This window comes from Amycolatopsis sp. NPDC102522 (assembly GCF_055584485.1).
In genome coordinates, this window is record NZ_JBVJLY010000026.1 from 1 (window position 1) to 57,671 (window position 57,671).

A 57,671-nucleotide genomic window follows, 5' to 3' on the forward strand; every position below is an offset into this window, starting at 1 on the left:
CACCACCCCCCGGGGGGGGGGGGGGGGGGGGTGGTTGTGCCGACCGCCCCCCCACCCCCCCCCCCCCCCCCCCCCCCCCCCCCCCGACCAGCGCAAACCCCGCCCCCCGCCACCTGACGGACACATCACCTTGACTCCCGCCGAACAGCACCGGAGAGTGAGCGGGAACCCACGCGACGGCAGAGGGAGGAACCCGGTGAGAGTCCGGGGCGGTCCCGCCACTGTCACCCTCGGAACACCGAAGAGGGGAAGCCAGGAACTCCGGCCGTCGCGACCGCACGACCCGGGGCGCGGACACCCCGAGTGAGGACTGCCGTGATCCTGCTTCTGTCCACTTCGGACACCGACCTGCTCAGCGCACGGGCCAGCGAAGTCGACTACCGGCTCGCCAACCCCGCCCGGCTCGACCTCGCCGAACTGCCCGCTCTGCTCGACGGCGTCCAGATCGTCGTCGTCCGGATCCTCGGGTCCGAGCGCAGCTGGCAGGAGGGGCTCGACACGGTCCGCGCGAGCGGCGCGCACGTGGTGGTCCTCGGCGGTGAGCAGACACCGGACGCGCAGCTCATGAAGCTGTCCACCGTCCCGGCGGGCACCGCGGCGGAGGCCCACGCGTACCTTGCGCAGGGCGGCCCGGTGAACCTCACCCAGCTACACCGATTCCTGAGCGACACGCTCCTGCTCACCGGTGACGGTTTCGAGCCGCCCGCCGTGCAGCCGCTGTGGGGGGTCCTCCAGCGAGAAAGCACGCGAACCGAGGGCCCGGTCATCGCGATCCTCTACTACCGCGCGCATCACCTGTCCGGTAACACCGAGTTCGTCCACAGCCTTTCCGACGCGATCGAGGACGCCGGGGGCCGCGCGCTCCCGATCCACTGCGCCTCCCTCCGCACCCGCGAGCCGGAGATGATGGCCGAGCTGTCCAAGGCCGACGCGCTCCTGGTGACCGTGCTGGCCGCCGGGGGCACCCGGCCCTCCGAGGTCGGCGCCGGCGGGGACGACGAGGCGTGGGACGTCTCCGAGATGGCCGCGCTCGACATCCCGATCCTCCAGGCCCTCTGCCTCACCAGCGACCGCGAGACCTGGTCCGCCAACGACGACGGGCTCTCCCCCCTCGACGCGGGCAACCAGATGGCCGTCCCCGAGTTCGACGGCCGCCTCATCACCGTCCCGTTCTCGTTCAAGGAGATCGACGACGACGGCCTCCCCAAGTACGTGCCGGACGCCGAGCGCGCTTCGCGGGTCGCCAAGATCGCGCTCGCCCACGCCCGGTTGCGGCACACACCGCCGCCGGAGCGCAAAATCGCGCTGATGCTGTCGGCGTACCCGACGAAGCACTCCCGCGTCGGCAACGCCGTCGGCCTCGACACGCCCGCGTCCGCGATCGAACTGCTGCGCCGCATGCGCGACCGGGGTTACGACCTCGGCGAGGACCCGTTCCCCGGCGTCGAGCCCACCGGCACCGACCAGCCGGACGGCGACGCCCTGATCCACGCGCTCATCGCCGCGGGCGGCCAGGATCCGGAGTGGCTCACCGAGGAGCAGCTCTCCGGCAACCCGATCCGCGTCCCCGCCGACAAGTATCGCGAGTGGTTCGCCGAGCTGCCCGCGGAACTGCGCGAGGGCATGGAGGAACACTGGGGCCCCGCGCCCGGCGAACTTTACGTGGACAAGTCTCTCAACAAAGCGGGCGACATCGTCCTGGCGTCCCTGCAGTCCGGCAACGTCATCCTGATGATCCAGCCGCCGCGCGGGTTCGGCGAGAACCCGGTCGCGATCTACCACAACCCGGATCTCCCGCCGAGCCATCACTACCTCGCCGCGTACCGCTGGCTGGAGGAGGAGTTCGGCGCGCACGCCGTCGTCCACCTCGGCAAACACGGTTCGCTGGAATGGCTTCCCGGCAAGACCGCGGGCCTCTCGGACTCCTGCGCGCCGGACGCCGTCCTCGGCAACCTGCCGCTGATCTACCCGTTCCTGATCAATGACCCCGGCGAGGGCGCGCAGGCGAAACGGCGCGCGCACGCCACGATCGTCGATCACCTGATCCCGCCGATGGCCCGCGCCGAGAGCTATGGCGACATGGCCCGTCTGGAGCAGCTTCTCGACGAGCACGCCAACATCGCCGCGATGGACCCGGCGAAGCTGCCCGCGGTCCGCGCGCAGATCTGGACGCTGATCCAGGCCGCGAAACTGGACCACGACCTCGGTGTCGAGGAACGTCCGCACGACGCGGAGTTCGACGACTTCCTGCTGCACATCGACGGCTGGCTGTGCGAGGTCAAGGACGCCCAGATCCGTGACGGGCTGCACATCCTCGGTGCCGCGCCGGAAGGCGAGGCGCGGATCAACCTCGTACTCGCGATGCTGCGCGCCCAGCAGATGTGGGGCGGCAAACAGGGCGCCGTCCCCGGTCTGCGTTCCGCGTTGGGCCTCAAGGAAAACAGCGACGCACCACTGTCCGAAGTAGACGCCATCGAGCAGAAGGCCCGGTCGCTCGTCGTGGCGATGGAGGCCCGCGGCTGGTCCCCCGCCGCCGTCGCCGAGGTCGTCGCCGAAGTGCCGGAACACCAGGAGGTCGCGCGTGTGCTGACCTTCGCCGCCACCGAGATCGTGCCGCGCCTGGCGGGCACCGGCGCCGAGATCGACGCCGTGCTCCACGCGCTCGACGGCGGCTACATCCCGGCGGGTCCCAGCGGTTCTCCCCTGCGCGGCCTGATCAACGTGCTGCCGACCGGCCGCAACTTCTACACCGTCGACCCCAAGGCCATCCCGAGCCGCCTCGCGTGGGAGACCGGGCAGGCACTCGCCGACTCGCTTCTCCGCCGCTACAAGGAGGACACCGGCGACTGGCCGCGTTCGGTCGGCCTCTCGGTCTGGGGCACGTCGGCCATGCGCACCTCGGGTGACGACGCCGCGGAAGTCCTGGCCCTGCTGGGAGTCCAGCCGGTCTGGGACGAGGCGTCACGGCGGGTCACCGGGATCGAGGCCATCTCGCTCACCGAACTCGGGCGCCCACGCGTCGACGTCACCGTGCGGATCAGCGGCTTCTTCCGCGACGCCTTCCCGCATGTGATCACGCTGCTGGACGACGCCGTGCGCCTCGTCGCGAACCTGGACGAACCGGACGAGCAGAACTTCGTGCGCGCCCACACCCGCGCGGATCTGGCCGCCCACGGAGACGAACGCCGTGCCACCACGAGGATCTTCGGTTCCAAGCCCGGCGCGTACGGCGCGGGCCTGCTGCCGCTGATGGATTCCGGGAACTGGCGCGACGACAAGGATCTCGCCGAGGTCTACGCGGTCTGGGGCGGGTTCGCCTACGGCCGCGACCTCGACGGCAGGCCGGCGCGCGAGGACATGGAGAACTCGTACAAGCGGATCGTGGTCGCGGCCAAGAACACCGACACCCGCGAGCACGACATCGCCGACTCCGACGACTACTTCCAGTACCACGGCGGGATGATCGCGACGGTCCGCGCGCTGACAGGCACCGCCCCGGCGTCCTACGTCGGCGACAGCACCACCCCGGACGCGGTCCGCACCCGCACCCTCGGCGAGGAGACCGCCCGTGTCTTCCGGGCCCGTGTGGTCAATCCGCGCTGGCTGGCGGCGATGCGCAAGCACGGCTACAAGGGTGCTTTCGAGCTGGCGGCGACCGTCGACTACCTCTTCGGTTTCGACGCCACCGCCGGGGTGGTCGGCGACTGGATGTACGAGAAGCTCACCGAGTCCTACGTGCTCGACGAGGTCAACCAGGAGTTCCTGCGCCAGGCCAACCCGTGGGCGTTGCGCGGCATCATCGAGCGGCTGAACGAGGCGGCCGATCGGGGCCTCTGGGCGGAGCCGGACGCCGACCTTTTGGCTCAGCTGCGCGAGGTCTACTTATCGCTGGAGGGGGACCTCGAATCCTGACGTCACCCCTTGGAGCCGCCTCATGGCACTCCCGGCGGTACCACTGTCGTATGCGCAGAACTTAGCGTGACAAGGGCGGTGGGATGACAACGATCGGGAGGACAGCGATGATCAAGCGTCTGTTGAAGGTCGTGCTTCGCCACGGTTGCTGCTCGGCGTGCACCGGTCAGGGCTGCGGCTGCTGCGACGCCTGTAAGTAGGCTCTGCTGGCTAAAAGCTAGGGGCGGACACCCGCGATATGGGTGTTCGCGCGGCGGACGTCGGCGGCGAGGGCCCCTACCTCGATCACCCGGCGTCCGGCCGCCTCCAGCGTCTCGGCGCCGACGCAGTCGACGAACACCGACGGCTCGCGCCAGGCGAACACGACGCGCGGGATGCCGGCGTCGAGGATGAGCTGGGTGCAGCTTCGCGGATGTGACGTCCGCGAGCTGCACGGCTCCAACGACGTGTACATCGTCGCTTCCGCCAGTCTCGAGTCTCCGGGTTCGAGCTTGGCGAGAGCGGCTTCTTCGGCGTGGTTGGCCGGATCGCCGTCGCCCGAGTAGCCGGTGGAGATCACTTCGCCGTCGGCGCCGGTGATGACTGCGCCGACGCGGAAGGTCCGCGGCGGGCAGTTCTCGGCCAGCGCGATGGCTTCACGCAGCCGCAGAATGTCCACTTCGGACGGTTCCGGCGTCGCGTGGTACTCCAGCACGGCGATGTCGCCCAGCCGGGTGCTTTCGACAAGCGTGAGCCCGCGTGGAAAAGCGCCCGGACCCGTGAACCTCGGAGCGCGCGGGTCGCCGACGAAGAACGGCGCGATGGCAAGGTGCAGTTCATCAACGAGCCCTTCGGTGAGGAACTGCGTGTGGATCGCACCCCCGCCCTCGACCATCAGCCGCCGCACGCCCCGCGCGTGGAGATCGGCCAGCATTTCACGCAGACCGACCAGCTCGACGACGGTCGCCTTCACGCCCGTGACGACGCCGGGCGGGGCGTAGACCAGCTTCTCCGCGTCCCCCACGGTGAAGAACTGCGCCGCCGGATCGAGCGCCCCGCTCCGGGTGAGCGTGACCTTGACCGGCTGTTCCGGGCGGCCCGCCGCGACGCGCTCGGCCACCAGCTCCGGCGAGCGGACCAGCAGGCGGGGGTTGTCCGCGCGGACCGTGTTCGCACCGACGAGGATCGCGTCCGACGCCGCGCGCAGCCCGTCCACCCTGGCCCAGTCTTCCGCGTTGGACAGCACCAGCCGGGTGTCGGTCGCGTCGTCGAGGTAGCCGTCCAGCGAGACGGCGGCGGACAGCAGGACGTGGGGGCGTTCGGTCACGTCGCCAGTATGCCCCCGCTAAATCGGTCGCACCGGAATCGCCGCCCGGCTACCGTGGCCCCGTGATCTTCTGAGACGAACCTGCGCCCTCATTCCACCTCTTTCGCAGGGAGTCTCATGTCTTCTTCCTTGACGTTTTCCGACGTCACCTTCACCTGGCCCGACGGCGCCGGGGTGTTCGAGCGGCTATCGCTCACCATCGGGGCCGGTCGCACGGGCCTGGTCGGCACCAACGGATCCGGGAAGTCCACGTTGCTCAGGCTGCTCGCCGGCGGCCTGCGCCCGGAGTCCGGCTCGATCACCGCACCGGGCGAACTCGGTTACCTGCCCCAGAACCTCGTCCTCGACACCGGCCGCCGGGTCGACGACGTGCTGGGCGTCACCGCGATCCGCGCGGCGATCAGAGCCGTCGAGAGCGGCGCTGCCGCTGAAGAGCATTTCACCACCATCGGCGACAACTGGGACGTCGAGGAACGCACTCGCGCGATCCTCGACCGGCTCGGCCTGGGCGCTGTCCGCCTGGACCAGCGGGCGGGTGAGCTGTCCGGCGGCGAACTCACGCTGCTCGGGCTGGCCGCCCTGCTGCTGCGGCGTCCCGCCGCGCTGCTGCTCGACGAGCCGACGAACAACCTCGACCTGCGGGCACGCGAACTCGTGCACCGCGAGGTGGCGGACTGGGGCGGGATCCTCGTGGTGGTCTCGCACGATCGCGAGCTGCTTCAGCTCGTCGACCGGATCGCCGAGGTCCGCGACCGCGAGGTCACCCTGTACGGAGGCGACCTCGCGGACTACGAACACGCCGTCGAGGTCGCCCAGGAAGCCGCGCGGCGGCATCTGCGCGCGGCGGAGTCAGACGTCAAGCGGCAGAAGCGGGAGCTGATCGAGGCCGGGATCAAACTCGCCCGGCGGGCCCGCTACGGCCAGAAGATGTGGGACACCAAACGCGAGCCCAAGGTGCGGATGCGCAAACGTCAGGAGGACGCGCAGATCGCCGCGGGCAAGCACCGGAACCTGCACACCGACAGGCTGGAGGGTGCCGTCGAAGCGCTGAAAGCCGCCGAAGAACTGGTGCGCAAAGACGCCGAAATCCGCGTCGAACTGCCGGAAACCACGGTCCCTCGGGGAACGGACGTGCTCCGGATCGACGCCGTGCCCCGGTTCGGCCCGCCGGTGAACCTGCACGTCATGGGCCCCGAGCGGATCGCACTCGTCGGCCCGAACGGGTCAGGGAAGACCACCCTGCTCCGCACGATCACCGGCGAACTCCCGCCGAAGTCGGGCGAAGTGGGGCTGTTCGTCCCCGCCAGGCTGCTCCCCCAGCGGCTCGACATCCTCGACGACACGCTGTCCATTGTGGACAACGTGCGCCTGGTCGCGCCGTCGCTCACGGACAACGAGATCCGCGCGCGGCTGGCGCGGTTCCTGTTCCGGGGAACGACGGCGGACCGTGAGGTGGCGTCGCTGTCCGGCGGGGAACGGTTCCGGGCGGCGCTGGCGACGCTGCTGCTGACCGAGCCCACGCCGCGACTGCTGCTGCTCGACGAGCCGACGAACAACCTCGACCTGGCGAGCGTCCGTCGGCTCACCGAGGCGTTGCCGGCCTACCGGGGCGCGCTGATCGTGGCGAGCCACGACCGGCCGTTCCTGAAGGACATCGGTATCACCAGGTGGTGGGAGATCTAGGCGTCGAAGTCCACGGTGACGGCGTCGGACACCGGCACCGACTGGCAGGTGAGCACGAAACCGGCGTCGACTTCGGCCTTCTCCAGGGCGAAGTTGCGCCGCATGTCCACCTTGCCGTCGCAGATCTTCGCCCGGCAGGTGCCGCACACCCCGCCCTTGCAGGCGAACGGCAGATCCGGGCGGTACTTCTGCGCGCCGTCGAGTACCGAGGAGTCGCGCGGCAGCGTCATCGTCGTCGACCGGCCGTCGAGGACCAGCGTGACCTCGCTGGACGAACCCACGACGGCCGGGTCGACGTGACGCACCGGCTCCGGCGGAGTGTCCACATAGAACAGTTCCTGATGGACACGCTCGTCGGGGACGTCGAGGGATCGCAGCAGGTCCTGCGCGCCGGTCACCATCTCGAACGGCCCGCACAGCCACCAGTGCGCGACGTCCTCGACCGGGATCAGCACGGCGCACAGGCGCCGCAGCTTCTCGACGTCGAGCCGTCCGGTGAACAGTTCGGCCTCGCGCGGCTCGCGAGAGAGCACGTGGATGAGTTCGAGCCGCGCGGGGTAGCGGTCCTTCAGGTCCGCGAGGTCGTCGGCGAACATGACGGTGTCCGTGCGACGGTTGCCGTAGAGCACGGTCACCGTGGCGTCGGAATCGCCGAGCAGCGAGGACGCGATCGACAGCACCGGCGTGATCCCGGACCCGGCCGCGATCAGCACATGATGCCCGGCGGCTTCGAGATCGGGGCTGAAGCTGCCGGTGGGCGGCGCGACCTCGATCTCGTCGCCGGGTTTCACATCGCGCACCAGCCAGGACGAGAACAGCCCGCCCGGCACCTCCCGCACACCGACCCGCGGCGCCGCACCGGCGGGCGCGCAGATCGAGTACGAGCGTCGTTCGTCGCGGCCCTCGACCTCGCGGCGCAGGGTCAGCGACTGACCTGCCTTGAAGCGGAAGGTGTCGGCGAGGTCTTCGGGCACGTCGAAAGTCACCGCGACGGCGTCGTCGCACAAGCGCTGGACGTCGGCCACTTTCAGGGTGTGAAACCCGGTGCGGCGCAGGATCGCGGTCACTAGATCTCCTTGACGTGTTCGAACGGTTCGAGACAGAACCGGCAGCGGCGCAGGGCTTTGCACGCCGTCGCGCTGAACCGCGACTGCTCCTCGGTGTCCGCCGAACCACAGTGCGGGCAGCGGACCGAAGACACCGCCGGGCTCAGCGTGAGCGGGATCGGGCCGGTCCGCCGCGGCGCGGCCCCCGGCGGTGCGATCCCGGCCTCGGCCAGTTTCCGTTTGCCGTCTTCGGTGATCCAGTCGGTGGACCACGCCGGCTGAAGCACCGTGCGGACCTCGACGTCGCCGTAGCCCGCGCCGGTGAGCGCGTGCACGAGGTCGTCGCGCATGGTGTCCATCGCCGGGCAGCCGGTGTAGGTCGGGGTGATCGCGACGACCACGCGACCGCCGGATTCGGACACTTCACGCAGCACGCCGAGGTCGGCCAGGGTGAGCATCGGCAGTTCCGGGTCGGTGACCGTGGCCGCCACGGCGTACGCGGTCACCATGTCGCGTCCGGGTTTTCCCTGGCGACGCTCTGCAGGGTCGCCAGCAGGAAGCCCATCCGCTCGGTGTGCACGCCGTCACGGCCCATCCGGCCGGAAACCCCGGCGATGGTGCCGATCTCGGGGCGCGTCAGCTTCGCGACGGCCAGCACCTGGTCGAGGATCGCGTCGAACTCCGGCCGCAGCGACGGCGACTCGACGAACTCGACCTCGTGCGCGGCGAAAAGCTCGCCGACATAAGGCCAAACAGCGTCGAGACCTTCCTGCATGCGCTCGTGGGACAGTTCGGTGCCGTCACCGAGCCGGACGGCCCATTGGGCGGCGTAGTCGCGGTGGTAGGCGACTTCCTTGACACCCTTGTCCGCGATGGCCGCCAGCACCGGGTCGACGCTGGTCCGCAAGCGCTGCAAGAGCTCCAGCCGCCAGATCGAGAACACCAGCAGCCGCGCGATCAGGTGCCCGAAGTGCCCGCCTTCGAGTTCGGCGAGCCGGACATTGCGGTACTCCTGCTCGCTCCGGAAGAAGGCGTAGGAATCCTCGGTGCGCTCACTGCCGTCGGCCTTGCCCGCGCGGGCCAGCAGCAGCCGGGCCTGTCCGAGCAGGTCGAGCGCGATGTTGGCGATCGCGACCTCGTCCTCAAGCTCGGGCGCGTTCGTGCACCACTCCTGCAGCCGGTGCGAGAAGATCAGCGCGTCGTCGCCGAGCATCAGGCAGTAGGCCGCCAGCCGCGCACCGTCCACACCGGACGGGACCGTGGTGTCCACACCGGACAGTGGATCCTCGAATCCGGTGCCGAAGGCCCAGCGGGAGTCGTTTTCCTCGGTGATCGCCTCGTAGGCGTTGTCGAAGCTCATGTCAGATGTGCGGAACGTTGTCGGGGATGTCGTAGAACGTCGGGTGCCGGTACACCTTGTCGCCGCTGGGCGCGAAGAACGGGTCCTTCTCGTCCGGCGAGGAAGCGGTGATGTCCGACGCGCGCACGACCCAGATCGACACGCCTTCGTTGCGGCGGGTGTACAGATCCCGCGCGTGGTGCAGCGCCATGTCGTCGTCCGCCGCGTGCAGCGAACCCACGTGCACGTGGTTCAGGCCGCGCTTGCCCCGGACGAACACCTCGTACAACGGCCAGTCGTGTTTCATGCCGAGGCACCCTTCTTCGCGGCGTGGGCGGACGCGGCTTCCCGCACCCACGCGCCGTCTTCCTGGGCCCGCCGCCGGTGCGCGACGCGCTGGGCGTTGCAGGGGCCGTTGCCCTTCAACACGTTCTTGAACTCGTCCCAGTCGACGGCGCCGAAGTCGTAGTGCCCGCGTTCGGCGTTCCACTTCAGGTCCGGGTCCGGGAAGGTGACGCCCAGCGCCTCGGCCTGCGGGATGGACATGTCGACAAAGCGCTGGCGCAGCTCGTCGTTGGTGTGGCGTTTGACCTTCCACGCCATCGACTGCGCGGTGTTCGGCGAATCGGCGTCCGGCGGGCCGAACATCATCAGCGACGGCCACCACCAGCGGTTCACCGCCTCCTGCACCATCTCGCGCTGCTTTTCGGTGCCGCGCATCATGGTCATCAGCAGTTCGAAGCCCTGCCGCTGATGGAAGGACTCCTCCTTGCAGATGCGGATCATCGCGCGGGCGTACGGCCCGTACGAGCTGCGGCACAGCGGGACCTGGTTGCAGATCGCCGCGCCGTCGACCAGCCAGCCGACCACGCCGACGTCGGCGAAGGTCAGCGTCGGGTAGTTGAAGATCGACGAGTACTTCTGCTTGCCGTTGATCAGCTTGTCGGTCAGGTCCGCGCGGTCGGCGCCGAGCGTGGCCGCCGCCGAGTACAGGTACAGCCCGTGCCCGGCCTCGTCCTGCACCTTGGCGAGCAGGATCGCCTTGCGCCGCAAGGAAGGCGCGCGGGTGATCCAGTTGCCCTCGGGCTGCATGCCGATGATCTCCGAATGCGCGTGCTGCGCGATCTGGCGGATCATCGTCTTGCGGTAGCCCTCGGGCACCCAGTCGCGCGGCTCGATGCGCTGGTCACGCTCGATGGTCGCCTCGAAGTGCTGTTCGAGGTCCTCTTCCGGCAGTGTCGCGGTCATGACTGCTCCTTCGCCACCAGGGTCAGGACGTCGTACTTGGCGACCGAGTCACCGTCGGCGTTGGTGACGTCGGCGTCCCAGCGGACTTCGCCGTACTCCTGGTCGATGCGCGGGGTGATCTGCTTGGCGGTCAAGGTGACCGTGAGGGTGTCACCGACCTTGACCGGGGTGAGGAACCGCAGGTTCTCCAGGCCGTAGTTGGCCAGCACCGGGCCGGGTTCCGGCGAGACGAACAGGCCCGCGGCGAACGAGACCACGAGGTAGCCGTGCGCCACGATCCCGCCGAACAGCGGGTTCGCCGCCGCGGCTTCGGGGTCGGTGTGGGCGTAGAAGGTGTCGCCGGTGAACTCGGCGAAGTGGTCGACGTCGGACTGCAGGACCTCGCGCGGCCCGGCGACGACGGAGTCGCCGATCTTCAGCTCCGCCAAAGACTTCCGGAATGGGTGGACGTCGCCCTCGGCGCGCGGGGCGCCGGTGACCCAGCGGCCGGTGACCGTGCTGAGCACCTTCGGGCTGCCCTGGACCGCCGTGCGCTGCATGTGGTGCAGCACGCCGCGGACACCGCCCATCTCCTCGCCGCCACCGGCGCGGCCGGGGCCGCCGTGGACCAGCTGCGGCATAGGCGAGCCATGGCCCGTCGACTCCTTGGCGTCTTCGGCGTCCAGCACCAGCAGACGGCCGTGGTACGGCGCGACCCCGAGGACGACCTCACGCACGAACTCCTGGTCGGCGGAAACGATCGAACCGACGAGACTGCCGCCGCCGCGTGCGGCGAGCTCGATGACCTGCTCGGTCGAGGTGTAGGGCAGCAGCGTCGAGACCGGGCCGAACGCCTCGACCTCGTGCGGCTCGGAACGCTCCGGGTCGGCCTTCAGCAGCACCGGCGAAATGAACGCGCCACGTTCGGCGTCCGCGCCGACGACCTCGACCTGCTCCGGGTCACCGAAGACGACCGTGCCGACGTCCAGCAGCGCCTTGAGCGACCGCCGGACCTCCTCACGCTGCTCCAGGCTGGCCAGAGCGCCCATCCGCACACCTTCGGCGGTCGGGTTGCCGACGGTGGTCTTCGCCAGCCGCGCGCTCGCGGCCTCGGCGACGGCGTCCACCAGGTCCGCGGGCACGAAGGCGCGGCGGATGGCGGTGCACTTCTGGCCGGCCTTGACCGTCATCTCGGTGGTCAGCTGCTTGACGAAGAGGTCGAACTCGGTGGTGCCGGGTTTGGCGTCCGGGCCGAGGATCGAGCAGTTCAGCGAGTCGGCCTCGGCGTTGAACCGGACCGAGTTGCGCACGATCGAGGGGTGCGCGCGCAGCTTCTGCGCCGTCGAGGCGGAGCCGGTGAACGAGACGAGGTCCTGCGCGGTGACGTGGTCGAGCAGGTCGCCGACGCTGCCCGCGACGAACTGCAGCGTGCCCTCGGGCAGGATGCCGGATTCGATGATGATCTCGACCAGCCGCGCGGTGAGGTACGAGGTCTGGCTGGCCGGCTTGATCAGACTCGGCACCCCGGCGAGGAACGCGGGCGCGAACTTCTCCAGCGGGCCCCAGACGGGGAAGTTGAAGGCGTTGATCTGGACGGCGACGCCGCGCAGCGGAACCGCGATGTGCTGGGCGACGAAGGTGCCGCCCTTGCTCAGCGGCTCGACGTTGCCGTCGACGTAGACGGTGTCGTTCGGCAGTTCGCGCTTGCCCTTGCTGGAGTAGGCGAACAGGACGCCGATGCCGCCGTCGATGTCGACCATGGAGTCGCCCTTGGTGGCGCCCGTCCTGGCCGAGAGCGCGTACAGCTCTTCGCGGTGTTCGCGCAGGTGGGAGGCCAGGGCCTTCAGCAGCGCGGCGCGCTGGTGGAAGGTCAGCTCACGCAGCGCGGGGCCGCCGGTGCGGCGGCCGTACTCCAGCGCGGCGGCGAAGTCGATGCCCTCGGAGGAGACCCGGGCGACCTCCTCGCCCGTCGAGGCGTCGTGCAGCGGTACTCCGTCAGCTTCCGCCGTGTGCCACCCGCCGGAGACGTAGCTGCGCAGCAATGCCATGAGGGCCGACCCTTCAGTGATGGATTTACAGACCGTCCGTTCAGTAATTGACTGTAGCTCGTGACCGGGCACTTGCAAACCCCCTGATGGCGGTGGACCCTTGACATCTGCCCGAAAACACGCCTTTACTGGCGGCACCCTTTAACAACCGTCCATTCGGTCAGTAACTAGGTGGTTTGGGTTGACTAACGCCGCGCACACGATGTTCGCCGACGACCAGGCGTCCAACGCGCTGGGCATCGAGCTGGTCGAGGCCGCCGAAGGACACGCGGTCGCCACGATGCGGATCACCGAGACGATGGTCAACGGGCACGACATCGCCCACGGCGGCTACGTCTTCCTGCTGGCCGACACGACTTTCGCCTGCGCCTGCAACAGCCACGGCCCGGTGACCGTCGCGTCCGGCGCGGAAATCTCCTTCGTCGCCGCCGGAAAGCTCGGCGACCACCTCATCGCCACCGCCACCGAGCGGACCCGCTACGGCCGCAACGGCATCTACGACGTCACCGTGCACCGGGAGACCCCCGACGGCCCGGAGGTCGTCGCCGAATTCCGCGGCCGCAGCCGCACCATCCAGAAGGCATGACGATGACTTTCAGCGACGACGCCGAGAACCTGACCATCGACGAACTCCAGGCGCTGCAACTGAAACGCCTCCGGTGGACGCTGCGGCACGCCTACGACAACGTGCCGTTCTACACCAGGAAGTTCGACGAGGCCGGGGTTCACCCGGACGACTGCAAGGCGCTGGAAGACCTGGCGAAGTTCCCCTTCACCACGAAACAGGACCTGCGGGACAACTACCCGTTCGGCATGTTCGCCGTGCCGGAATCGCAGGTCAGCCGCATCCACGCGTCCAGCGGGACCACCGGGAAGCCGACCGTCGTCGGGTACACCGCCGAAGACATCGACATCTGGGCGACGGTGATGGCGCGCTCGATCCGCGCGGCGGGCGGGCGGCCGGGCGAAAAGGTCCACGTGGCCTACGGGTACGGCCTGTTCACCGGCGGCCTCGGCGCGCACTACGGCGCGGAGAAGCTGGGCTGCACGGTGATCCCGGCGTCGGGCGGCATGACCGCGCGCCAGGTGCAGATCATCACCGACTTCAAACCCGAGATCATCATGGTCACCCCGTCGTACATGCTGACGCTGCTCGACGAGTTCGAACGCCAGGGCGTCGACCCGCAGGCGAGTTCGCTCAAGGTCGGCATCTTCGGCGCGGAGCCGTGGACCGAGCAGATGCGCACGGAGATCGAGGAACGCGTCGGCATCGACGCCGTCGACATCTACGGCCTGTCCGAGGTGATGGGCCCCGGCGTCGCGCAGGAATGCGTCGAGACCAAGGACGGGCTGCACATCTGGGAGGACCACTTCTTCCCCGAGGTGATCGACCCGTTCACCGAAAAGCCGACCGACGCCGAGGGCGAGCTGCTGTTCACGTCGCTCACCAAGCAGGCGCTGCCGATCATCCGGTACCGCACGCGCGACCTCACCCGGCTGCTGCCCGGCACCGCGCGGCCGGCGTACCGGCGGATGGAGAAGGTGACCGGGCGCAGCGATGACATGATCATCCTGCGTGGCGTCAACGTCTTCCCCACGCAGATCGAGGAAGTCGTGCTGGTGACCCCCGCGCTCGCGCCGCATTTCCAGCTGATCCGGTCCACGAAGGGCCGGATGGACCACCTGACCGTCCGCGTCGAGGCGCGTCCGGACGCCAGTGCCTCGCAACGCGCCGAAGCCGCCGCCCGGCTGATCGCCGGGGTCAAGGACGGGGTCGGGGTGAGCGTCGGCGTCGAGGTCGTCGATCCGGACACGCTGGAACGGTCGCTGGGCAAGATGCGCCGCGTACTCGACGAACGGGACCGCGGTTGACCACCCCCGCCCGCCGGGGGCGCCCCGGCTACGACCTCGAGTCGCTGCTGCAGGTCGCGGTCAAGCTGTTCAACGAACGCGGCTACGACGGCACCAGCATGGAGGACCTCTCCCGGAAACTCGGGATCACGAAGTCCGCGATCTACCACCACGTGCCGAGCAAGGAAGAGCTGCTGCGGCTCGCCGTCGACCGCGCGCTGAACGGCCTGTTCGCCATCGCCGCCGAGACGGAATCCTTCGAGGGCAGGGCGATCGAGAAGCTGGAACACCTGGTGCGGGGCAGTGTCCTCGTGCTGGTCGAGCAGCTGCCGTTCGTGACGCTGCTGCTGCGGGTGCGCGGCAACACCAAGATCGAGCGGGCGGCGCTGGCGCGGCGGCGCGAATTCGACCGGCTGGTCACGGACCTGGTGAAACGGGCCGAAACCGAGGGCGACGTGCGGCCCGACATCGATCCCGCGGTCACCGCACGACTGCTGTACGGCATGGTGAACTCGCTGATCGAGTGGTACCGGCCGCGCCGGGGTTCGGCGGGCACGGAACTGGCGGACGCGGTGTGCAAGATCGCCTTCGAGGGCCTGCGGGCGCAGTAACTCGCGGGAACCCAGCCGTAACTCGCGTGATTGGAGCCGTAACTCGCGTGATTGAAGCCGTAACTCGCGTGTCTGGAGCCGTTCCGGCTTCAAGCACGCGAGATCCGCCTCCAGTCACGCGTGTTCCGCCTTCCGTCACTCCCCCGCGGCCTGGGGCGGTCGCCGCGCCTGCCAGATCAGCGCGTCGCGCAGCTGCTGGATGAGCTGTTCGTCGTCCGCTTCCGACGGATCGACCCCGAGCGGGATCCAGCGTTCACCGACCTCGGTCCCGTTCTCGAAATTGGTGATCACTATCCCCGCGTAGGAGACGCGTTCGTCCGCGATGTCACCTTGCATCCGGACGTCACGATGCTGCAACCGGACACTGACCCACCGTCCGACGCGGCGAACCGGATCGCGTTCAGCACTGGCCATTCGTCCCTACCCATGACACCCGGTCCCCCCGCCTCGAACGTCGCCTTGAAGGCCCCAGGGGTTACCAGCGGGTCGTTCCGAATGAGTAACGGCGGGCGGCGGGCTGAAACAGTTACGCTCGGCCCATGAGCACCGATCCGGAAGCCCGGCGGCGCCGCCTCGAGCCGGCCGCCCGGCGCGCCGAGATCCTGGCGGCGGCCCGGCGGCTGTTCGGCGCGGGCACGTACGCCTCGGTTTCGACCTCGGACATCGCGAAGGCCGCCGGGGTGGCGCGGCCGCTGATCAACCACTACTTCGGCGGCAAGCGGGAGCTGTACCTGGAAGTCGTCCGGCAGATGATGATCGTGCCGGCGCCGGTGATCGAGAACCTGCCCGACACCACCGCCGAGGAGCGGCTCGCCATCAGCGTCCGGCACTGGATCGAGGTCGTCGAACGCAACGAGCAGGCGTGGCTGACGGCGATCGGCCCGGAGGCCGTCGGCCGTGATCCGGACATCGAGCGGATCATGCTGGAGGGTGACGAGATCGCCGCCGACAGGGTGCTCGCGGCCGCGTTGATGAGCGACGTCACCGAGGGTCGCGAAGAGCTCCGCGCGATGATCCGTTCGTACGGCGGGATGCTGCGTGCCGCGTCACGCGAGTGGCTGGTCCGCGGCACGCTCGGCCGGGACGAGCTGCGGGTCTTCCTCACCGATTCGATCCTGCATCTGCTGCGCGTCACCTACCCGGCCGTGCTCGCAACGCGTTCCGCCGGGCATAGGCCGCCGGCGTCATCCCCTTCCAGCGCTTGAAGGCGTAGATGAAACTCGACGCCTCGGCGTAGCCCAGCCGCAGCGCGACGTCCTCCACGCTGAGCGCGCCGGTGTCCAGCATCTCTTCCGCCAGTGCTTGGCGGACCTCGTCCAGCAGTGCGCGGTAGCCGGTCCCGGCCTCGAACAGCCGTCGTCGCAGCGTGCGCGGGCTGAGCGCGAGCCGCCGCGCGACCTCCTCCATCCCCGCGTCGACCCCGCCGAGCCGCACCAGCCGCTCCCGGACCTGCTGGGCGATCCCGGACCGCTCGCGTTTCCGTGAGACCAGCAGATCGCATTGCGCGGCGCAGACCGCGACGGTCTGATCGTTGGCCTGCGGCAACGGCTTGTCGAGGAAGAGCGGGTCCAGGGTGGCGACGTGCGACGGCGCGGAGAACGACGGCGCCAGCCCGAAGGTCCGCACGTATTCGTCCACAGTGGAGGGTTTGTCGTGCCGGAAGGCCAAGGACCGCAGGGAGATCTCCGGCAGGATGTCGCGCATGACGGTGTGGATGGCCCCGAGGTCGCGCAGCAGCAGGAAGCGGGCGACGTCGTCCGGCACGCGGCTGTCGTCCATGGCCAGTGCGAGCCGCCCGGCCTCGACGGTCACGTGCGGGATGCAGAAGGTGAAGCTCAGGTCCAGGTAGCGCAGGGCGAAGCGCATCGCGTCCCCCAGCGTCGGGCTGCTGATGCACGCGAAGCCGAAGATGCCGAACGCGCTGACGCGATACCGCCGGCTCAGCCGCAGCGCGACGTCGTCCCCGCCGCCGAGGCCGCGGACCAGGCTCCGGACCACCGCGAGCTCCTGGCGCGCGTCGACCTGGCCGTCGACAGGGGCGTGTTCGTAGGGCTCCAGTCCCGCGATGCCGTTCTCGGCGGCGAAGCGGGCCATGAGCACGATGCTCGCCGTGCCGCGCGGGTAGTCCCAGTCCCGGATCACCGGCGGCGGTAGTTCCATGGCCGGGATTATGGATCCCCCCGCGACTATCGGCGCATTGAGGACCGTAACTGTCCTTGATCCCGTTTAGGGTGAGCGGCATGTCCGACACGTTGAGCAGGCGCGCGCTGAACCGCGCCATGCTGGACCGGCAACTGCTGCTCCGGCGTTCGAAGATGACCGCGCTCGAAGCGGTCGAGCATCTCGCCGGGTTGCAGGCGCAGGCGCCGAACCCGCCGTACTTCGCGCTGTGGACGCGGCTGCACGGCTTCCGCCAGGAAGACCTGGCGAGCCTGCTGCTGGACAAGAGTGTCGTACGGATCGCGCTCATGCGCGGCACGGTGCACCTGGTGACACCGTCGGACGCGCTGGCGTGGCGGCCGATCGTGCAGCCGCTCTACGACCGCTCGATGCTCGGCAACACCCAGTTCGGCCCCGACATCAAGGGCCTCGACCACCAGGAGATCGCCCGCACCGCCCGCAAACTGCTCGGCGAGCGGCCGCTTTCCTCCGCCGGACTCGGCGCGGAACTCGCCAAGCACTGGGAGGGCACGGCGCCGTCGTCGCTGGTGCACGTCGCGCGGGCGCTGCTGCCGCTGGTGCAGATCCCGCCGCGCGGGGTCTGGGGCAAGTCGGGACAGCCGACGTATCAGACCACCGGGGACTGGCTCGGCGCCGAACCGGACGAGTCGCCGTCACCGGAGCGGATGTTCCGTCGCTATCTGGCCGCTTTCGGGCCCGCCAGCGTGCGGGACGCGCAGGCGTGGGCCGGGATCACGAAGCTCGGCGACGTCGCCGAGCGGCTGCGGCCGGAGCTGCGGACGTTCCGTGACGAGAACGGCCGCGAGCTCTTCGACCTGCCCGAAGCCTCTCGCCCCGATCCGGACACGCCCGCGCCGGCGCGGCTGCTGGGTCCGTTCGATCAGACCGTCCTCTCCTACGCCGACCGCACCCGCGTGATCAGCGACGAGCACCGCAAGGTCGTCATCACGCAGAACGGCCTGGTCAAGGGCACCATCCTGGTCGACGGGTCCGTGAAGGGCTTCTGGGAGATCAAGGTGGTGAAGAAGGCCGCTTCGGTGGTGATCACGCCGTTCGAACGCGTCCCGAAACGCGACCTGGACGCTCTGGAAAGCTCCGCCCACCGCCTCCTGACCTGGGCGCACCCCAACTCGGAGAGCCACTCGGTGGAGCTCGTGGCCGGAAATCTCGATTGAGTGGCCGGTCGTGTACTTCCTAGCGGGGTGAGGGCTGCGTAGCTTCGATCGGCATGGGCAAGACGAGCGTGCTGATCGTGGGAACGGGCTTCGGCGGGGTCGGGACGGCGATCGAGCTCAAACGCGCCGGATTCGACGAGTTCACCATCCTGGAGAGCGCGGACGAGCCGGGCGGCGTCTGGCGGGAGAACACCTATCCGGGCGCGGGCTGCGACATCCCGTCGCCGCTGTACTCGTTCTCCTACGAGCCCAATCCCGACTGGCCGAAGCGGTTCTCGCTGCAACCCGACATCCACTCCTACCTCAAACGCGTGGTGCGCCGTTACGGGCTCGAACCGCACATCCGGTTCGGAACCCGCGTGACCAGTGCTTCCTTCGACGAGGACCGAGGGCTCTGGCGGGTCGAGACCGCGGACGGCGAGACGTTCGAAGCAACCGTCTTCGTCCCCGCCGTCGGGCAGCTTTCGCGGCCGGTCCAGCCGGACATCCCCGGCCAGGACACCTTCGAGGGCCCCAGTTTCCACTCCGCGCGCTGGGACCACGACGTCGACCTGCGCGGCAAGAAGGTCGCGGTGATCGGCACCGGCGCGAGCGCGATCCAGTTCGTGCCCGAGGTCCAGCGCCAGGCGGGCGAGCTGACGGTGTTCCAGCGCACCGCGCCGTACATCATGGCCAAACGGGACACCCGCTACCGGCGCTGGCAGCAGCGGCTGTTCCGGCACCTCCCGGCCACGCAACTGCTCGGAAGGCTCCGGATCTTCCTCCTCGCCGAGTACGCGACCTACGCGATGACCAAACATCCTTTCCTGGCCAAGGTCTTCGAGCTGCGCACGGCCCAGCTGCGCCGCCGTCACATCAAGGACCGGGCGCTGCGCGAGAAACTCACCCCGGACTACCCGCTGGGCTGCAAGCGGATCCTGTTCACCAACGAATACCTGCCCGCGCTCGCGCAGCACAACGTCGCCGTGGAGACCCGGCACATCAGCGCGATCACGCCGTCCGGGGTGCTCACCGAGGACGGTGTCGAGCACGAGGCCGACGTCATCGTCTACGGAACCGGGTTCGCGGCGACCGACTTCCTCGGCGAGCTCAAGGTGGAGGGTCTCGGCGGCCGGGCGCTGTCCGACGCGTGGAAGGGCGGCGCGCGGGCGTACCTCGGCATGACCGTGCCGGGATTCCCGAACCTGTTCTGCGTCTACGGGCCCAACACGAACCTCGGCGCGGGCTCCATCATCTACATGATCGAACGGCAGGCCCGCTACATCCGCCAGGCCGTCGAACACCTGAGCCGCCCCGAAGTGTCCTATATGGACGTCGTCCCGGAGGTCGAGCAGCGGTACGACGAGGAGGTCCAGCGACGGCTCGGCCGCAGTGTCTGGACGACCTGCGTCAGCTGGTACCGCCAGGAGAACGGCCGTGTGAGCACGAACTGGCCGGGTCTGGTGACCGAATACGACCGCCGGACGAAGACGCTCGACCTCGGCGACTACCGGACGGCGGGACCGCGATGAACTACGACGTGCTGGTGATCGGTTCCGGTTTCGGCGGCAGCGTGACAGCGTTGCGGCTCACCGAGAAGGGGTACCGCGTCGGCGTGCTGGAGACCGGCCGCCGGTTCGCCGACGACGAGTTCGCGAAGACCTCATGGCGGCTGCGGAAGTACCTGTGGGCCCCGAAACTGGGCTGCTACGGCATCCAGCGGCTGACGTTGCTGAAGAACACCTTCGTGCTGAGCGGCGCGGGCGTCGGCGGCGGTTCGCTCGTCTACGCGAACACGCTCTACGAACCCCCGGACACCTTCTACGAAGACCCGCAGTGGGCGCACATCACCGACTGGAAATCCGAGCTCGCCCCGCATTACGACCAGGCGAAACGGATGCTGGGCGTGACGGAGAACCCGCTGGTCACCCCGGCGGACAAGGTGCTGCGCGACGTCGCCGAGGACATGGGCATCGCGCACACCTACCGGCCGACTCCTGTCGGCGTCTACTTCGGCAAGCGTGACGTCGACCCGTTCTTCGGCGGCGAAGGCCCGAAGCGGAAGCCGTGTACGCACTGCGGCGAATGCATGACCGGCTGCCGGGTCGGCGCGAAGAACACGACCGTCAAGAATTACCTTTACCTGGCGGAAAAAGCGGGTACGGAGGTCCATCCGCTGACCACCGCGGTGTCGGTCCGGCCGATCGACGGCGGATACGCTGTCGACACTGTCCGAACAGGACGATGGGCTCGCAGGACCTTCACCGCCGAGCAGGTCGTGTTCGCCGCCGCTTCCCTGGGCACGCAACGGCTTCTGCATTCGTTGAAGGATTCCGGCACCTTGCCGGAGCTGTCGCCGCGCCTGGGGCTGCTCGCCAGGACGAACTCCGAGGCCGTACTGGCCGCGCGGTCACTGCGAAAGGACACGGACTTCACCCGCGGCGTCGCGATCACGTCGTCGATCCATCCCGACGCCGTGACGCATGTCGAGCCGGTGCGGTACGGCAAGGGCAGCAACTTCATGGGCCTGCTGACGACGGTGCTCGTCGACGCCGAGCCGGGCAAACGCCGGTGGGCGCTGGGCCTGCGCGAGCTGTGGCGGAACCGGCGGGACCTGGTGCGGCTGCACAACCCGCGACGGTGGTCGGAACGGATGGTCGGGCTGCTGGTGATGCAGACGCTGAACAATTCCGTGACCACGTACACGAAACGCGGGCTCTTCGGCCGCCGGATGACCACGAAACAGGGCATCGGCGACCCGAACCCCGAGTGGATCCCGGCCGGGCACGAGGTCACCCGGCGGGTGGCGGACAAGATCGGCGGACTGGCCCAAGGCGCGTGGACGGATCTGGCGAACATCCCGATCACCGGCCACTTCATCGGCGGCTGCGCGATCGGCGACAGCGCCGAGACCGGCGTCGTCGACCCGTATCAGCGGGTGCACGGTCATCCGGGGCTGCACATCGCCGACGGCTCGGCGATCTCGGCGAACCTCGGGGTGAACCCGTCGCTGACCATCACCGCGCAGGCGGAACGCGCGATGTCGTTGTGGCCGAACAAGGGTGAGTCCGACCCGCGGCCGCCGCTCGGCTCCCCCTACCGGCGGCTCTCGGCTGTCGCTCCGCTCAAGCCCGTCGTGCCTCCGGAGGCGCCTGCGGCCCTGCGCCTCCCCCTCACCCCGCTCTGACATGGAAAGGGCGGGTGCCGTCGCCCGCGCGACGCCGGCACCCGCCCCGGTCTAGCGGCGGATCATCACGGGAGGCCTGCCAGTCCCGCGCTCACCGTGTTCGACCACGAGTAGCCCTGCGAGGCGTCCCAGTTGATCGACCAGGTCATCGCGCCCCGGATCGTCGGGTACGTCGTCGACGGCTTGAACGAACCGCAGTTCGTGCCCTTCGCCAGGCAGTTCAGCGCGTTGACCGTGTTGCCGGGCGACTGGTAGCCACCGCCCGCGGCCGAACCGGAGGCGGGCAGGCCGAGACCGACCTGGTCGGCCCGCAGGCCGCCCTGCAGCTGGAGGCAGGCCAGCCCGGTGAGGAAGTCGACGGTGCCCTGCGAGTACACCTTCTGGTCGCAGCCGAGCATCGAACCGCTGTTGTAGTACTGCATGTTGACGATCGTCAGGATGTCCTTGACGTTCAGCGCCAGCTTGAAGTACTCGGCACCGGTGCTCTGCATGTCGATCGTCTGCGGGGCCATGGTGATGACCGTGCCGCCACCGGCGTGGATGGCCCGCAGCGCCTGCGCCATGTAGGTCGAGTTGACGCCGTTCTCCAGGTCGATGTCGACGCCGTCGAAGCCGTAGGACGCGATGAGCGACTTCATGCTGTTGGAGAAGTTCGTCGCCGCGGCCGAGGAGTCGACGCGGATCGTGCCCTTCTCGCCGCCGACGGACAGGATGACCTTCTGCCCGCGCGCCTGCGCCGTCTTGATGTCGGCCTTGAACTGCGCGTCGGTGTAGCCGCCGAGCTGGCTCGACAGACCCGAGTCGAGGGTGAAGGTGACCGCGCCCGGCGTGGTCGTCGCGTCGGCGAAGGACACCGCGATGATGTTGTACTTCGTCGGGACGTCAGCGAGCTTGAGCGCCTTCGCGCCGTTGTAGAAGTTCTGCCAGTAGCCGGTGATCAAGTGCTTCGGCAAGTCACCGGGGTTCGGGTTGGTCGTCGTGGTCGTCGGTGGGTTCGACGTGGTCGGCGAGATGCTGGTGGTGGGCGACGACGTGGTGGTCGTCGGCGTCGTGGTCGGCGAGCCGCCGGGGCCGTCGAGGTTGACGTCGTCGGCGAAGTACGCGGGCTGGCCGTACCAGCCGTGCAGGTAGATCTCGACGCTGGTGGTGGACGCGCCGGTGGTGAAGCTCAGCGTGAGCTGCGACCAACTGCCGGTGCCCGGGGTCCAGGTGTTCTTGTCACCCGTTCCGGTACCGGTGACCCCCAGGTAGGTGTAGCTGCCCTGCACCCAGGCCGACAGTGTGTACGCGGTGTTGGCCTTGACCGGCACGCTCTGCGAGCAGCGGGCGTTGTCCTGCCCGGCGGGAGTGGCGCTGAGCGCGCGGGTGCCCGAATGGACCGGCGTGCTGACCACCGAGGACGTTCCGGAGCAGGTCCAGCCGCTCGTGGTCCCGAGTTCGAAGCCCGGGTTGGTCAGGATGTTGGCGGCCGAGGCACTGCCCGAGACCGCGAAAGTCACCCCCAGGCACACGGCCAGTGACGACAGCAGGGCGAGGAACGCGTGTTTCGGCTTGACTTTCACAGCTGGCCTCCACGAACAGGTGACGTCGGCCACATCAAAATGGTACAGACCAATCCAACTGTCAAGGTTTCGGTTAGAGGAGGCCATACGAAAGTCGGCTCGGCCGAAGCGGCAGAATGCAGGGTCCGAGAGCACCCGAGGGCGGATTCAGGAGCGTGGGAGTGAGCGTGCAGGACCTGCAGACAGTCGAGCAAAAGATCGCCGAAGAACTCGGTGTGCGCGAAGGGCAGGTCAAAGCGGCCGTCGACCTGCTGGACGGCGGATCGACCGTGCCGTTCATCGCCCGGTACCGCAAAGAGGTCACCGGGATGCTGGACGACGCCCAGCTCCGCACGCTCGAAGAACGCCTCCGCTACCTGCGGGAACTCAACGAGCGCCGGGTCGCGGTGCTGGAGTCGATCCGCGGCCAGGGCAAGCTGGACGAGGCGCTCGAAGCCTCGATCATGGCGGCGGACACCAAGTCCCGCCTCGAGGACATCTACCTGCCGTACAAGCCCAAGCGGCGGACGAAGGCGATGATCGCCCGTGAGGCCGGTCTGGAGCCGCTCGCCGACGGGCTCATGGGCGACCCGAACACCGATCCGCACGCCGCCGCCGCGGTGTTCGTCGACGCCGACAAGGGTGTCGCGGACGCGCAGGCCGCGCTGGACGGTGCCCGCGCGATCCTCGTCGAACGCTTCGCCGAGGACGCCGACCTCATCGGCGAGCTCCGCGAGAAGATGTGGTCGCAGGGCCGCCTCGCCGCCAAGGTCCGCGACGGCAAGGCCGACGAGGGCGCGAAGTTCTCCGACTACTTCGAGTTCTCCGAGCCCTACACCAAACTCCCCTCGCACCGGATCCTCGCGATGCTTCGCGGCGAGAAGGAAGAGATCCTCGACCTCACGATGGAGTCCGAGGAACCGTCCGACGAGCCGAAGACCGGGCCGACCGACTACGAGACGCGGATCGCGCACAAGTTCGGCATCAAGAACGAGGGCCGCGCGGGCGACAAGTGGCTCGGCGACACCGTCCGCTGGGCGTGGCGCACGAAGATCCTGCTGCACCTGGGCATCGACCTGCGGATGCGGCTGCGCCAGTCGGCCGAGGACGACGCCGTCCGCGTGTTCGCCGCGAACCTGCGCGACCTGCTGCTCGCCGCCCCGGCGGGCACCCGCGCCACGATGGGCCTCGACCCGGGTTTCCGCACCGGTGTCAAGGTCGCCGTGGTCGACGCGACCGGCAAGGTCGTCGGCACCCACGTGATCTACCCGCACCAGCCCTCGAACAAGTGGGACCAGTCGATCGCCGAACTGGCCGCGCTGTGCTTACGGCACAAGGTGGACCTGATCTCGATCGGCAACGGCACCGCGTCACGCGAGACCGACAAGCTCGCCGGCGAGCTGATCAAGAAGCACCCGGAACTGAAGCTGACCAAGGCCGTCGTCTCCGAAGCGGGCGCTTCGGTCTACTCGGCGTCGGCGTTCGCGTCGCAGGAACTGCCGGGCATGGACGTGTCGCTGCGTGGCGCGGTCTCCATCGCGCGTCGGCTGCAGGACCCGCTGGCCGAACTGGTGAAGATCGACCCGAAGTCGATCGGTGTCGGGCAGTACCAGCACGACCTGTCCGAGATCTCGCTGTCGCGTTCGCTCGACGCGGTGGTCGAAGACTGTGTGAACGCGGTCGGCGTGGACGTCAACACCGCGTCGGCGCCGCTGCTGACCCGCGTCTCGGGCATCACCACGAGCCTGGCGGAGAACATCGTGACGCACCGCGACGAGAACGGGCCGTTCAAGACGCGGACCGGGCTCAAGGAGGTCGCGCGGCTCGGCCCCAAGGCCTTCGAGCAGTGCGCGGGCTTCCTGCGGATCCCGGACGGCGACGACCCGCTCGACTCGTCCTCGGTGCACCCGGAGGCCTATCCGGTGGTGCGGCGGATCCTGTCCTCGACCGGGACCGACCTCCGCGCGCTGATCGGCAACTCGCGGACGCTGCAGGCGCTGAAGCCGTCCGAGTTCGTCGACGACACCTTCGGTCTCCCCACGGTGACCGACATCCTCGCCGAACTCGACAAGCCGGGCCGCGACCCGCGTCCGGCGTTCAAGACCGCGACCTTCGCCGACGGTGTCGAGAAGATCGGCGACCTCAAGCCGGGGATGCGACTGGAAGGCGTCGTGACGAACGTGGCCGCGTTCGGCGCGTTCATCGACGTCGGCGTGCACCAGGACGGGCTCGCGCACGTCTCGGCGCTGTCGAAGAACTTCGTCAAGGACCCGCGTGAGGTCGTGAAGCCCGGCGACATCGTCAAGGTGAAGGTGCTGGAGGTCGACGTGCCGCGCAAGCGGATCTCGCTGACGCTGCGCCTGGACGACGAGCCCGGCAAGCCCGCCCGCGAGCAGGGCGGCGGTGGCGGCGGTCGTGACCGCGGTCAGGGCGGCGGTGGCCAGCGTCAGGGCGGGCAGCGTCAAGGCGGTCAGGGCGGTCAGGGCGGCGGCAACCGCGGTGGCGGCGGCCGGGACCGGGGCGGGAACTCCGGTGGCGGCGGCGCCATGGCGGACGCGCTCCGGAAGGCCGGCTTCGGCAAGTAGGTCTCAGAAGTACATGAAGGCCCCCATCCTGTACCTAGGCGCAAGGATGGGGGCCTTCATGTACTTGGACTACGGGTTCATCGCGTAGGCGCCGGAGAGGTCCCGGACGAGCGACCACACGTGGTCGAAGCGGGCCGCGTCCACGACCGGCTTCCGGATCGACGCCAGCGCGAGCGACTGCTGCGCCTCGGTCGACGAAGACTTCCCGTGCAGATCGATCGCGGCGACGCTGAAGTCCTGCACCAGCGTCCCGAAGATCTGGTCGACGACCTCGGTCTCGATCCCGGTGATCTCCGCCTGCTCCAGCACCAGCTGCCCGTAGACGACCAGCGTGAACAGCTCGGTCAGCGCGAGCCCGAAGTCGAGGTCCTGCTGCTGCGCCTCGTCCGGGGCCGCGTCGGTGAACAGCTTCACCAGCGCCTCGGCCTGTTCGGTGAACCGCGCGACGTTCGGGATCGCGGACGCCTTGGCGTAGGCCTCACGCCAGTCGTGGAACCGCACCTTGGACAGCCCGCGCGCGGGGCCCTGGCGGAACAGGAACTCGTCGTCGGCCGCGTCGGAGCGCGTCGGCACGGGCTCGTAGGCCTGCGGCGCGAACAGGTACGCGGGTACGAACTTCGCGATCAGCGCGAGGTTCACCGCCACCGTGCCTTCCAGCTTCGGCAGGCCGTCGATGTCGTTCTTCGACATCGCGAGGTAGGTGTCGGCCTCGAAACCCTTGGCCGCCACCACATCCGCGACCAGGCCGATGACCTTCTGCGCCTCGGTGGTCACCTTCATCTTGGTGATCGGGTTGAACAGCAGGTACCGGCGGTCTTCCGGGCCCGCGCTGCGGAAGTAGTCCACGGCGCGGTCGGAGAACAGCTTCATCGCGACGAGCCGCGCGTACGCCTCGACGAATCCCCGGCGCACGTGCGGGAAATCGGTGACCTTCTTGCCGTACAGCACCCGGTTGTGCGCGTGGGTGATCGCCTCGTACAGCGAGTGCGTCGACATCCCGATGCCGCCGAAGCACAGGTTGAACTTGCCGATGTTGACCGTGTTCAGCGCCGCCGAGAACGCCTCGGCGCCGACGTGCAGGATGTCCTCTTCGGACACCGGGTAGTCGTCGAGCTCGAACTCGGCGACGTACATCTGCGACGGCACGACGTTCTTCACCACGCGGTAGTTCGGGTGCTCGGAGTCCGCGTAGAAGAACACGTACTGATCCGGGCCCTCGACACCGTCGATGCGGCCGAACACCGACACGGTCCGCGCGCAGTTGCCGTTGCCGATGTAGTACTTCGACCCGTTCGCGCGGTAGCCGCCCGCACCGTCCGGGGTGAGCACGAGGTCCGACGAGTAGATGTCGGCGCCGTGCTCCTTTTCGGACAGTCCGAACGCGGCGACGCCACCGGCCGCGAGCGAGTCCGCCGCGCGTTTGCGGGCGGCCTCGTTCGCGCTCTGCCACACCGGGCCGAGACCGAGGATGGTGACCTGCCAGGGATACCAATAATTGAGCCCGTAGAAGCCGAGGATTTCCGACAGGGCCGCGACCCGCGCGGTATCCCAGCGCTTGTCGGGATTCCCCTCGGCGTTCGCGCCGGGAGTGAGGAACGTGGAGAACAGGCCTTCCTTGCCCGCGAACTCGATGAAGTCCGCGTAGAAGGTCTGCTCGTGGTAGTCCTCGACGAGCTTGCGCTTGCCACGCTGTTCGAACCACTCGATGGTGGCACGCAGCAGGCGACGCGTCTCCGGGTCGAACTGCCGTGGGTCGTACCCACCCGGGTTCAGCAACAACGCGGTCGCCTTTTCGCTCATGGTCACTCCTGGTCAGCCGAAGTTACTACTCGGTAACCGTAGCGTGCCGCTTCGCCGTCCGGCCACCGAACTCGACCGAAGTCACCCGTCCACGCTCGTCGCGCAGGAAGCGGGCGGTGGGTTTGCGGGTGTCGGCGGCCGGGGCGATCGCGTCCCCGCCCAGGAAGACGGCTTCGAACGGCGGCGGCGACGGGAAGTCTTCGATCTCGGCGACCAGCTGAGCCCACAGGGCACCGTCCCGGTCGGTGACCAGGAACGCCAGGTCACCGGTCTGGTAGCGCCCGAGGTACTCGGCGAGGTCCGGCTGGGGCGACGGCGCCGGGGTCGCGAGCGGAGGCAGCCCGACCAGGTTTCCCAGGCACCAGTCGACGACCTTCGCGCCCAGTGCCGCCCCGCCCGCGCTGTTGGTCAGCACCGTGACGGCGAAGTCCTCCTCGGGCAGGGTCACGAACTCCGAAAGCTGCAGGTTGCTCACGTTGCCGCCGTGCCGGACCAGCCGCGCCGCGCCGTGGGTCGTGTGCAGCCAGCTCAGCCCGACCTCCTCGAACCGCAGCGCGGCCTTGCGCTGCGGCGCGCGCAGGAGGTCACGGGTGGCGGCGCTGATCGGCGGCTTGCCCTCGGCCTCGCCGGTCAGGAAGAACCGGGCCCACTTCAGCTGGTCGCCCGCCGTGGACCACAGGCCCCCGCTCGCGCTGTCCGCCCTGGTCAGGCCCACGGTGTGCTCCACAGCGGGTTCGCCATCGCGCACCACGTGACCGACGGCGTGACGGCGGGTGAGCACCTCCCACGGCAGGTAGTACGAGTCGGTCATGCCGAGCGGTTCGAGCAGCCGGGTGCGGACCACGTCCTCGAAGGGCTCGCCCGACACCACCTCGACGACCCGTCCGGCCAGCTGGAACCCGGCGTTGCAGTAGGAGAACACCTCGCCGGGCGCGAAGTTCTGCGGCAGTTCGCCGAACCGCCCGATCGCCAGCGCCAGCGCGTCATCACCCCATCCGGTGGCGAAGTCGACGTCGCCGAGGAAGCCGGCGGAGTGCGTGAGCAGATGACGCAGGGTCACCGTCTCCCGCGCCACCGGATCCGCCAGCGGGAGATCCGGGAGATGGACGGCGACCGGCTCGTCCAGGTTCAGCGCACCGTCTTCGACCAGGGCCAGCACGGCGGCCGCGGCGAAGGTCTTGCTGGTGGAGCCGATCATGAACAGCGTGCCGGGATCGACCGGAAGCCCGGTGTCCACACTGGACACGCCGGTGGCGAACACCGACTCCGCGCCCCGGTGCGTCACCCCCACCACGGCTCCGGGGACGCCCGCCCCGCGAGCCTCCTCGTCGAGCACCCCTTGCAGCTCCTGAACGTTCGACACCCGTGTCCCCTTTCGTCCGGTCAGGCCAGCGTTTCACCGTGGCACGGGCAGGCGAATCGTGGGAACCGACGAACATCGGCCGTCCGCTTCGTCGGCGGGTGCGATCCGCGTGCGGGGGAAATCACGTAGCCCGGGAGATCACGGCCCGGGTACACTGGTCTTGCGGTCCGCTCAGTTCTGCCTCGGGCCGCGTTTCGTTGTCGAAGACCACGCGCCGCGGCCCCCGAGGTCTGCGCCGGGCAGGACAACCCTTTCTATCCTTACGGAGATACCAGGGCGCACCCGCGTCCATACGCTTATGAGCACACCTACTTTCACCGAACTCGGCCTGCCCAAGACCCTCGTCGACGCGCTCGCCGAACAGGGCGTCACCAGCCCGTTCCCGATCCAGGCCGCCACGCTGCCGCATTCGCTGGCAGGCCGGGACGTCCTCGGCCGCGGCCGCACCGGCTCCGGCAAGACCTACGGCTTCGTGCTGCCCGTCCTCGCCCGGCTGGCCGACGGCCCGACCCGGCGCCGCTCTGGCCGCCCGCGCGCGCTGGTCCTGGCGCCGACCCGCGAGCTGGCCACCCAGATCGAGGCGTCGTTCCTGCCGCTGGCCAAGCCGCTCGGCCTCAAGGTCACCACCATCTTCGGCGGCGTCAGCCCCAACCCGCAGATCACCCGGCTGCGTGACGGCGTCGACATCGTCGTCGCCTGCCCCGGCAGGCTCGCCGACCACATGCGCTCGGGTGAGGCGAAGCTCGACCACGTCGAGATCACCGTGCTGGACGAGGCCGACCACATGGCCGACCTCGGCTTCCTGCCCGACGTCCGGCGCATCATGGGCGAGACCCCGGAGCGCGGGCAGCGGCTGCTGTTCTCCGCGACCCTCGACGCGGGCGTCGACGTGCTGGTCAAGCGCTTCATGCACGACCCGGTCACGCACAGCGTCGACTCGGCCCAGTCGCCGGTCTCGACCATGAAGCACCATGTGCTGCACCTGGAGGAGACCCACCGGCTGCCGGTGCTGATCGACCTCACCGCCGCGCCGGGCCGCACGCTGGTGTTCACCAGGACGAAGCACCGCGCCAAGCAGCTGACGCGCAAGCTCATGGCCTCCGGCGTGCCGGCTGTCGAACTGCACGGCAACCTCGGCCAGACCGCACGGACGCGCAACCTGGAGGCGTTCGCCTCCGGCGCGGCGAAGACGCTGGTCGCGACCGACATCGCCGCCCGTGGCATCCACGTCGACGACGTCACGCTGGTCATCCACGCCGACCCGCCGGTCGAGCACAAGGCGTACCTGCACCGCTCCGGCCGCACGGCGCGCGCCGGCGCTTCCGGCACCGTCGTCACGCTGATGACCGACGAGCAGGTCAGGGACGTCCGCGACCTCACCCGCAAGGCGGGCATCAAGCCGACCACGACCCAGCTCGGCCCCGGCCACCCGCTGCTGTCGGAGCTGGCGCCCGGTGAGCGTTCGTTCACCGCGTCGCCGCGGCGGCCGATCGTGGACACGCGCCCGAAGAAGGTCACCGCCAGTGGCGAGGCCATCCGCGGCAAGGGCGAGGAAGAAGAGCGTCCCGTCAACCGGGGCACCAGGACCGGTCGCGGCCGTGGCCCGTCCGCCGGTGGCCGGGGTGCTTCCGGTGGCGGCCGGGGCCGTGGTGGCTCTTCCGAGGGCCGTTCGCGTCAGCCGCGGACCGAAGGCGACCGCCGTGGCGGCGCCTCCGCCGGTCAGGGCCGTCGTGCGGCCGAGACCACCGGACGTCGCGAAGGCGCACCCAAGGGCGGCCAGGCTCGTCAGGGGCGCCACAGCGCCTCCGAGTCCCAGCCTCGTCGGGGTGGCGCTTCCGCCGGTGCCTCGAAGTCGCAGTCCTCGCGGAACCAGTCCGGTGGGGCTCCGGCCCGCCGTGGCGGTGCCGCCGCGTTCTCCTCGGGAACCCGCGCCGGCTCGCGCCGCTCTCGCTAGTTCTCTCCGGACACGCGTGATCCCCGGCGGATCACGCGTGTCCGGAGCCGGAACTCGCGTGTCTGGAGCCGGATCACGAAGTTCCGGCTTCAATCACGCGAGTTCCGCCTCTGATCACGCGAGTTCCGGCTTCAATCACGCGAGTTCCGGCTTTGATCACGCGCGTCGGGCGGCGGTGCGGGCTTCAGCGGCCGCACGACGCTCCTCGAAGCGTGACGCCTGGGTTTCGAGGGCCTTCAGGAACTGGTCGAGTTCGTCCCGCGCCTTCTCCCCCTCCTCGCCGAGCCCTTCCAGCTCGAAGATCTTCCACTGCCGCAGCAACGGCCAGATCACCTCGTCGTGGTGGATCCGCAGGTCGTAGATGCCCGCCTTCGCGATCAGCGCGGCCTTCCGCACGAAACTCGGGATCACCGCGCCCGGCATCTGGAACTGGACGACCTCGTCGGTGATGGCGCGCATCATCGCGTCGGGGGAAAGCTCCAACGACGCCTGCACCAGGTTCCGGTAGAAGAGCATGTGCAGGTTCTCGTCCATCGCCACCCGGGAGAGCAGCTTCTCGCACATCGGATCCTGCGTGTACTTCCCGGTGTTACGGTGCGAAATCCGCGTCGCGAGCTCCTGGAACGACACGTACGCGAAGACGTTCAGCAACGCCTTGTCGCCACTGTCGTACCCGGCCTGCATGGTCTGCATCCGCGCCCGCTCCAGCTCGACCGGGTCCACCGCGCGCGTCACCAGCAGGTAGTCGCGGATGCAGATGCCGTGACGGCCTTCTTCGGCGGTCCAACGGTGCACCCAAGTGCCCCACGCGCCGTCGCGGCCGAAGGCGCGCTCGATCTCGCGGTGGTAGCTCGGCAGGTTGTCCTCGGTGAGGAGGTTGACCTCCAGCGAGGTCCGCGCGATCGGCGACACCCGCGACTGCTCGGGATCCCACGCCTCCCCGCCGAGGTCGGCGAAGTTCCGGCCCTCGTCCCACGGCACGTACTCGTGCGGCATCCATTCCTTGGCGACCCCGAGATGGCGGTTGAGGTTCTCCTCGACCGTTCCTTCGAGTTCGAGCATCAGCCGGGTGCTTTCGGGGACCGCCATGCGTTTCGTCCTTCCAGGTACGGGAAACGCTACCTACGACACCGTAACTTACGGTGCCGTAGGTAGGCCACCTCCGGAAGAGGAACGCCGGGACTCGTGAGTGGCAAGGCTGCCCGCCTTGAGTCCTAAAGGGACGCGGTGAGACCGCGGGCACGCAGGACCGAGCGTTCCAGCGGCCGGAACACCAGCAGCTCGATACCGACGCCGACCAGCAGGATCAGGAAGATCGCCGAGATCACGCCTTCCATGCTGTTGAACGACGAACCTTCGTTCAGGTACGCGCCGAGCCCCTTGCCGAGCGCCGGGGACAGCGCGATCAGCTCGGCGGCCATCAGCGAACGCCACGAGAACGCCCAGCCCTGTTTGAGCCCGGCCAGGAAGCCGGGCAACGCCGCGGGCAGCAGGATGTGCCGCGCCGACGAAAGCCGGTTCGCACCCATCACCTGGCCGACCCTCGGCAGGATCGGCGGGATCTGGTCGATGCCCGAGACGAGGCCGTTCGCGATCGACGGGACCGAACCCAGCAGGACGACGAAGTAGATCGAGGCGTCGTTCAGCCCGAACCACAGGATCGCCGCCGGCACCCACGCCACCGACGGGAGGCTCTGCAGCCCGGTCAGGAACGGCCCGACCGCCGAGCGGACGAGCCGGACCTTCGCCACCAGCAGGCCGAGCGGGGTCCCGATGACCACGCCGATCAGGAAGCCCAGCGCGGCCCGGTGCACCGACGTCCAGACGAACTCGAAGATCTCGCCGGTGGTCGTGATGCCGACGAGTTCGTCCCACACCGCCAGCGGCGAAGGCAGCATCGCCTCCGGCCAGAACGCGGCGGCCCACAGGGCCTGCCACAGCGCGACCAGCAGGACCAGGAAGACCACCGGCGGCACGAAGCCGCGCAGGAACCGCTTCCCCCGGCTTTCCCGGTTTTCCCCGGTGGGGGTGTCGAGCGAGTCGAGCCCCGCGCCGACGGCCTCGTCCGCCGCTGTGTCGGGGCCGTCAAGCCGCGGCATGGGTACTGATCACCTCCCGGAGATGACCGGTGATCTCCAAGGTCAGCTCTTCGGCGTCGGAGGCCTGGACGTCGCGCCATTCCCGCACGACCCGGCCCGGCCGCGACGAGAGCAGCACGACCCGCTGGCCGAGCCGGACGGCCTCGCGGACGTCGTGGGTCACGAACAGCACCGAGGTGCCGGTGCTGCGGTAGACGCGCAGCAGTTCGCCCTGGAGGACGTCGCGGGTGATGGCGTCGAGCGCGGCGAACGGCTCGTCCATCAGCAGCAGCGACTGCTCCGGGTCACCGCCGACGCGCAGGGTCGCGGCCAGCGCCCTGGCGAGCGCGACGCGCTGCCGCATCCCGCCGGACAGCTCGTGCGGCCGCTTGTCGCCCGCGCCGCCGAGGCGGACGAGTTCGAGCAGTTCGGCGGCCTTCTCGCGGCGCTCGGTCCGGCTGAACCCGGCGAGGCGCAGCGGCAGTTCGACGTTGCGGGCCGCGGTCAGCCACGGCATCAGCGCGGCCTCCTGGAACATGACCGCGGGCCGGGAGGTCTCGAGCGTGATCGAGCCCGACGTCGGCCTGTCGAGGCCCGCGACCAGGTTCAGCAGGGTGCTCTTGCCACAGCCGGAGGCACCGAGCAGACAGACGAACTCGCCGGGGGCGACCGTCAGATCCATCCCGTCGAGGGCCACGACGGCGCGGCCGGTCGGCCCGAACACCTTCCGGACCCCGTCGAGCCGCACGGCGACACCGGTGGACAGGCCGGGCTCCAAGGTGGTCGTCATCGCTGATCCCCTCCGGTCACTTCGTCAGCCCGGGCGCGTTCACGCCGGGCTTGCCCTGCTCTTTGAGCACGGCGTTGAGCGGGCCGAAATCGGCGAACCCCTTGAGGTCCACCGCGGACTTCACCACGCCCGCGGTCACCGAGTCCTGCGCGAGCTGGGTGAAGGTCGACGCCACCGGATCGATACCGAGGTCGATGCCGGAGAAGGCGCGGTCGAGGACCGCCTCGCTCAGTGTGCTGCCCGCGAGCGCCTTCAGTTCTCCGTTGACCACCTTCTTCGCCTCGGCGGGGTTGGTCTTCGCCCAGTCGATAGCGGCGAGTTCACCCTTGAGGATGGCGGTGACGGTCTCCGGGTGCTGCTGAAGGAACTCGCTGCGCACGATCACGACCGTGGTCGGGAACTTGCCTTCCGGCCACAGGGTCTTCTCGTCCAGCAGGACCTTCGCGCCCGCGTCCAGCACGAGCCGCGAGGACCACGGCTCCGGCAGCCAGCCGCCGTCGAGTTCACCCTTCTTGAAGGCGTCGAACGTCTTCGGGTTGTCGAGGTTGGTGATCTTGACGTCCGGCAGCTTCTTTTCGGCGATGAACTTCTTGAGCGCGACGTCCTGGGTGTTCGCCAGCGACGGCGTCGCGATGTTCTTGCCGGTGAGCTGCTCGGGCGTGGTGATCTCGGGCTTCACCACCAGCTGCGCGCCGCCGCTGACCGCGCCGGAGACGAGCTGGATCGCGCCCTTGGACTTGGTGAAGGCGTTGATCGCCGGCCCGGAGCCGATGAAGGCGATGTCGAGCGAGTTGCCGAGCAGCGCGTTGACCTCTTCGGGGCCGGCGTTGAACGTCTGCGTGGTGAGCTTCGTCGAGCCGAGTTCCTTGGCGAAGAAGCCGTTCTTGACGCCGATCAGCGCGGGTGCGTGCGTCACGTTCGGGAAGTACCCGACGCGCACCTCGCCCGCGGCGCCCTGGCTCTTCTGCTCCGACGGTGCCGCGCCGTTGTCCGCGCGTGAACACCCCGCGATCCCGCCGGCCAAGGTCAGGGCGGCGAAGGCCGCGGCCAGCAAGCGGGTTCTGTGGTGGGTGCTCACGGGGATGTCGCCTTTCGGGGGATACAGCTCAGCCTCGGGTGGTGGCCGCGAGAGTCGCATGTTCACCCACCTGCCTGCATCGCCATCCGGATGACGGGAAAGATGCTGAGAAAGCTTGACACCAGGCGGAACCGTTGTTCCACATGTCAGGACAGCCGTCCCGGACACCGCTCCCCCGTTCGGGCGCCCTCCCGGTGTAACGGTCCGGGCCGAACGGGCGAATGACGCTTAGTGGTGACGCACCCTCGGACCGTCGCGATGGCGGGCGTGCTGACCGCCGGTATCGGGCTGGGCGTCGTCGCGACGACGCTCAAGATCGCCGACGGCACGCACACCGCGCTCGACACCACCCTGTCCACCACGACCGGGTTCCTCTTCCTCCTCGCCGGCGCCGTCGCGCACGTGCGCCGCGCCTCGAATCCCATCGGCGTCCTCATCGCGCTGGCCGGGCTCGCGTTGTTCGCCGAGGACCTGCAGTTCGCCGGGGACGCCGTCGCGCACACCGCCGGGCTGGCGCTGACGGCCGCGTCCAGCCCGGTGATCGCGCACCTCGTGCTCGCCTTCCCCCACGGGCGGCTCCGGTCCCGCTGGGAACGCGTGCTCGCCTTCTCCGCCTACGCCGTGGTCTTCGGGTCGGCCGTCCTCGGCCTGCTGGTCAACGACGATCCGAAGAACCTCGCCGCGATCGCCGCGTCCCCGGAGGCCGAACAGCTGGTCAAACGGCTGCTGGAACTGGTCGGCGCGTTGATCGGCGGCGGGGTCGTGGTGGTGCTGCTCTACCGCTGGCTCGCCGGACGGCTTCCGCAGCGGCGGCTGCTCTCCCCCGTCCTCGCGATCGCCGTGGCCGGCGCGGTGAGCACCACGGTCGGCAGCGCGCTCGGCTCCGCGAATCCGGCGTCCGGGCCGCTGCTGGAGGTCTACCGGATCTCGTTCTGCCTGTGGCCGCTGGCGTTCCTGATCGGGGTGCTGCGGGCCAGGGTCGGCAACGCGGAGATGATCCGGCTCCTGCTGGAACGCGACGGCTCCGGGCTGGCCGCGCTCGTGCAGGACGACGAGGTGTGGAAGGACAGCCGGTCGCTCGACGCGCTCGACGCCGCCGCCGGGCTGGTGCTGGACAACCAGCGGCTCGCCGCGGAACTGGAGGAACGCCTCGTCGAGGTCCAGGCCTCGCGTGCCCGGATCGTGGCCGCCGCCGACGACGAGCGCAGGCGGGTCGAACGGGATCTGCACGACGGCGCGCAACAACGGCTGGTCAGCGTCGTGCTGCTGCTTCGGATGGCAGAACGGCGGCTCGGGGACGACCTCACCCCGGCCGTCGCGACCCTGCTGGCCGGCACCGTCGACGAACTGCAGGCCACCATCACCGAACTGCGCGAACTCGCGCGCGGGCTCCGGCCCGCGATCCTCACCGAGGCCGGGCTGATCCCCGCGGTCCGGTCGCTGCTGGCCAGGGTCCCGCTCGCCGTCGACCTCGCGGGGGCGGACGTGCCCCGGCTCAGCGGCGCCGTCGAGGCGACGGCCTACTTCGTCGTCTCGGAAGCGGTCACCAACGCCCTGAAACACGCGCGGGCGCGGGAGGTCCGCGTGCGCATCGACGTCGAGGAGGACAGCCTGCGGGTGGACGTCCACGACGACGGCACCGGCATGGCCGACCTCGACGGCGGCTCCGGGCTGCACGGCCTCCGCGACCGGGTCCGCGCGCTGGGCGGCGAACTGACCGTCGACGGCGAGCCCGGGGCGGGCACCACGGTTTCGGCCGTGATCCCCCTGGACGGCTAGGCCAAACCGCGGATCGTGCGCGCGGGCGGGCGCACGCCCTGGATCGACGCGATCATCTCCAGTACCTGCCGGGTGCGCTTCACCTCGTGCACCCGGAACACCTTCGCGCCTTCGGCCACCGCCCAGGCTGTCGCGGCGAGGGTCCCGTCGACCCGCTCCGCGAGTTCCACGCCGAGCGTCTCGCCGACGAAATCCTTGTTGGACAGGGCCATCAGTACCGGCCAGCCGGTGTCGGCCAGTTCCCGCGCGTGCCGCAGCAGCGCCAGGCTGTGCCAGGTGTTCTTGCCGAAGTCGTGCGTCGGATCGATCAGCACCCCCGCACGCGGTACGCCGAGCGCGACGACAGCCTCGGCGTGCGCCGTCGTCTCCGCGACGACGTCCGCGACGATGTCCGGGTAGCGCACCCGGAACGGGCGGGTGCGCGGGACGGCGTTCCCGGTGTGCGAGCAGACGTAGCCGGTGCCGAATTCCGCCGCGACCTCGGCCAGCTTCGGATCGGCCCCCGCCCAGGTGTCGTTGATCAGGTCCGCGCCCGCCTCGGCCGAGCGCCTGCCCACCTCGTGGCGCCAGGTGTCGACGCTGATCACCAGTTCGGGGTGCAGTTCGCGGATCCGTTCGACGAACGGGACCACCCGTCGGATCTCTTCCTCGACGTCGACGTCCGCGCCGGGGCCGGCCTTGACCCCGCCGATGTCGACGATGTCGGCCCCCTCCGCCACCGCCCGCGCGACGGCCGCGAGCGCGTCCGGATCCGAGAAGGTCGCGCCCTTGTCGTAGAAGGAATCCGGGGTGCGGTTGACGATCGCCATGACCAGGGCGCGGTCCCGGGCGACGCGGCGCCCGCGGAAGGTCAGCTCGTTCACGGACCGATCGTAGGCGAGCGGGGCGCTTTCGCGGAGAATGCCGCCCATCGGGACCGTCCCGGGGACCGGGAGCGGCCATTCGAGTGGCATATCTGATATATGACGCAAGAGATCGGATCTCTCTTGACTCGTCGTCGAGAAGGCGGGTAGACGTTGTCCCGCAAGGAAGTTCAGCCCGGCGACCAGGTCGCCCCACAGCTGGTCGGGATGTCGACGGACGGCGGATCGGCATCCCGGCCACCACTCCCCCCGGTTTCCCGGCGCAGGAAAGGGCCTCGAATGTCACCGGATCCTCTTCACGCGGCACGGCTCTCGCGGCGCACGGTACTGGCGGGAACCGCGGGCGCCCTCGGCGCGCTCGCCCTGCCCGGCGTGGCCACAGCGGCGCCGGTGGACCTGTCGCGGGCTGTCGTCGACTCGACGATGAAGCGCTACACCCCGGCCACCCTCGGCGGCTGGGGCTACACGCGCGGCCTCTACCTCTACGGCCAGTACCTGGTGTACCGGCGCACCGGCGAGAAGGCCTACCTCGACTACATCCTCGCCTGGTACGACCGGTTCGTCACCGAAAGCGGGATCTCGAACGGCTTCACCAACCTCGACGCGATGCGGTCCGGGCAGATGTTCCCGTTGCTGTACACCGAAACCGGGCAGGCGAAGTACAAGACCGCGGCGGAGCAGCTGCGCCGCCGGTTCCCGGCCTATCCTCGGACGCCCGACGGCGGGATGTTCCACGCCACGAGCAAGACCGGGCAGCTGTGGGCGGACGGCGTGTACATGGCGCAGCCGTTCCTCGCCCTGTACGGCAAGACCTTCGGCGATCCCGGCTACTGCTACGAAGAGGCCGCGAAGAACGTCAGCGTCTACTTCGATCACCTCAAGGAGCCCGCCAAGGGCCTGCTCTACCACGCCTACGACGAGGACGGCTCGGAACCGTGGGCGTCCGGCGCCGGACGGCATTCGAAGTACCACTGGGCCCGCGCGATCGGCTGGCTCGGGATGACGTCGATCGACCTCCTCGAGATCCTGCCCGCCGGGCATCCGCGGCGGCAGCGTCTCGTCGACGTCGTCAAGTTCCTCGCGGCGGGCTACACCCGCTGGCAGGACCGGGCCTCGGGCCGCTGGTTCCAGCTCGTCGACCGGGGCGGCGACAAGGACAACTGGCTGGAGACGTCGGCCTCGGCGATGTACACGTTCCTGCTCTCCCGCGCGGTGGAACGCGGCTACGTCGGCGCGGAGTACGGCCCTGTCGCCGCGAAGGGCTATCGCGGCGTGTTGTCGCAGGTTTCGACCGGTTCCGACGGATTGACCGACATCGCGAACATCTCCGAGGGCACCAATGTCGGCGACACGGCGTATTACTACGGGCGTAAGCGCAACACCAACGATTTCCATGGTCTCGGCGCGTTCCTCATCATGAATGAGCAACTCGCCTGCTGAGGTCGCCGCACCGGCCGAAAGGCGCTTTCCCCAGGTCACGAGCGGGGGAGGCGTCTTTCGGTCGTTTTCCGGGCAGTGCCGGGGCTTGACGGGAGGCGCTAACATCGCACGCTGCGACGCCCACTCCCAGGAGGGACGACCGGATGCGCGAGACGCCGACCCAGGCTTCTTATACCCGGCTCGAACTCGGTGACACCAGCACGATCCCGGTAGGTGTGACGGTTTCCCCGCACGTCTCACTGGTTTCGATGCTCGTCGAGGTCGTCGGCGGATACGACCGCGGCCTGCCCGCCGCCTGGCGACGCCAGGTGGGCTCGGCGATCCCCGAGCAGGGATACCGCGCGGCGAGCGCGCTCGCCCGCCGGGGCACCTCGGTGCAGCCGGACTTCATCGTCCCGATCAGCCCCGGCGCGGACTCGTCCGCCGCCGCCCAGGCGGAAATGCTGCGCGAGCTGACCGAAGCCGAGGTCCTGAAGGGCCTGGAGGAGGTCTTCGGCGACAGGCTGCCCGCGCAATGGCGGCAGGCCGCCGACCATCCGAGACGCTGGGTCGCCTCGCTCGCGGACGCCTTCACCGCGACCAGACTGGCGACCGAGAACCTGTGGACCAAGGCCCGGCCCTTGCTCGACCGCGAGATCGAACGGATCGGGGTCGCCTCCGTCCGCGGCGGGACCGACGCCGTACTCGGCCTGCTGCGGCCCCATTTCCGGTTCAGCAACGGCTCTCTGCTGCTGCCCGACGCCGAACCGGCGCGGTACACCACCCGCGGCCGCAAGCTGATCCTCGTCCCGATGCTCGCGGGCTGCCGGTCGGCGGTGTCCAACTTCGACGAAGAGGACGCCATCTGGATCGGCTATCCCCTGCCGGGACTCGACGGCCTGCTCGAGAACGGCAAGCAAGAAGCGGCCCCCGGTGTCGACGGGCTCGACCTGGTGGTCGGCGCCCACCGCGCGAAACTGTTGCGGCACCTGGGGAAACCCGCCCGGATGGGGGAGATCGCGAACCTGCTGTCCTGTGCCGCGAGCACAGCGACTTACCACTGCGAACAGCTTGTCTCGGCGGGCCTGATCCAGCGGCACCGCGAGGGTCAGGTCGTCCTCGTGGTCCGGACGCCCCGCGGTGACGCGCTGGTGGACCTGCTCTCGTGAGTGGCAACGACGGTTCTAACCATCCCTACCACTCACGAGCCCCCTAGACCTTCTGCAGCCCCGGCTTCCCGGCCTCGACGACGTAGCTGCGGTCCGCGGCCAGTGTCACCTTCGAGAAGTCGTACTCGGCGGTGTCCGAAACCGTCATGAAGTCCGCCCGCATCTGCGTTTGCGACACCGTCACCCGGACGTAACCGCGCTTTCCCCGGCAGTACTTGATATGCGGGTTGTTCGCCAGCCACGCCGACGACGGGTCGGTCGCGGTGTCGCTGTTGCTGGTGACCGAGGTCGTCACCAGTTCCGAACCGAACACCGGGTCGCTGTGGTTGAAGTAGTCGCGGCGCAGATCGGCCGCCCAGTGCCGGTGGACGTCGCCGGTCAGCACGATCGGGTTCGGCACCTTGCGGTCCACGATGCCCTTCGCGATCCTGTCGCGCGAAGCCTCGTAACCCTGCCAGGAATCGGGACTCTCACACGTCGCCTTGTTGCCGTCGCCGTCACGGGTGGCGAAGAAGACCTGCTGGCCGAGGAAGTCCCACTTCGCCGGCTGTGTCTCCAGCGCCTTCAGCAGCCACGCTTCCTGCGCGGTGCCCAGGATGCTGCGCGACGTCGACCGCATGTCGGTGCACGACGGTCCCGCCGAACCGGAGGGGTCGGGCACCTGCGCGTTGCGGTACTGGCGGGTGTCGAGCATGTGGAACCGCGCGAGGTTGCCCCAGCCGAACTGCCGGTACAGGCGGATCGTCGCGCCGCTCGGCTTGGCGGTGGAGCGGATCGGCATGTTCTCGTAGAACGCCTGGAATCCGGCGGTCTTGCGCGCCGCGGTGGCCGGGCTGGTGGTGCCGTTCCAGTTGTTCATCACCTCGTGGTCGTCGAAGACCACGATCCACGGCGCCATCGCGTGCGCGTTCTGCAGGTCGGCGTCGGTCTTGTGCTGGGCGTGCCGGGCGCGGTACTGGGCCAGCGTCGTCACGTCGTCGTTGAAGGCCAGCTTCCGCGGATTCCGTTCGGCGGCGGCGCGGCCGGACTTCTTCTCGTACATGTAGTCGCCGAGGAACAGCACCAGTTCCGGATTGTCGGCGAGCATGCCCTTGTACGAGTGGTACCAGCCCTCCTCCCAGTGCTGGCAAGAGGAGAAGCAGTACTTCAGCTGATTGACCGCGGCACCGGCGGCGGGTGCGGTCCGGGTCCGGCCGACCGGCGAGATGTAGCCACTCGTCTTGAAACGGTAAAAGTATTCACGTCCCGGTTCCAGTCCGACCGGTTCGATGTGCACGCTGTGCCCGGTGGCGCGGGCCGCGGTCGCGGTGCCGTTCTGCGCGATCGAGGAAAATGCCTGGTCGTTCGCGATCTCCCAGTCCACTGTGTACGAAGCGTCCGGCATGCCGCCGAAGCCGTCGGGGTTAAGCGGGGCCTGCGCGAGCCTCGTCCACAGCACGACACTGTCCGGCAGGGGGTCACCCGAGGCGACACCGAGCTGGAACGGATCGCGGATGGCGGGCGCCGCCGCCATCGTTCTCGCGTTCGCCCACGAGGGCACTGTCGACGATAACGCCGCCGCCGAAACCGCCGCGGCTCCACCGAGGAGTACCGCCCGCCGGTTCACCTGACCCATGAGAATTCAACCTTTCGAAGTGGGGAAAGAACGGGGAGGGATTTCACGCGGCGTAATCGGTGATGCCGCCACTGCAGGCTTCGAGAGCCGGATTCGCGGCGGCGTCGGCGACGCAGACCTTGTAATAGACCCACGATCCCTTCGCGACCGGCACGGCCTTGTCGACGTGGGTGCCGTTGCCGCCGGAAGCCCAGATGTAGAACGGGCCGGCGCCGCCCTTCAGCCAGTAGGCGACCACGGCGGACTTGCCGTCGGCGTCCTTGTCGTAGACCAGGAAATGAGCATCCGACGAACGGAACTGCCCCTCGCCGGCACAGACGCCGGTGGAACATTCGGCGGTGCCGGAACCGACCCCGCAGTCGGGGGCGATCCGCTGATCGGAGCCCGTGTAGACGTAGCCGTCCGAAATGTAGCCGCCGAGCGCGGGGACGTAATCCCACAACGTCGTCTTGCCGAGGGGACCGGTGACCTCGGTCCCGATCGTCTGGCAGTCGATGGTCACCGCGGCGCCGTTGGCCACCGTGCGCACCGCGGTCGAGGTGGTGCTCGGGGCACGGCGTACGTTCAGCGGATCACCCGCCGTCTTCACGGTCCCGGTGGCCGCGGCCAGCGCGGGAGTCGCGCCGGCGAGGCCCAAGGCGCCCGCCGTCGCCAGCACGAGAAAGAAACCGGCGAGCCGCCGGACACTTGAACGCTTCATGGCTTCCAGCGTCGACCGGCGTCGTACACATCACGTACAAACCGGACCGGGCGTCCGCACATGCATGCGAATGGATCTAGCCAACCATGGCGGGACGGCAATATTATCGGCGGATATGGGGCTCCTGCCGTATTGGCGGTTTAGGTGACTATTCTCGGGTTTCGCGTTCTCGGTCCGCTCGAAGTGGCGGTGGACGGACAGGTGGTGCCGCTCGGCGGCCCCAAACCACGTCTGCTCCTCGCTGCTCTCCTGCTCCAGCCCAACGTCGTCGTCTCCACCGAACTGCTGATCGAGGTCCTGTGGCCCTCGTCGGCTCCGCGTTCCGCGGCGGCGAACATCCGCACCTACGTCCATTCACTCCGCAAACGTCTCGCCGATCGCGATCCTGGACTGGGGGAACGCATCGGCAGCCGGGCATCCGGCTACATCCTCAAAGCCACCCCTGGGGAGATCGACCACATCAGATTCGGCGAGTTGGCCGCCCGCGCGCAGGACGCGCTCGGGCACGGGGAGGCCGAATCCGCCCTCGACCTGCTGGACCGAGCCGAAGCGCTGTGGCGCGGCGAAGTTCTCGAAGGACTCCCCCACGACCACGGCTGGGGTGCCGCCGTGGCCCGGCTGACGGAATTACGGCTCGCGGTCCAGGAACAGCGGCTGCGGGCGAGGATCGAACTCGGCCGGACAGCCGAAGCCGTCGCCGAACTGCGCGGCCTGGTCACCGAGCATCCCTTGCGTGAGGAACTCTGGCAGCAGCTGATCGTCGCGTTACGCGCCGACGGCCGCACGGCCGACGCGATCGAGGCCTACGAAACGGCCGAAAAGGTACTCGCCGAGGAACTCGGCACCGAACCGGGGCCGCGGCTGCGGGAACTGCGGGCCTCACTGGTCTTGACGCACTCCCCGCCCCCGGAAGCCGTGGCGGCCGCCCTCACCCGGCCGATGGCCCCGGTCTGCCAGCTGCCGCTGGATCTGCCGGACTTCACCGGCCGCGACGAGGTGGTCGGCGAACTCGTCGACCTCTTCCGTGACCGCCGCGAACGGGAGAAGCCTGCCATCGCGGTGCTTTCGGGGGCGCCGGGCGTCGGCAAGTCCTCGGTCGCGATCAGGGTGGCGCACGCGGTCCGGGAGGACTTCCCGGACGGCCAGCTGCACGTCGACCTCGCCGGGACGTCGTCCTCGCCCCGGCCCCCGATGACCGTGCTCGCCGAGTTGCTCCGCGCGCTGGGCGTCCCCGACGCGGGACTGCCGCGTGATCTTCCCGAACGCGCGGCGCTCCTGCGGTCCCGGCTGGCGACCATGCGGCTGTGCGTCGTCCTCGACGACGCCGGCAGCGCGGCGCAGGTCCGGCCGCTGCTGCCCGGCGCGGGCGCCTGCGCGGTGCTGATCACCAGCCGGGTGCGGATGCCGGATCTGGCCGGTGCCACTCCGGTCGACGTCGACCTCCTGCCCGAGGCCGAGGCCGCGAAGCTGCTCGAAGGCATCGTCGGCACCGACAGGGTCACCGCCGAGCCGGAGAGCGCGGCCGCGATCCCGCGCCACTGCGGGTATCTGCCGCTGGCGATCCGGGTCGCCGGGGCGAAGCTCACCCACCGGCCGGGCTGGACGCTGCGCGTCCTGGCGGACAGACTGCGGGACGAAAGACGAAGACTCGACGAACTCCGCGTCGGCGATCTCGCCGTCCGCGCCAGTGTCACGCTCAGCTACGACCTCCTGCCGATGTCTGCGGCGAGCGCGTTCCGCGGGCTGGGCGGGCTCGGCTCGGTCCAGTTCCCCGCCTGGGTGGTCGCGGCCCTGCTCGGCCGCGCGCACGCGGACGACGTCCTCGACGTGCTGGTGGACGCCCATCTGGTCGAACTGATCGGCTCGGACGGCACCGGCGAGCCCCGCTATCGGCTGCATGACCTGCTGCGGTGCTACGCCGCCGAACTGCGTGCGCACGACATCCCGGCGAAGGCGCACGACGCCACGAAACGGGTCCTGGAGGGCTATCTCGCGCTCGCGCTCGAAGCCGCGGACCGGATGCCGATCCACTTCTTCGGGCTCTACCGCGACGACACGGCCGTCCAGCCCGCCCTCCCGCCGGGAACCGCGCATCTGGTCGAGGATCCGGCCGCCTGGTTCGCCGCCGAGCGGCACACCTGTGTCGCCGCCGTCGCACTGGCCGCCGAACTCGGCTTCGACTCGCTGGCCTGGCGCCTCGCCGCCGCGCTGACGCCGTACTTCGACCAGCGCGGCCACCAGGACGACTGGCTGCACACGCACGCCGTCGCGCTGGCCGCCGCCCGCCGGTCCGGCGAGGTCCACGGGGAGGCGATCATCCAGCGCAACCTCGGCCAGGTCCAGCTGTACCAGGACAGCTACGCCGAGGCCCTGATCGCGTTCGAGCAGTCGCAACTGCTGTTCGACAAGATCGGCGACGCGCGGGGAGCGGCGATCGCGCTGGCCGGGCTCGGCACCGTGCTGCGGATCAAGGGCGAGGACACCATCGCGCTGGAGCACTGTCATGCCGCGCTCGACCAGTTCTCGGCGGCCGGCGATCCGCACGGCGAGGCCGTCGCGCGGATCGCGATCGGCGCGGTGTGGCTGGCGCGGCGCCGGTTCGCCGACGCGGAACGCTGGTTCACCGAAGCGCTCGAACAGTCGGCGGACATCGGCGACCGGCATCGGGAGGCGCACGCGTTGAAGCGGCTCGCGATGCTGCGGCAGCATCAGGGCAACCTCGCGGGCGCGCGGGAACGGGTCGACCGCGCCATCGCGATCTTCGACGAACTCGGCGACGACCATTGCGTCGGCTACGCGAACCAGAATCTCGGCGAACTGTATCTGCACAGCGGCGATCTGGCCCACGCGCAACTGCTGCTGGTCAATTCGCTGAGCGTGCACCGGCGTAACGGGGACCGCCGGTCCGAAGCCGAGGTTTCGCAGTTGCTCGGGGAACTGCACGAGGCGCTGAGCCAGCCCGAGCGATCGCGGACCTATTCGGAACGCGCGCTGGCGTTGTGGCGCGAACTCTCCGCGCGGCCACAGGAATCCGCGCTCGCTTCACGCCTGCAGGAGTCCGCCGAAGCCTCTTACGACGACTCCGCCAGCGCCTGACCCTTTCACCAAGTCGGCACCTGATCGCGAGTACGTGACGCGATCAGGTGCCGACTTGCTTTTGTATCGATCGTGTACAGGTCCCGGCGAAGCTCCCTTCATAGCAACCGAGAGTGCTCGAAGGGAGACCGGAATGGTCCGGACCGTGAAGGCCCGCCGTGTGATGGCGGCCGTGCTGACTGTGCTGGCCTCGGGGGCGGTCACCGCGCTGGCCGCCAGCCCCGCGAACGCGGCGCCCGAAGGAACCTGGCGCGCCGATCTGTCCACTGTGGATGGCGACGACGTCAACGTCCGCAGCGACGGTGGCGTGCTCAGCCTGGAAAACGCCGCCTGGCACAGAAAACCCGACTCCATCGGCAGCCAGGGATACCTGCTGCTGGCCGAGCAGCAGCTCGGGAAGCCGGTCAACCGCGTCACCGCCCAGGTGGCCGCCGACGCGCCGAAGGGCACCGAGGTCGAGGTCGACGTCCGCGGAAAGCTCAACTCCAACGACTGGACAGAGTGGACACCCACCGAGGGCGGCGCCGCCCAGCTGTCCACTTCGGTCTCCACGGTCCAGGTCCGCATCGGACTGCGCACCCTGAACGACGGCGTGACCGCGAAGGTCAGCGAGGTCACCCTCCAGGGTGAGCTCGGCCCGCAGGCCAACGCGATCGGCGCGGCCGCGGCCCCGCTGACGTACAAGGTCTTCGCCACCCGCGAAGGTCTCCCCGGCGGCACCACCGCCAACGGGCACGTGATCAAGTCCCGCGACCACTTCGTCGCGCTGCCCTCGGGCCGCGGTCTCGCACCGAAGAACACCGGCAACTACACCGTCCGGGTCTGCCGCACCGACAACAGCCGCTGCGAGTACGCGCCGGTGTGGGACGTCGGCCCGTGGAACACCAAGGACGACTACTGGAACCCGTCGGCCACCCGTCAGATGTGGAAGAACCTGCCGCAGGGCAAGCCCGAGGCGCAGGCCGCGTACCAGGACGGCTACAACGGCGGCAAGGACGAGTTCGGCCGCAAGCCCGCGAACCCGGCGGGTATCGACCTCGCCGACGGCACCTTCTGGGACGGCCTGAAGATGTCGGACAACGGCTGGGTCAACGCCTCCTACCTGTGGACCGGCTCCGGCCCGACCGGCGTCGTCAGCACGGCGGGCGACCCGATGAACGTCCGGGCGTCGGCGAGCACGAGCGCGGCGATCAAGGGCCTCGCGGCGAACTACGCGAAGGTCAACATCGAATGCTACGTCGAGGGTGACACCGTCACCGGCAAGTTCGGCACCAGCAACATCTGGGACCGGATCGGCCCGGGACACTACATCTCCGACACCTACCTGCAGACCGGCTCGGACCTGCCTGTCGCACCGAAGTGCTCGTAACCCCCTGATCGCGAAGGCCCGGCGTACCCCATAACGCCGGGCCTTCGCCCTTTTCGTGTGCCACTGAACGGCGCCTTTATTCACAACCATGAATGGTCTTCACAAGCGCGTAATCGTCGTGCGAAACTCCCGTGACGCATTTCCCACTGACGAATGGCGGGTATTGTGAGCGTTTCCCGGCGAACCCTGTTGACCACCGCTGCCGGTGCCGCCGTCGCGGCGACGGCGATCACCCCGGCCGCCGGTGCGGCTACCGCGGCGGAGGAAGAAGCCGCCGGGCTAAGGACTTTCCGCCGGACGGCCGACTACGCGGTGACCAAGCTGCGAGCCGTCGCACCCGGCGTGACGACCTTTCCGGAGATCACCCGGTTCGAGAAATGGACCTATTCCGCCAAGGGCGGCTGGATCGGCGGTTTCTGGCCGGGCACCCTGTGGCTCGCCTCGCTCTACAGCGGCGACCCGCAATTCCGGACCCTCGCGGCGGCGTCCGCGGAAAAGCTCGCGCCGCGCCAGTACGAGACGAGCGATCACGACCTCGGATTCCTGTTCTACCCGTCCTGGGTGACCGGCTGGCGGCTCACCGGCGAGGAGAAATGGCGCACCGGCGCGCTCACCGCCGCCGCGTCGCTCATCCAGCGGTACAACGAAAAAGGCAAGTTCATCCGGGCGTGGGGCGCGCTCGGCACCCCGGGCAACGCCGGCCGGGTCATCGTCGACACGATGATGAACCTGGACCTGCTGACCTTCGCGAGCAAACAGACCGGCGACCGGAAGTACCTCGACATCGCCGTCTCGCACGCGAAGACCACCGAACGGGTCTTCGTGCGCCCGGACGGTTCGACTCCGCACGTCTTCGACTTCGACCCGGAGACGGGCGCCGAGATCGGCCCGAACTCCGTGCAGGGCTACAGCCCGACGTCGTGCTGGTCGCGCGGCCAGGCCTGGGCGATCTACGGGTTCACCACGATGTACCGCCGCTCCGGCGACCCGCTGTTCCTGCGGACCGCGCAGCGCCTGGCCGAGTTCGCGCTCCGCGCCCTGACCCCGGACAACGTCCCGGTGTGGGACTACCTCGCACCGCAGGCGCCGCACGACATCAAGGACTCCTCCGCCGGAGCCGTGATGGCGTGCGGGCTGCTCGACCTGGCGAAGGTCGCGAACCGGCCGCAGTACCGCGAGGCGGCGATCCGGATCCTCACCGCGCTGTGCGACACCTGCCTGACCACGAAGTCCACCCGCGCCGAGGCGATCATGGCGCGGGGCACGCGCAACCGTCCGGCCGAGGACGGTGTCGAGGTTTCGCTGCCCTACGGCGACTACTACCTGCTCGAAGGGCTCCTGCGGGTGCTGATGCCCAAGGAGATCGAGAAGGCTATCGACCTCTCGACCGTCTGAAAGGCTCCTTCCCAAGTACATGAAGGCCCCCTTCACTGCGCCTAGCGCAATGAAGGGGGCCTTCATGTACTGCCAGTGACGCCTCAGTGCGCGTGACCCTCGTGGCCACCGTGGTGAGCGTGGACTTTCGCGTGGCCCAGCCCGCGCCCGATCATCCACTTGTTCACCGGCACCGTCAGCACGAACGCGACGGCCAGCGAGAACACCAGCGCGCCCCAGAACAGCAGGCTCCCGAGCCCGGCGTCCATGGCGCCCGGCACCACCACCATGACCCCGTTGTCGACGATCTCCATGACCGCGATCGACACGGTGTCGGCGGCCAGCGCCACCTTGAGCGCGGCGCCGAACGCGAGGCCCGACTTCAGCACGCCACGCATGGTCAGCGCGTAACCGAAGACGAAGGCGAGCGCGACCGAGAGAACGATCGTCCCCGCGTTGTGCAGGCCGAGCGCCGTGCCGATCACCATGCCGAGGACCTCGCCGATCGCACAGCCGGTGAGGCAGTGCAGGGTCGCCGACGCCGCCATCGACCAGCTTGCTCCGTGCCGTGTCTCGTTCATGCGGGGAAATATACCCCCCACCCGTATATACGGCGCGGTGATCCGCGTCTCCCGATCGCTCACCGTCACCCCGGTAGCCCGAGCCGGTAATCGTCCCAGGTCGATGAACTCACTTCCGTAACCCTTTGCGCTCATCCGGTTGACCGGGGTAACCGAAGACCTTAGTTTCGCCGGAGGTCTCCACCGCGCGCAGACCGATCGGCTGGTTTCAGATGATTCCGTGACTATGGGGTGGAGATGCGAGGCCCGACGAAGACGCTCGTTGTGGCCACTGTGCTCGCTTTGGGCATGGTGTTCGGGCTGACCGGCTGCGACGGTGAAGCGCCGGCGGGAATGGCGGCCAAGCCGATCCGGATCGCGTTCGTGCCTAAGGTCGCGGGCATCCCGTACTTCGAGGCGATGAGCACCGGCGGACAAGCCGCGGCCAAGCAGCTCGGTGTCGAATGGACCTCGACCGGTCCGACCACGGTGGACCCCGCGGCGCAGGTCTCGATCGTGCGCGGCCTCGTCGACCAGCAGGTGGACGTCATCGCGATCGCCCCGAACGATCCGAGGGCGATAGCGCCGGCGATCACCGACGCGCGGGCCAAGGGCGTCCATGTGATCACTTCGGACACCGACGCGCCGGGCACCGATCGCGAACTCTTCGTCAACCAGGCCACCTCGGACGGCATCGGCAAGGCGCTCACCGACGCCCTGATGAAGAAGATGGGCGGCGCGGGAAAGTACGCGATCGTCTCCTGCGGCGAGACCGCCGAGAACCTCAACGCGTGGATCGCCGTTCAGCGTGCGTATACCACCAGGGAGTATCCCCAGGCGCAGCTCGTCGAGACGGTCTACGCCGGCGAGAACAAGGAGAACGCCACCACCCTCGCCAAGAACCTGATGACCAAGTACCCGGACCTCACGGGCCTGGTCGGCGAGTGCACGACATCCGCGCCCGCGGTCGCCGAGGCTGTCCGCTCGCAGCAGAAGATCGGCCGCGTCTTCACCGTCGGCGTCGGGACCCCGCAGGCGATCAAGCCCTACCTGCTGGACGGTTCCGCGTCGCTTTCGGTGCTGTGGAACGTCGAATCGCTCGGCTACCTCACCGCATGGGCGGGCAAGCAGATCGCCCAGGGCAAGCGGCTCACGCCGTCGAACAAGGTCAACCTCGAACTCCCGGCGATCAAGTACGAAGAAGACACGAAGACCGTGCTGCTGGGCGACCCGCTGCTGATCACGCGCGAGAACGTGGACCAGTTCAAGTACTGACTCACCGGGACCGCCGGACGGCGCCCGCCGCCGCTCCCCCACCGAGGATCAGAACCAACGCGGTCAAGCCCCACCGCCGCTTCTCCTTCGTACGCGCGTGCGAGTCGGTCTTCGCCGCGGCCTTCCGTTCGAGGGGCGCTGCCGCACGAGACGGCTTCGGCACGGGAACGGGCGGCGGCGGGACCACCTTGGGCGCGGGTGTGGGCGTCGGACTCGGCGAAGGCGTCGGAGTCCGACTAGGACTCGGCGACGGGCTCGGCGACGGTGTCGGACTTGGCGACGGTGTCGGTGTGGGTGTCGGAGTCAGGCTCGGCGTCGGAGTCGGTTCCGGCTCTGGTGCAGGAGACGGCGTGGGGTTCGGGCTGGGTGTGGGAGACGGTGTGGGAGTGGGAGTGGGCGTCGGCTTGGGCGGTTCCGGTTTCGGTGGTTCGGGCGCGGTGAGACAGCCCGCGGCGTCCGAACCCGCCAGCGGCGGACCCGAAAGCACTTCGGTTACCTGCCCGCCAGGATCCAGGCGATAGAGCACACTTCGCCCGCCGATCCGGTTCGCCGTGGCATACAGGGCGCCGTCGCGGCCGAGCACGACGGAGCCGTAGACGTCGGCGGGCGGGAACCGGGCGTCATCGGCCTCGCGGACCTTGCCGGACCCCGGATCGATGGTGATCACGGCGCCTTTTCCGCGCCAGGTGGTGGAAACGCCGTAGAGCAGTCCGTTGTGGTAGGCGAAGTCGTTGACGTCGTGGGCGAGCGTGATCGGCCGCAGGAACACCGTCCTGATCACCCGCAGGTACCGCTCCCCCGGCGTCAAGTCCACTGTGTACAGTGTGCCGTTCCTGAGCAGGTACCAGGAGTTCCCGCCGATCGCGCCCGCGGTCACCCCCGCGACGGGGCTCCACACCGGCAGCCGGTTCCCGGCGCGCGTGATCGGGCCGAGATCCTGGGTGCCCCCGTCACGGTCGATCGTCACCGCGTGTGCGCCCCGGCTGAGCCCTTCGGCGACACCGAAGACCAGGTCCCGTGTCGCGGAGTAGCCGAGCGCGTTGAGCCGGTACCCCGGATCGGTCACTCGCGACGTGGTCCCCGAACCGACGTCGAGCCAGCGTAGCTTCGACTTCCCGGACGACCCGGTCTCCGCCTGCACAACCAGGCAGGATTCGGCGGCCCGCGCGGCCATCGGGGCCAGCAGCGCCGACGCGCCGACCAGCCCGGCGACGGCCGCCGTCGCCGCCGCCCGCGTCACTCCGTCCACAGTGCCCGCCGGCTCAAGTGATCCTCGCCAGCGCGGAGGTGAACGCGTCAGGCGGGATCCGCACCCCGCCGCCGAACGGGTTCTGCAGCTGGTAGATCGCGAACAGCAGCAGTGTGACCGTCCCGGCCAGGGTGGACACGATCACCAGGTGCGCGGCCAGCCGGGTGCCACCGAACAGGTTGGGCAACAGCACCGAGATCAGGCTGCCGAGGATGAGCGCGAACCAGACCACGCCGCCGACCCTGCCGCCCTCGACCGCGTTCAGCCGAGACTGCCGGGCCTCGTAGACCTGCCAGAGCTGGGTGGACGCCTCGGCCTTGCGTTCGCGGATCCAGTCGTCGTCCGACGGGGCCTTGTCGACGGCCTTGCGCAACTGGTCCAGCCGCGTCCAGCCGAGGTCGGGGACCGCGGCCCCGCCGCCCGCCATCTGCGGCCACTCCTTCTTTTCGACCGTGGAGATGTACTCCGCGCTCAGCTTCCGGACCTCGTCCTTGACCTCGGTCCCCAGCGAATCGGCGGCCCAGACGGCGGCGACCAGGCTGTCCGCCTCATGGTAGGAGCCGTCCCGCGCCGCGCTCGCGGAGTCGAAAAGGGAGATCAAGATGAACGCGACCAGGACGGCGTGCAGCCCGCCGACGATGGTGAACACCTGGCCGGCGGCGTCGTTGTTGTCGGGCCGCCCTTCGTCCCAGCCGAACTTGCGGACGAGGTAGCCGACGAATCCCGCGAGGGCCGCCGCGCCGACGACCCAGGCGATGCCGGTCAGGTAAATACCCATTCGACTCCTTCCCTGCGATGACTGCTGAAACTAGTTCACGCTTCGGCACGCGGAAAAGACCGGTTGAATCAATTCATACAAGCGGCGGATGAGCGCCAGTCGATCATCACCGGCTCGGCCCAATTTCTCATAGTGCGAAACGAATTCCGATACGCGCCGGAAAGGCGCGTCACCAGTCGGAGAGCACGGCTTCACGACCGAGTGAGGATCCACCACGAGAAGTCACCAACGTGGCCATATACCGACATTTCGAGCAGCTTCGTAGCCCGAACGGCCGCCGGGAATGACGCGAGCAGCCCAATCCGGCAAACAGGTGAACCTCCCGCGAGACCCGATCGAGTTGCTTGTCAGGGCATTACCGCTTGCTATGTTGACTTTGCGCCTACCCCCTCGAATGGGTATCCGCGAATTGCGAGAACAGCAGTTCACCAGGGCGGAATACCCGCCATGACGATGGGTGGATTTCTCAGTGACTGTCACGGATCCGGACACCGCGGCCCCGGCCGCGGAGAACACCAGGCTGAGCCTCGGCAAGGCGGCCGCGCGCACGCTGGCCACCACCACCAAGTCCGTCCCGCAGATGCAGGGCATCTCGTCGCGCTGGCTGCTGAGACTGCTGCCGTGGGTCCAGGTGTCGGGTGGCGCGTACCGGGTCAACCGCAGGCTGAGCTACTCCGTCGGAGACGGACGGGTCACTTTCACCACCACCGGCGCCGAGGTCCGGGTGATCCCGCCGGAACTGGGCGAACTCCCACCGCTGAGGGGTTTCGGCGACGAAGAGGTGCTCGCCGAACTCGCCGGCCGGTTCGTCCAGCGTGCACTGTCCCCCGGCGACACGCTGGCGGAGTTCGGCCACCGGGCAGACCGGGTTTTCCTGATCGCGCACGGAAAGATCGACAAGATCGGCGTCGGCGCTTACGGGGACGAGACTGTCCTCGGGGTCCTCGCCGGTGGCGGGCACTTCGGTTCACAGGTCCTGGTCGACGACGACGCGATCTGGGAGTTCACCGCGAAGGCGATCACGTCCTGCACAGTGCTTTCTTTGTCCCGCAGTGCTTTCGCCGACGTCCTGGATCGCTCGGAAGCGTTGCGTGAACACCTCGGCGCGTACTCCTCCGGCGGGTCGCGAGCCGGCAACGATCACGGCGAGGCGCAGATCGACGTCGCGTCCGGCCACGACGGCGAACCGTTGCTGCCCGGCACCTTCGTCGACTACGAGACCAAGCCGCGCGAGTACGAACTCAGCGTCGCCCAGACCGTCCTGCGGGTACACACCCGGGTCGCCGATCTCTACAACCAGCCGATGGACCAGGTCGAGCAGCAGTTGCGGCTGACCATCGAGGCGCTGCGCGAGCGGCAGGAACACGAAATGGTCAACAACACCGGCTTCGGCCTCCTGCACAACGCCGAGAGCTCCCACCGCATCCACACCCGCACCGGCCCGCCGACTCCGGACGACCTCGACGAGCTGCTCGCCCTGGTATGGAAGGATCCCGGTTTCTTCCTCGCGCATCCGCGGGCGATCGCCGCGTTCAGCCGGGAATGCAGCAAACGGGGCCTCTACCCGGACGCCGTCGACCTGGACGGTCATCAGGTGCCCGCCTGGCGCGGGATCCCGATCCTGCCCTGCGACAAGATCCCCGTCACCGAGACCAGCACCAGTTCGATCCTGCTGATGCGGACCGGTGAGGACGCCCAGGGCGTCGTCGGCCTGCACCAGGTGGGACTGCCCGACGAGTACCAGCCAGGGCTGAACGTGCGGTTCATGGGGATCAGCGAACAGGCGATCATCTCCTACCTGGTGAGCGCCTACTACTCGGCGGCGGTGCTGGTGCCCGACGCGCTGGGGATCCTGGAAAACGCCGAACTCGGGCACGAAGGCTGAAAGGGGAGTCCGTTGACGACCACTGACATCCGCACCGGTGCCCGGCCCGCGGGCGAAGTCCTCACCTGGAGCCGGAATCTGCTCGATCCGGCGCTGCGCGAGGCCGTCGACGGACTACCCGAGTCGATGCGGCTCATCGCCGGCTACCACTTCGGCTGGTGGGACGAACACGGCCATCCGTCCACTTCGGACGGCGGGAAGGCGCTGCGGCCGGCGCTCGCGCTGTTGTCCGCCCAAGCCGTCGGCGGCGACGCCGAGGTCGCCGTCCCGGTGGGCGTCGCCGTCGAGATGGTGCACAACTTCTCGCTGCTGCACGACGACGTGATGGACCGCGACACCACCCGGCGGCACCGCCCGACGGCTTGGACCGTCTTCGGCACGGGCGCCGCGATCCTCGCCGGGGACGCCCTGCTGTGCGGGGCATTCGAGGTGCTGGCCCCGTTCGGGCAGACCGCGCTGCGGGTGCTGAGCACCGCCGTGATCGACCTGCTGGAGGGGCAGAGCGCGGACCTGAAGTTCGAAGAACGCGGTGACGTCGACACCGCCGAATGCGTACGCATGGCCGAGGGGAAGACCGGTGCGTTGCTCGGAGCGTCCTGCACGCTCGGCGCGCTCGCCGGGGAAGGGAGGCAGGATCAGGTCGACCGGCTGACCGAGTACGGGAGGGCACTCGGGCTGGCGTTCCAGCACATCGACGATCTCCTCGGGATCTGGGGCGATCCGGAAGTGACCGGGAAACCGGTCCACTCGGATCTCTCCAATCGGAAGAAGTCCCTGCCGGTGGTGGCCGCGCTCCACTCCGGGACCGAAGCCGGGCGAGAGCTGGATGTCTTGTACCGCAAGGAAAACCTCGACGCCGCGGAATTGCCCCACGCGGCGGAGCTGGTGGAACGGGCGGGCGGCCGGACTTGGAGCCAGGAGCAGGCCGACGCGCTCCTGACCGGCGCGCTGCACCATCTCGCCGTTTCGGACCCGGTGCCCCGCCCAGGCGCCGAGCTCGCGGCCCTCGCGAAACTGGTGGTGCGGCGACGATATTGAAGACGGGCGCGGAAAGGCAGGGGTGGGCCGGGAGGGGATCAGTACTCGGCCCACCCACTGTCAGAGCGAAGGGGTCAGCGCCCGGGGCGGGTCAGCCCCTGCTCACCGGCACCCCGGCTGAGGACGACCTCGTCGGTGGCCTTGAGCGCTTCCGCGTCGGCCTCCCCGGCCTTCCCGGCGGTCAGGTCGAGCAACCGGATCGGCGGGCCGAGCTGGACCAGGGTCGGCACGTACTCGGCCTTGTCGACCTTCCAGCGTTCGCCGTCACGCACGAACCGGAACCGCGCGGCCGCGCCCTGTTCGGTCGAGCCCTTCGGTTCCGAATGCCTCGCGACGCTGTTGCCGAGGCCGTAGGCGACCCACTTGCCGTTGATCTGCTCGAAGGGCTGCACGACGTGCGCGTGGTGGCCGATGATCAGGTCGATCGAGTCGTCCCCGAGGAGTTTCTTCGCCAGTGAGCGCTGTTCGGCGGTCGCGTCGTGCTGGTACTCGATGCCCCAGTGCAGGCTCGCGACGACGACCTGGGCGCCCGCCTTCCGCGCGGCCTTGGCCTGGGCGATCACGTCTTCGGCGTCGATCTGGTTGACCAGCCAGGGTTTCCCCGAAGGTACCTTGATCCCGTTGAATCCGTAGGCGAAGGAGATCTGGGCGACCTTGACGCCCTTGACGTCGACGATCAGCGGCTTCTTCGCCTCTTCGGCGGACCGTGCCGAGCCGGTGTGCTTGATCCCCGCCTCGTCGAGTTTGTCGAGTGTCCGCGTCGCGCCGTCCACGCCCTGGTCGATCGTGTGGTTGGACGCCGTCGAGCAGTTGTCGTACCCGGTGTCCTTGAGCGCGTCGACGATCTCGGGCGGGGCGCTGAACGACGGGTAGCCGCTGTACGGCCCGCCCTTCGGCGCGAGCGGCGTTTCGAGATGGCAGATGCCGAGGTCGGCGCCGGAGATCAGCGGTTTGATCCCGGCCAGCAGCGGCCGGTAGTCGATCTCGCCCTTGCCGTCTTCCTTGGCCTGGTCGGTCAGCGCGGGGTGGATCAGCACGTCCCCGGTCGCGACCACGGTGAACGATCCGTCCGGCGCCTGGCTCGCCTGTGACTGTGGCTGTGACTGTGACTGCGGCGCCTCGGACGCGGCGGGAGACCGCTGCTCGGGGGTGGCGCTGCACGCGGCGAGCAGCAGGGCGGCGCCAAGGAGAGCGGCGCTTCGACGGGCGCGGGAGCTGAACATCGGTTCCCTCGATCGGGTGACTTGTCTTGTTCATCCTGCCTTACGCCGATCGGGGACGACACTCAACCAAAGTCAACAAGACCGATCGGACAAACTTCGGACAAGTTCCCCAGGATCACTCGTCGGCCAACCAGGCTCCGACAGGCGATTAGTACGACCACAGCCGTCTTCCGTGACTTAATCGCGCCTTGACGTCACCCGTAAGAGTGTTTAGTAATACGAGTCACACTCTTCCGCTTCGTCCTGGGAGCATTCGATGTCCACAGCTTCGCACAGGTCCCTGCCCTGGCGCATTGTTGGTTCTTGTTTGATTGCCGGTGTCGTGTTGACCGGCTGCTCATCCGGAAAGGAAGCCGCCGCGCCGCAGCAGCAGGCTCCCGCGAGCGGCAAGGTCACCCTCTTCTACCTGCAGAAACAGGGTGACCAGCAGTACTTCGTCGAGCAGGCGCAGGGCGCGCAGGAGAAGGCGAAGGAACTGGGCGTCGAACTCAAGGTCGTCAACCTCGGGCAGGACGCCAACAAGGCGATCACCGAACTCGACGCCGCGCTGGCCCAGGGCGCCAACGGCATCGCGATCGTCGTCCCGGACCAGGCCATCGGCCCGCAGGTGCTCGACAAGGCCAAGAGCGCGGGCATCCCGATCCTCGCCTCCGACGACGTGATCAAGGACGGCGGCGGGACGAAGTCGCCGTTCGTGGGCTTCAACGGCTCCCAGATGGGCGATTCGGTCGGCAAGGAGGCCGCGAAGCTGTTCAAGGCGGCAGGCTGGACCGCGGCCGACACCAAGATCATCAGTGCCTACAAGCAAGACCTGACCGTGTGCTCGGACCGCGTCTCGGCGGCGAAGGCCGCGTTCGACAAGGACGCTGGAGCGCAGGTGCCGGTGATCGAGGTCGGCACCGACAACACCCCGGTGGACGCGCAGAACCGCACCGGCGCGGTCATCGGCTCGAACCCGGGCGTCAAGCACTGGGTGGTCTGGGGCTGCAACGACGAGAACGAGACCGGCGCCGTCACCGCGCTGGCGAACTCGGGCGTCCCCGCGAACGACATCATCGGCGTCGGTCTTGGCGCGTACCTGACCTGCAAGGACTGGGCCGCTGGCAAGGACACCGGCAACAAGTCCGCGCTGTTCATCTCCGGCGCCGAGGTCGGCCGCACCGCGATCGGACTGCTCGTGGACAAGGTGAAGAACTCCAAGGAGCTGCCCCCGGAGACGATCGCGAAGACCCAGATCGTCACCAAGGACAACTACAAGCAGGCCGGCGTCAACTGCATCTGATCCCGCGTGGAGGCGTTTCCATGGCCACATCCGAACCCGCGGCGGTGCTGACCGCCGAAGGGATCAGCAAACGGTTCTCCGGGGTGACGGCGCTCGACGGCGTCACCCTGGACCTCCGGCCCGGCGAGGTCCTCGCGCTGATGGGCGAGAACGGCGCCGGCAAGTCCACCCTGCTGCGGGTGCTGTCCGGCGACCACGGTCCCGATGACGGCCGGCTGCTTCTCGGCGGCGATCCCGTGACGTTCGACAGCCCGCGGGCCGCG

The 57,671-nt window shown here is 69.0% G+C and carries 45 protein-coding genes and 1 riboswitch (1 of these 46 running past the window's edge); of the genes, 22 read left to right on the forward strand and 23 right to left on the reverse strand.

Translation table 11 applies throughout. The features are described from left to right. Positions 1–186: 186 nt before the first annotated feature. A riboswitch (cobalamin riboswitch) is annotated at positions 187–262 on the forward strand. Positions 263–315: 53 nt separating this feature from the next. Next, a complete protein-coding gene (cobN, locus tag ACZ6YV_RS37865; RefSeq protein ID WP_465514202.1) occupies positions 316–3,912 on the forward strand; it encodes a cobaltochelatase subunit CobN in 3,597 nt (1,198 codons plus the stop codon). Positions 3,913–4,129: 217 nt separating this feature from the next. Here cobN and ACZ6YV_RS37870 read toward each other — a convergent pair whose 3' ends face one another. Further along, positions 4,130–5,218: a dihydrofolate reductase family protein gene (locus ACZ6YV_RS37870; RefSeq protein ID WP_465514203.1), complete on the reverse strand. Its 1,089-nt coding sequence runs from the start codon at positions 5,216–5,218 to the stop codon at positions 4,130–4,132. Between the two features lie 117 nt (positions 5,219–5,335). Here ACZ6YV_RS37870 and ACZ6YV_RS37875 point away from each other — a divergent pair, with 117 nt between their 5' ends. Next, positions 5,336–6,901 (forward strand): ATP-binding cassette domain-containing protein, encoded by a 1,566-nt coding sequence (locus tag ACZ6YV_RS37875; protein ID WP_465514204.1) that lies wholly within the window; start codon positions 5,336–5,338, stop codon positions 6,899–6,901. On the opposite strand, the gene paaE is transcribed toward ACZ6YV_RS37875, so the two are convergent. The 6 genes from paaE to paaZ are packed head-to-tail and all read right to left on the reverse strand — an operon-like array spanning position 6,898 to position 12,561. Further along, positions 6,898–7,968 (reverse strand): 1,2-phenylacetyl-CoA epoxidase subunit PaaE, encoded by a 1,071-nt coding sequence (gene paaE / locus ACZ6YV_RS37880; RefSeq protein WP_465514205.1) that lies wholly within the window; start codon positions 7,966–7,968, stop codon positions 6,898–6,900. The genes ACZ6YV_RS37875 and paaE overlap by 4 nt on opposite strands. Next, on the reverse strand, positions 7,968–8,456 hold the full coding sequence (paaD, locus tag ACZ6YV_RS37885) for a 1,2-phenylacetyl-CoA epoxidase subunit PaaD (RefSeq protein WP_020634308.1): 489 nt from the start codon (positions 8,454–8,456) through the stop codon (positions 7,968–7,970). The genes paaE and paaD overlap by 1 nt, the downstream gene beginning before the upstream one ends. Further along, entirely contained in the window at positions 8,450–9,307 is an 858-nt protein-coding gene (gene paaC / locus ACZ6YV_RS37890; protein ID WP_465514206.1) for a 1,2-phenylacetyl-CoA epoxidase subunit PaaC, read from the reverse strand. The genes paaD and paaC overlap by 7 nt, the downstream gene beginning before the upstream one ends. Before the next feature lies 1 nt (position 9,308). Next, positions 9,309–9,593, reverse strand: coding sequence for a 1,2-phenylacetyl-CoA epoxidase subunit PaaB (paaB, locus tag ACZ6YV_RS37895; protein WP_005168080.1), 285 nt, complete (start codon positions 9,591–9,593; stop codon positions 9,309–9,311). Further along, entirely contained in the window at positions 9,590–10,534 is a 945-nt protein-coding gene (paaA, locus tag ACZ6YV_RS37900; protein ID WP_465514207.1) for a 1,2-phenylacetyl-CoA epoxidase subunit PaaA, read from the reverse strand. Before paaA ends, paaB begins: the two co-directional genes overlap by 4 nt. Then, the gene (gene paaZ / locus ACZ6YV_RS37905; protein ID WP_465514208.1) at positions 10,531–12,561 is read right to left on the reverse strand and encodes a phenylacetic acid degradation bifunctional protein PaaZ; all 2,031 of its coding nucleotides are present in this window, start codon (positions 12,559–12,561) and stop codon (positions 10,531–10,533) included. Before paaZ ends, paaA begins: the two co-directional genes overlap by 4 nt. 202 nt (positions 12,562–12,763) lie before the next feature. On the opposite strand from paaZ, the gene paaI reads away from it, so the two are divergent. The 3 genes from paaI to ACZ6YV_RS37920 are packed head-to-tail and all read left to right on the forward strand — an operon-like array spanning position 12,764 to position 15,023. Then, positions 12,764–13,147, forward strand: coding sequence for a hydroxyphenylacetyl-CoA thioesterase PaaI (gene paaI / locus ACZ6YV_RS37910; RefSeq protein WP_465514286.1), 384 nt, complete (start codon positions 12,764–12,766; stop codon positions 13,145–13,147). After that, positions 13,144–14,433 carry a phenylacetate--CoA ligase PaaK gene (gene paaK / locus ACZ6YV_RS37915; RefSeq protein ID WP_465514209.1) on the forward strand — a complete coding sequence of 430 codons (1,290 nt, stop codon included), beginning with the start codon at positions 13,144–13,146 and terminating at the stop codon, positions 14,431–14,433. The genes paaI and paaK overlap by 4 nt, the downstream gene beginning before the upstream one ends. Then, positions 14,430–15,023: a TetR/AcrR family transcriptional regulator gene (locus ACZ6YV_RS37920; protein WP_465514210.1), complete on the forward strand. Its 594-nt coding sequence runs from the start codon at positions 14,430–14,432 to the stop codon at positions 15,021–15,023. The genes paaK and ACZ6YV_RS37920 overlap by 4 nt, the downstream gene beginning before the upstream one ends. A 135-nt stretch (positions 15,024–15,158) precedes the next feature. Here the strand turns inward: ACZ6YV_RS37920 and ACZ6YV_RS37925 are convergent, their stop codons facing one another. After that, positions 15,159–15,437, reverse strand: coding sequence for a hypothetical protein (locus tag ACZ6YV_RS37925; protein WP_465514211.1), 279 nt, complete (start codon positions 15,435–15,437; stop codon positions 15,159–15,161). A gap of 125 nt (positions 15,438–15,562) precedes the next feature. Between ACZ6YV_RS37925 and ACZ6YV_RS37930 the strand changes: the two genes are divergently transcribed. Next, complete coding sequence (locus tag ACZ6YV_RS37930) at positions 15,563–16,228, forward strand: TetR/AcrR family transcriptional regulator (protein ID WP_378239637.1); 666 nt, start codon at positions 15,563–15,565, stop codon at positions 16,226–16,228. Here the strand turns inward: ACZ6YV_RS37930 and ACZ6YV_RS37935 are convergent. After that, positions 16,155–17,183 carry an AraC family transcriptional regulator gene (locus tag ACZ6YV_RS37935; protein ID WP_465514212.1) on the reverse strand — a complete coding sequence of 343 codons (1,029 nt, stop codon included), beginning with the start codon at positions 17,181–17,183 and terminating at the stop codon, positions 16,155–16,157. The two genes, ACZ6YV_RS37930 and ACZ6YV_RS37935, sit on opposite strands and share 74 nt — an antisense overlap. Positions 17,184–17,263: 80 nt before the next feature. Here ACZ6YV_RS37935 and ACZ6YV_RS37940 point away from each other — a divergent pair, with 80 nt between their 5' ends. From ACZ6YV_RS37940 to ACZ6YV_RS37950, 3 genes are read left to right on the forward strand one after another with little or no spacing between them, the layout of a single operon-like run. Continuing rightward, entirely contained in the window at positions 17,264–18,379 is a 1,116-nt protein-coding gene (locus ACZ6YV_RS37940) for a winged helix DNA-binding domain-containing protein (RefSeq protein ID WP_465514213.1), read from the forward strand. A 53-nt stretch (positions 18,380–18,432) separates the two neighbouring features. Continuing rightward, on the forward strand, positions 18,433–19,890 hold the full coding sequence (locus ACZ6YV_RS37945; protein ID WP_465514214.1) for a flavin-containing monooxygenase: 1,458 nt from the start codon (positions 18,433–18,435) through the stop codon (positions 19,888–19,890). Further along, complete coding sequence (locus tag ACZ6YV_RS37950) at positions 19,887–21,545, forward strand: GMC oxidoreductase (RefSeq protein WP_465514215.1); 1,659 nt, start codon at positions 19,887–19,889, stop codon at positions 21,543–21,545. The genes ACZ6YV_RS37945 and ACZ6YV_RS37950 overlap by 4 nt, the downstream gene beginning before the upstream one ends. A gap of 65 nt (positions 21,546–21,610) precedes the next feature. On the opposite strand, the gene ACZ6YV_RS37955 is transcribed toward ACZ6YV_RS37950, so the two are convergent. Next, complete coding sequence (locus tag ACZ6YV_RS37955) at positions 21,611–23,107, reverse strand: chitinase (RefSeq protein WP_465514216.1); 1,497 nt, start codon at positions 23,105–23,107, stop codon at positions 21,611–21,613. 161 nt (positions 23,108–23,268) lie between these two features. On the opposite strand from ACZ6YV_RS37955, the gene ACZ6YV_RS37960 reads away from it, so the two are divergent. Further along, positions 23,269–25,671, forward strand: a complete 2,403-nt coding sequence (locus ACZ6YV_RS37960) for a Tex family protein (protein WP_465514217.1) — start codon at positions 23,269–23,271, stop codon at positions 25,669–25,671. A 69-nt stretch (positions 25,672–25,740) separates the two neighbouring features. On the opposite strand, the gene ACZ6YV_RS37965 is transcribed toward ACZ6YV_RS37960, so the two are convergent. Beyond that, on the reverse strand, positions 25,741–27,471 hold the full coding sequence (locus ACZ6YV_RS37965) for an acyl-CoA dehydrogenase (RefSeq protein ID WP_465514218.1): 1,731 nt from the start codon (positions 27,469–27,471) through the stop codon (positions 25,741–25,743). A 25-nt stretch (positions 27,472–27,496) separates the two neighbouring features. Further along, positions 27,497–28,834 carry a serine hydrolase domain-containing protein gene (locus tag ACZ6YV_RS37970; RefSeq protein ID WP_465514219.1) on the reverse strand — a complete coding sequence of 446 codons (1,338 nt, stop codon included), beginning with the start codon at positions 28,832–28,834 and terminating at the stop codon, positions 27,497–27,499. A 298-nt stretch (positions 28,835–29,132) separates the two neighbouring features. Between ACZ6YV_RS37970 and ACZ6YV_RS37975 the strand changes: the two genes are divergently transcribed. Then, positions 29,133–30,788, forward strand: coding sequence for a DEAD/DEAH box helicase (locus ACZ6YV_RS37975; RefSeq protein ID WP_465514220.1), 1,656 nt, complete (start codon positions 29,133–29,135; stop codon positions 30,786–30,788). A 156-nt stretch (positions 30,789–30,944) separates the two neighbouring features. Here ACZ6YV_RS37975 and ACZ6YV_RS37980 read toward each other — a convergent pair whose 3' ends face one another. From ACZ6YV_RS37980 to ACZ6YV_RS37995, 4 genes are all read right to left on the reverse strand, one after another. Then, the gene (locus ACZ6YV_RS37980) at positions 30,945–31,877 is read right to left on the reverse strand and encodes an acyl-ACP desaturase (RefSeq protein WP_465514221.1); all 933 of its coding nucleotides are present in this window, start codon (positions 31,875–31,877) and stop codon (positions 30,945–30,947) included. 125 nt (positions 31,878–32,002) lie between these two features. Beyond that, a complete protein-coding gene (locus tag ACZ6YV_RS37985; protein ID WP_465514222.1) occupies positions 32,003–32,887 on the reverse strand; it encodes an ABC transporter permease in 885 nt (294 codons plus the stop codon). Beyond that, positions 32,874–33,656, reverse strand: coding sequence for an ABC transporter ATP-binding protein (locus ACZ6YV_RS37990; RefSeq protein WP_465514223.1), 783 nt, complete (start codon positions 33,654–33,656; stop codon positions 32,874–32,876). The genes ACZ6YV_RS37985 and ACZ6YV_RS37990 overlap by 14 nt, the downstream gene beginning before the upstream one ends. Positions 33,657–33,672: 16 nt before the next feature. Next, complete coding sequence (locus ACZ6YV_RS37995; protein ID WP_465514224.1) at positions 33,673–34,734, reverse strand: ABC transporter substrate-binding protein; 1,062 nt, start codon at positions 34,732–34,734, stop codon at positions 33,673–33,675. 258 nt (positions 34,735–34,992) lie between these two features. On the opposite strand from ACZ6YV_RS37995, the gene ACZ6YV_RS38000 reads away from it, so the two are divergent. Next, a complete protein-coding gene (locus ACZ6YV_RS38000; protein WP_465514287.1) occupies positions 34,993–36,513 on the forward strand; it encodes a sensor histidine kinase in 1,521 nt (506 codons plus the stop codon). Here the strand turns inward: ACZ6YV_RS38000 and folP are convergent. Continuing rightward, positions 36,510–37,376 carry a dihydropteroate synthase gene (gene folP, locus ACZ6YV_RS38005; protein ID WP_465514225.1) on the reverse strand — a complete coding sequence of 289 codons (867 nt, stop codon included), beginning with the start codon at positions 37,374–37,376 and terminating at the stop codon, positions 36,510–36,512. The genes ACZ6YV_RS38000 and folP overlap by 4 nt on opposite strands. Positions 37,377–37,655: 279 nt before the next feature. Here folP and ACZ6YV_RS38010 point away from each other — a divergent pair, with 279 nt between their 5' ends. Next, complete coding sequence (locus ACZ6YV_RS38010) at positions 37,656–38,816, forward strand: glycoside hydrolase family 88/105 protein (protein WP_465514226.1); 1,161 nt, start codon at positions 37,656–37,658, stop codon at positions 38,814–38,816. Positions 38,817–38,959: 143 nt separating this feature from the next. Continuing rightward, positions 38,960–39,964, forward strand: coding sequence for a winged helix-turn-helix domain-containing protein (locus tag ACZ6YV_RS38015; RefSeq protein ID WP_465514227.1), 1,005 nt, complete (start codon positions 38,960–38,962; stop codon positions 39,962–39,964). Between the two features lie 43 nt (positions 39,965–40,007). On the opposite strand, the gene ACZ6YV_RS38020 is transcribed toward ACZ6YV_RS38015, so the two are convergent. After that, complete coding sequence (locus ACZ6YV_RS38020; RefSeq protein WP_465514228.1) at positions 40,008–41,579, reverse strand: alkaline phosphatase D family protein; 1,572 nt, start codon at positions 41,577–41,579, stop codon at positions 40,008–40,010. 43 nt (positions 41,580–41,622) lie between these two features. Beyond that, entirely contained in the window at positions 41,623–42,279 is a 657-nt protein-coding gene (locus tag ACZ6YV_RS38025; RefSeq protein ID WP_465514229.1) for a hypothetical protein, read from the reverse strand. Between the two features lie 144 nt (positions 42,280–42,423). Between ACZ6YV_RS38025 and ACZ6YV_RS38030 the strand changes: the two genes are divergently transcribed. From ACZ6YV_RS38030 to ACZ6YV_RS38040, 3 genes are all read left to right on the forward strand, one after another. After that, positions 42,424–45,375, forward strand: coding sequence for an AfsR/SARP family transcriptional regulator (locus tag ACZ6YV_RS38030; RefSeq protein ID WP_465514230.1), 2,952 nt, complete (start codon positions 42,424–42,426; stop codon positions 45,373–45,375). Positions 45,376–45,508: 133 nt separating this feature from the next. Further along, positions 45,509–46,744, forward strand: coding sequence for a hypothetical protein (locus ACZ6YV_RS38035; RefSeq protein WP_465514231.1), 1,236 nt, complete (start codon positions 45,509–45,511; stop codon positions 46,742–46,744). 165 nt (positions 46,745–46,909) lie between these two features. Then, on the forward strand, positions 46,910–48,139 hold the full coding sequence (locus ACZ6YV_RS38040) for a glycoside hydrolase family 88 protein (RefSeq protein WP_465514288.1): 1,230 nt from the start codon (positions 46,910–46,912) through the stop codon (positions 48,137–48,139). 83 nt (positions 48,140–48,222) lie between these two features. On the opposite strand, the gene ACZ6YV_RS38045 is transcribed toward ACZ6YV_RS38040, so the two are convergent. Further along, positions 48,223–48,666, reverse strand: coding sequence for a DUF4396 domain-containing protein (locus tag ACZ6YV_RS38045; RefSeq protein ID WP_465514289.1), 444 nt, complete (start codon positions 48,664–48,666; stop codon positions 48,223–48,225). Positions 48,667–48,936: 270 nt separating this feature from the next. On the opposite strand from ACZ6YV_RS38045, the gene ACZ6YV_RS38050 reads away from it, so the two are divergent. Continuing rightward, a complete protein-coding gene (locus ACZ6YV_RS38050) occupies positions 48,937–49,953 on the forward strand; it encodes an autoinducer 2 ABC transporter substrate-binding protein (RefSeq protein WP_465514232.1) in 1,017 nt (338 codons plus the stop codon). Position 49,954: 1 nt separating this feature from the next. On the opposite strand, the gene ACZ6YV_RS38055 is transcribed toward ACZ6YV_RS38050, so the two are convergent. Both ACZ6YV_RS38055 and ACZ6YV_RS38060 read right to left on the reverse strand, forming a co-directional pair. Beyond that, the gene (locus ACZ6YV_RS38055) at positions 49,955–51,193 is read right to left on the reverse strand and encodes a DUF6923 family protein (RefSeq protein ID WP_465514233.1); all 1,239 of its coding nucleotides are present in this window, start codon (positions 51,191–51,193) and stop codon (positions 49,955–49,957) included. 22 nt (positions 51,194–51,215) lie between these two features. Then, positions 51,216–51,980, reverse strand: a complete 765-nt coding sequence (locus tag ACZ6YV_RS38060) for a bestrophin-like domain (protein WP_465514234.1) — start codon at positions 51,978–51,980, stop codon at positions 51,216–51,218. A 469-nt stretch (positions 51,981–52,449) separates the two neighbouring features. Here ACZ6YV_RS38060 and ACZ6YV_RS38065 point away from each other — a divergent pair, with 469 nt between their 5' ends. Together ACZ6YV_RS38065 and ACZ6YV_RS38070 are read left to right on the forward strand one after the other, a co-directional pair. After that, complete coding sequence (locus ACZ6YV_RS38065) at positions 52,450–53,865, forward strand: family 2B encapsulin nanocompartment shell protein (RefSeq protein ID WP_465514235.1); 1,416 nt, start codon at positions 52,450–52,452, stop codon at positions 53,863–53,865. A gap of 12 nt (positions 53,866–53,877) precedes the next feature. Next, a complete protein-coding gene (locus ACZ6YV_RS38070; RefSeq protein ID WP_465514236.1) occupies positions 53,878–54,903 on the forward strand; it encodes a family 2 encapsulin nanocompartment cargo protein polyprenyl transferase in 1,026 nt (341 codons plus the stop codon). Positions 54,904–54,977: 74 nt separating this feature from the next. On the opposite strand, the gene ACZ6YV_RS38075 is transcribed toward ACZ6YV_RS38070, so the two are convergent. Continuing rightward, positions 54,978–56,126 (reverse strand): CapA family protein, encoded by a 1,149-nt coding sequence (locus ACZ6YV_RS38075; RefSeq protein WP_465514237.1) that lies wholly within the window; start codon positions 56,124–56,126, stop codon positions 54,978–54,980. Between the two features lie 322 nt (positions 56,127–56,448). Between ACZ6YV_RS38075 and ACZ6YV_RS38080 the strand changes: the two genes are divergently transcribed. Then, on the forward strand, positions 56,449–57,408 hold the full coding sequence (locus tag ACZ6YV_RS38080; RefSeq protein WP_465514238.1) for a substrate-binding domain-containing protein: 960 nt from the start codon (positions 56,449–56,451) through the stop codon (positions 57,406–57,408). Positions 57,409–57,428: 20 nt separating this feature from the next. Further along, a protein-coding gene (locus ACZ6YV_RS38085) for a sugar ABC transporter ATP-binding protein (protein ID WP_465514239.1) crosses the window boundary here: on the forward strand, positions 57,429–57,671 show its start. Its footprint extends 1,290 nt past the window's final position; only the first 243 of its 1,533 coding nucleotides appear in the window; it begins with the start codon at positions 57,429–57,431; the stop codon falls past the right edge of the window.

Bases quoted from the DNA above. Each gene is read 5' to 3' on its own strand.
- ACZ6YV_RS37875 (WP_465514204.1), top strand. From the start codon at position 5,336: ATGTCTTCTTCCTTGACGTTTTCCGACGTCACCTTCACCTGGCCCGAC.
- paaD (WP_020634308.1), bottom strand. From the start codon at position 8,456: ATGGTGACCGCGTACGCCGTGGCGGCCACGGTCACCGACCCGGAACTG.
- paaC (WP_465514206.1), bottom strand. From the start codon at position 9,307: ATGAGCTTCGACAACGCCTACGAGGCGATCACCGAGGAAAACGACTCC.
- paaB (WP_005168080.1), bottom strand. From the start codon at position 9,593: ATGAAACACGACTGGCCGTTGTACGAGGTGTTCGTCCGGGGCAAGCGC.
- paaA (WP_465514207.1), bottom strand. From the start codon at position 10,534: ATGACCGCGACACTGCCGGAAGAGGACCTCGAACAGCACTTCGAGGCG.
- paaZ (WP_465514208.1), bottom strand. From the start codon at position 12,561: ATGGCATTGCTGCGCAGCTACGTCTCCGGCGGGTGGCACACGGCGGAA.
- paaI (WP_465514286.1), top strand. From the start codon at position 12,764: ATGTTCGCCGACGACCAGGCGTCCAACGCGCTGGGCATCGAGCTGGTC.
- paaK (WP_465514209.1), top strand. From the start codon at position 13,144: ATGACGATGACTTTCAGCGACGACGCCGAGAACCTGACCATCGACGAA.
- ACZ6YV_RS37925 (WP_465514211.1), bottom strand. From the start codon at position 15,437: ATGGCCAGTGCTGAACGCGATCCGGTTCGCCGCGTCGGACGGTGGGTC.
- ACZ6YV_RS37930 (WP_378239637.1), top strand. From the start codon at position 15,563: ATGAGCACCGATCCGGAAGCCCGGCGGCGCCGCCTCGAGCCGGCCGCC.
- ACZ6YV_RS37935 (WP_465514212.1), bottom strand. From the start codon at position 17,183: ATGGAACTACCGCCGCCGGTGATCCGGGACTGGGACTACCCGCGCGGC.
- ACZ6YV_RS37940 (WP_465514213.1), top strand. From the start codon at position 17,264: ATGTCCGACACGTTGAGCAGGCGCGCGCTGAACCGCGCCATGCTGGAC.
- ACZ6YV_RS37945 (WP_465514214.1), top strand. From the start codon at position 18,433: ATGGGCAAGACGAGCGTGCTGATCGTGGGAACGGGCTTCGGCGGGGTC.
- ACZ6YV_RS37950 (WP_465514215.1), top strand. From the start codon at position 19,887: ATGAACTACGACGTGCTGGTGATCGGTTCCGGTTTCGGCGGCAGCGTG.
- ACZ6YV_RS37965 (WP_465514218.1), bottom strand. From the start codon at position 27,471: ATGAGCGAAAAGGCGACCGCGTTGTTGCTGAACCCGGGTGGGTACGAC.
- ACZ6YV_RS37975 (WP_465514220.1), top strand. From the start codon at position 29,133: ATGAGCACACCTACTTTCACCGAACTCGGCCTGCCCAAGACCCTCGTC.
- ACZ6YV_RS37980 (WP_465514221.1), bottom strand. From the start codon at position 31,877: ATGGCGGTCCCCGAAAGCACCCGGCTGATGCTCGAACTCGAAGGAACG.
- ACZ6YV_RS37985 (WP_465514222.1), bottom strand. From the start codon at position 32,887: ATGCCGCGGCTTGACGGCCCCGACACAGCGGCGGACGAGGCCGTCGGC.
- ACZ6YV_RS37990 (WP_465514223.1), bottom strand. From the start codon at position 33,656: ATGACGACCACCTTGGAGCCCGGCCTGTCCACCGGTGTCGCCGTGCGG.
- ACZ6YV_RS38000 (WP_465514287.1), top strand. From the start codon at position 34,993: ATGGCGGGCGTGCTGACCGCCGGTATCGGGCTGGGCGTCGTCGCGACG.
- ACZ6YV_RS38010 (WP_465514226.1), top strand. From the start codon at position 37,656: ATGTCACCGGATCCTCTTCACGCGGCACGGCTCTCGCGGCGCACGGTA.
- ACZ6YV_RS38015 (WP_465514227.1), top strand. From the start codon at position 38,960: ATGCGCGAGACGCCGACCCAGGCTTCTTATACCCGGCTCGAACTCGGT.
- ACZ6YV_RS38020 (WP_465514228.1), bottom strand. From the start codon at position 41,579: ATGGGTCAGGTGAACCGGCGGGCGGTACTCCTCGGTGGAGCCGCGGCG.
- ACZ6YV_RS38025 (WP_465514229.1), bottom strand. From the start codon at position 42,279: ATGAAGCGTTCAAGTGTCCGGCGGCTCGCCGGTTTCTTTCTCGTGCTG.
- ACZ6YV_RS38035 (WP_465514231.1), top strand. From the start codon at position 45,509: ATGGTCCGGACCGTGAAGGCCCGCCGTGTGATGGCGGCCGTGCTGACT.
- ACZ6YV_RS38045 (WP_465514289.1), bottom strand. From the start codon at position 48,666: ATGGCGGCGTCGGCGACCCTGCACTGCCTCACCGGCTGTGCGATCGGC.
- ACZ6YV_RS38050 (WP_465514232.1), top strand. From the start codon at position 48,937: ATGCGAGGCCCGACGAAGACGCTCGTTGTGGCCACTGTGCTCGCTTTG.
- ACZ6YV_RS38060 (WP_465514234.1), bottom strand. From the start codon at position 51,980: ATGGGTATTTACCTGACCGGCATCGCCTGGGTCGTCGGCGCGGCGGCC.
- ACZ6YV_RS38075 (WP_465514237.1), bottom strand. From the start codon at position 56,126: ATGTTCAGCTCCCGCGCCCGTCGAAGCGCCGCTCTCCTTGGCGCCGCC.